Source organism: Amycolatopsis regifaucium (genome assembly GCF_001613935.1).
GTDB classification, from domain to species: domain Bacteria; phylum Actinomycetota; class Actinomycetes; order Mycobacteriales; family Pseudonocardiaceae; genus Amycolatopsis; species Amycolatopsis regifaucium.
This window is the reverse complement of sequence record NZ_LQCI01000002.1, coordinates 227337-285007: the sequence shown is the minus strand read 5'-3', so window position 1 is coordinate 285007 and position 57671 is coordinate 227337. Positions and strand designations below refer to the sequence as shown.

Annotated in this window: 55 protein-coding genes (2 of these 55 cut by a window edge); 31 read left to right on the top strand and 24 right to left on the bottom strand. The window is 69.4% G+C overall.

Features of this window, described 5'->3' with window-relative positions; translation table 11 throughout:
• From egtB to AVL48_RS02360, 6 genes are all read left to right on the top strand, one after another.
• Nucleotides 1–562, top strand: partial view of an ergothioneine biosynthesis protein EgtB gene (gene egtB, locus AVL48_RS02385; RefSeq protein WP_061989504.1) — the 3' portion only. It extends 788 nt beyond the left edge of the window; the window shows 562 of its 1350 coding nt (coding positions 789–1350); the start codon falls outside the window, past its left edge; the stop codon is at nt 560–562.
• 5 nt (nt 563–567) lie between these two features.
• The gene (egtC, locus tag AVL48_RS02380; RefSeq protein WP_061989502.1) at nt 568–1350 is read left to right on the top strand and encodes an ergothioneine biosynthesis protein EgtC; all 783 of its coding nucleotides are present in this window, start codon (nt 568–570) and stop codon (nt 1348–1350) included.
• Nucleotides 1347–2324, top strand: a complete 978-nt coding sequence (gene egtD / locus AVL48_RS02375; RefSeq protein WP_061989501.1) for an L-histidine N(alpha)-methyltransferase — start codon at nt 1347–1349, stop codon at nt 2322–2324. Before egtC ends, egtD begins: the two co-directional genes overlap by 4 nt.
• A 46-nt stretch (nt 2325–2370) precedes the next feature.
• Nucleotides 2371–2793, top strand: coding sequence for a nitroreductase family deazaflavin-dependent oxidoreductase (locus AVL48_RS02370; protein ID WP_061989499.1), 423 nt, complete (start codon nt 2371–2373; stop codon nt 2791–2793).
• A 156-nt stretch (nt 2794–2949) separates the two neighbouring features.
• Nucleotides 2950–4557, top strand: coding sequence for an alpha/beta hydrolase (locus tag AVL48_RS02365; RefSeq protein WP_061989497.1), 1608 nt, complete (start codon nt 2950–2952; stop codon nt 4555–4557).
• 304 nt (nt 4558–4861) lie between these two features.
• The gene (locus tag AVL48_RS02360; protein WP_061986653.1) at nt 4862–5338 is read left to right on the top strand and encodes an MgtC/SapB family protein; all 477 of its coding nucleotides are present in this window, start codon (nt 4862–4864) and stop codon (nt 5336–5338) included.
• An 8-nt stretch (nt 5339–5346) separates the two neighbouring features.
• On the opposite strand, the gene AVL48_RS02355 is transcribed toward AVL48_RS02360, so the two are convergent.
• Complete coding sequence (locus AVL48_RS02355) at nt 5347–6159, bottom strand: alpha/beta fold hydrolase (RefSeq protein WP_061986651.1); 813 nt, start codon at nt 6157–6159, stop codon at nt 5347–5349.
• A gap of 73 nt (nt 6160–6232) precedes the next feature.
• Complete coding sequence (gene acnA / locus AVL48_RS02350) at nt 6233–9043, bottom strand: aconitate hydratase AcnA (protein ID WP_061986649.1); 2811 nt, start codon at nt 9041–9043, stop codon at nt 6233–6235.
• A gap of 341 nt (nt 9044–9384) precedes the next feature.
• On the opposite strand from acnA, the gene AVL48_RS02345 reads away from it, so the two are divergent.
• The 5 genes from AVL48_RS02345 to AVL48_RS02325 all read left to right on the top strand — a co-directional run bounded on the left by AVL48_RS02345 (nt 9385) and on the right by AVL48_RS02325 (nt 14410).
• Nucleotides 9385–10734, top strand: a complete 1350-nt coding sequence (locus AVL48_RS02345; RefSeq protein WP_061986647.1) for a C40 family peptidase — start codon at nt 9385–9387, stop codon at nt 10732–10734.
• Nucleotides 10735–10737: 3 nt separating this feature from the next.
• Nucleotides 10738–11280 (top strand): molybdenum cofactor guanylyltransferase, encoded by a 543-nt coding sequence (gene mobA, locus AVL48_RS02340; protein WP_061986645.1) that lies wholly within the window; start codon nt 10738–10740, stop codon nt 11278–11280.
• 127 nt (nt 11281–11407) lie between these two features.
• Nucleotides 11408–12478: an AAA family ATPase gene (locus tag AVL48_RS02335; RefSeq protein ID WP_061986643.1), complete on the top strand. Its 1071-nt coding sequence runs from the start codon at nt 11408–11410 to the stop codon at nt 12476–12478.
• 70 nt (nt 12479–12548) lie between these two features.
• Entirely contained in the window at nt 12549–13433 is an 885-nt protein-coding gene (locus AVL48_RS02330) for a DUF58 domain-containing protein (RefSeq protein ID WP_236725471.1), read from the top strand.
• Nucleotides 13430–14410, top strand: coding sequence for a VWA domain-containing protein (locus tag AVL48_RS02325; protein ID WP_037305076.1), 981 nt, complete (start codon nt 13430–13432; stop codon nt 14408–14410). Before AVL48_RS02330 ends, AVL48_RS02325 begins: the two co-directional genes overlap by 4 nt.
• An 84-nt stretch (nt 14411–14494) precedes the next feature.
• Here the strand turns inward: AVL48_RS02325 and AVL48_RS02320 are convergent, their stop codons facing one another.
• Nucleotides 14495–14956: a tRNA (cytidine(34)-2'-O)-methyltransferase gene (locus tag AVL48_RS02320; RefSeq protein WP_061986641.1), complete on the bottom strand. Its 462-nt coding sequence runs from the start codon at nt 14954–14956 to the stop codon at nt 14495–14497.
• A gap of 111 nt (nt 14957–15067) precedes the next feature.
• On the opposite strand from AVL48_RS02320, the gene AVL48_RS02315 reads away from it, so the two are divergent.
• Nucleotides 15068–16663 carry an alkaline phosphatase D family protein gene (locus tag AVL48_RS02315; protein WP_061986639.1) on the top strand — a complete coding sequence of 532 codons (1596 nt, stop codon included), beginning with the start codon at nt 15068–15070 and terminating at the stop codon, nt 16661–16663.
• Here AVL48_RS02315 and AVL48_RS02310 read toward each other — a convergent pair.
• The 6 genes from AVL48_RS02310 to AVL48_RS02285 form a co-directional block, all read right to left on the bottom strand.
• Nucleotides 16651–17082: an acyl-CoA thioesterase gene (locus AVL48_RS02310; RefSeq protein WP_061986636.1), complete on the bottom strand. Its 432-nt coding sequence runs from the start codon at nt 17080–17082 to the stop codon at nt 16651–16653. The two genes, AVL48_RS02315 and AVL48_RS02310, sit on opposite strands and share 13 nt — an antisense overlap.
• Before the next feature lie 80 nt (nt 17083–17162).
• Nucleotides 17163–18449, bottom strand: a complete 1287-nt coding sequence (locus tag AVL48_RS02305; protein WP_061986634.1) for an alpha/beta hydrolase family protein — start codon at nt 18447–18449, stop codon at nt 17163–17165.
• 100 nt (nt 18450–18549) lie between these two features.
• Nucleotides 18550–19491 (bottom strand): TAXI family TRAP transporter solute-binding subunit, encoded by a 942-nt coding sequence (locus tag AVL48_RS02300; RefSeq protein ID WP_061986632.1) that lies wholly within the window; start codon nt 19489–19491, stop codon nt 18550–18552.
• Nucleotides 19488–20891 carry a sensor histidine kinase gene (locus AVL48_RS02295; protein WP_061986630.1) on the bottom strand — a complete coding sequence of 468 codons (1404 nt, stop codon included), beginning with the start codon at nt 20889–20891 and terminating at the stop codon, nt 19488–19490. Before AVL48_RS02295 ends, AVL48_RS02300 begins: the two co-directional genes overlap by 4 nt.
• Before the next feature lie 3 nt (nt 20892–20894).
• The gene (locus AVL48_RS02290; protein ID WP_061986668.1) at nt 20895–21557 is read right to left on the bottom strand and encodes a response regulator transcription factor; all 663 of its coding nucleotides are present in this window, start codon (nt 21555–21557) and stop codon (nt 20895–20897) included.
• Between the two features lie 16 nt (nt 21558–21573).
• Complete coding sequence (locus tag AVL48_RS02285) at nt 21574–22932, bottom strand: MFS transporter (protein WP_061986627.1); 1359 nt, start codon at nt 22930–22932, stop codon at nt 21574–21576.
• Between the two features lie 192 nt (nt 22933–23124).
• Here AVL48_RS02285 and fabG point away from each other — a divergent pair, with 192 nt between their 5' ends.
• Together fabG and fabI are read left to right on the top strand one after the other, a co-directional pair.
• Entirely contained in the window at nt 23125–23829 is a 705-nt protein-coding gene (gene fabG / locus AVL48_RS02280) for a beta-ketoacyl-ACP reductase (protein ID WP_061986625.1), read from the top strand.
• A gap of 49 nt (nt 23830–23878) precedes the next feature.
• Nucleotides 23879–24646, top strand: coding sequence for an enoyl-ACP reductase FabI (gene fabI, locus AVL48_RS02275; RefSeq protein ID WP_061986623.1), 768 nt, complete (start codon nt 23879–23881; stop codon nt 24644–24646).
• A 65-nt stretch (nt 24647–24711) separates the two neighbouring features.
• Here fabI and AVL48_RS02270 read toward each other — a convergent pair whose 3' ends face one another.
• The 3 genes from AVL48_RS02270 to AVL48_RS02260 form a co-directional block, all read right to left on the bottom strand.
• Nucleotides 24712–25116, bottom strand: coding sequence for a nuclear transport factor 2 family protein (locus AVL48_RS02270; protein WP_061986622.1), 405 nt, complete (start codon nt 25114–25116; stop codon nt 24712–24714).
• An 8-nt stretch (nt 25117–25124) separates the two neighbouring features.
• Nucleotides 25125–26303 carry a Cmx/CmrA family chloramphenicol efflux MFS transporter gene (locus tag AVL48_RS02265; RefSeq protein ID WP_061986620.1) on the bottom strand — a complete coding sequence of 393 codons (1179 nt, stop codon included), beginning with the start codon at nt 26301–26303 and terminating at the stop codon, nt 25125–25127.
• Nucleotides 26304–26375: 72 nt separating this feature from the next.
• On the bottom strand, nt 26376–26960 hold the full coding sequence (locus AVL48_RS02260) for a TetR/AcrR family transcriptional regulator (RefSeq protein ID WP_061986618.1): 585 nt from the start codon (nt 26958–26960) through the stop codon (nt 26376–26378).
• A gap of 86 nt (nt 26961–27046) precedes the next feature.
• Here AVL48_RS02260 and AVL48_RS02255 point away from each other — a divergent pair, with 86 nt between their 5' ends.
• Nucleotides 27047–28093, top strand: coding sequence for a ferrochelatase (locus tag AVL48_RS02255; protein ID WP_061986616.1), 1047 nt, complete (start codon nt 27047–27049; stop codon nt 28091–28093).
• A gap of 9 nt (nt 28094–28102) precedes the next feature.
• Here AVL48_RS02255 and AVL48_RS02250 read toward each other — a convergent pair whose 3' ends face one another.
• From AVL48_RS02250 to AVL48_RS02240, 3 genes are all read right to left on the bottom strand, one after another.
• Nucleotides 28103–28900, bottom strand: coding sequence for a hypothetical protein (locus AVL48_RS02250; protein ID WP_061986614.1), 798 nt, complete (start codon nt 28898–28900; stop codon nt 28103–28105).
• 69 nt (nt 28901–28969) lie between these two features.
• Entirely contained in the window at nt 28970–29167 is a 198-nt protein-coding gene (locus AVL48_RS02245; protein WP_061986612.1) for a sensor histidine kinase, read from the bottom strand.
• 1 nt (nt 29168) lies between these two features.
• Nucleotides 29169–29675, bottom strand: coding sequence for a hypothetical protein (locus AVL48_RS02240; protein WP_244162592.1), 507 nt, complete (start codon nt 29673–29675; stop codon nt 29169–29171).
• A gap of 136 nt (nt 29676–29811) precedes the next feature.
• Between AVL48_RS02240 and AVL48_RS02235 the strand changes: the two genes are divergently transcribed.
• From AVL48_RS02235 to mshC, 4 genes are all read left to right on the top strand, one after another.
• Nucleotides 29812–31209: a sigma 54-interacting transcriptional regulator gene (locus tag AVL48_RS02235; protein ID WP_061986610.1), complete on the top strand. Its 1398-nt coding sequence runs from the start codon at nt 29812–29814 to the stop codon at nt 31207–31209.
• 37 nt (nt 31210–31246) lie between these two features.
• Nucleotides 31247–33202 carry a vWA domain-containing protein gene (locus AVL48_RS02230; RefSeq protein ID WP_061986609.1) on the top strand — a complete coding sequence of 652 codons (1956 nt, stop codon included), beginning with the start codon at nt 31247–31249 and terminating at the stop codon, nt 33200–33202.
• 38 nt (nt 33203–33240) lie between these two features.
• The gene (locus AVL48_RS02225; RefSeq protein WP_061986607.1) at nt 33241–34005 is read left to right on the top strand and encodes a MerR family transcriptional regulator; all 765 of its coding nucleotides are present in this window, start codon (nt 33241–33243) and stop codon (nt 34003–34005) included.
• A gap of 75 nt (nt 34006–34080) precedes the next feature.
• The gene (gene mshC, locus AVL48_RS02220) at nt 34081–35319 is read left to right on the top strand and encodes a cysteine--1-D-myo-inosityl 2-amino-2-deoxy-alpha-D-glucopyranoside ligase (protein ID WP_061986605.1); all 1239 of its coding nucleotides are present in this window, start codon (nt 34081–34083) and stop codon (nt 35317–35319) included.
• Between the two features lie 73 nt (nt 35320–35392).
• On the opposite strand, the gene AVL48_RS02215 is transcribed toward mshC, so the two are convergent.
• Complete coding sequence (locus AVL48_RS02215) at nt 35393–37006, bottom strand: ABC-F family ATP-binding cassette domain-containing protein (protein WP_061986603.1); 1614 nt, start codon at nt 37004–37006, stop codon at nt 35393–35395.
• A gap of 149 nt (nt 37007–37155) precedes the next feature.
• A complete protein-coding gene (locus AVL48_RS02210; RefSeq protein ID WP_061986601.1) occupies nt 37156–37635 on the bottom strand; it encodes a MarR family winged helix-turn-helix transcriptional regulator in 480 nt (159 codons plus the stop codon).
• A gap of 151 nt (nt 37636–37786) precedes the next feature.
• Between AVL48_RS02210 and AVL48_RS02205 the strand changes: the two genes are divergently transcribed.
• Genes AVL48_RS02205 through AVL48_RS02195 form a run of 3 tightly spaced genes read left to right on the top strand, consistent with a single transcriptional unit; the run spans nt 37787 to nt 40440 of the window.
• Nucleotides 37787–38365 carry an ArsR/SmtB family transcription factor gene (locus AVL48_RS02205; protein ID WP_061986599.1) on the top strand — a complete coding sequence of 193 codons (579 nt, stop codon included), beginning with the start codon at nt 37787–37789 and terminating at the stop codon, nt 38363–38365.
• Complete coding sequence (locus AVL48_RS02200) at nt 38362–39600, top strand: MFS transporter (RefSeq protein ID WP_061986597.1); 1239 nt, start codon at nt 38362–38364, stop codon at nt 39598–39600. The genes AVL48_RS02205 and AVL48_RS02200 overlap by 4 nt, the downstream gene beginning before the upstream one ends.
• 15 nt (nt 39601–39615) lie before the next feature.
• Complete coding sequence (locus AVL48_RS02195) at nt 39616–40440, top strand: metallophosphoesterase family protein (protein ID WP_061986595.1); 825 nt, start codon at nt 39616–39618, stop codon at nt 40438–40440.
• A 126-nt stretch (nt 40441–40566) separates the two neighbouring features.
• Here AVL48_RS02195 and AVL48_RS02190 read toward each other — a convergent pair whose 3' ends face one another.
• Entirely contained in the window at nt 40567–41466 is a 900-nt protein-coding gene (locus tag AVL48_RS02190; RefSeq protein WP_061986593.1) for a PAC2 family protein, read from the bottom strand.
• A 39-nt stretch (nt 41467–41505) separates the two neighbouring features.
• Between AVL48_RS02190 and metH the strand changes: the two genes are divergently transcribed.
• The 6 genes from metH (at nt 41506) to hisG (ending at nt 49026) form a co-directional block, all read left to right on the top strand.
• Nucleotides 41506–45069, top strand: coding sequence for a methionine synthase (gene metH, locus AVL48_RS02185; RefSeq protein ID WP_061986589.1), 3564 nt, complete (start codon nt 41506–41508; stop codon nt 45067–45069).
• 16 nt (nt 45070–45085) lie between these two features.
• Nucleotides 45086–45766 (top strand): HAD family hydrolase, encoded by a 681-nt coding sequence (locus AVL48_RS02180; RefSeq protein WP_082857513.1) that lies wholly within the window; start codon nt 45086–45088, stop codon nt 45764–45766.
• 55 nt (nt 45767–45821) lie between these two features.
• Complete coding sequence (locus AVL48_RS02175; RefSeq protein WP_061986587.1) at nt 45822–47285, top strand: AlkA N-terminal domain-containing protein; 1464 nt, start codon at nt 45822–45824, stop codon at nt 47283–47285.
• 16 nt (nt 47286–47301) lie between these two features.
• A complete protein-coding gene (locus AVL48_RS02170; RefSeq protein ID WP_061986585.1) occupies nt 47302–47793 on the top strand; it encodes a methylated-DNA--[protein]-cysteine S-methyltransferase in 492 nt (163 codons plus the stop codon).
• 90 nt (nt 47794–47883) lie between these two features.
• Entirely contained in the window at nt 47884–48147 is a 264-nt protein-coding gene (locus AVL48_RS02165) for a phosphoribosyl-ATP diphosphatase (protein WP_061986583.1), read from the top strand.
• A 33-nt stretch (nt 48148–48180) separates the two neighbouring features.
• Nucleotides 48181–49026 carry an ATP phosphoribosyltransferase gene (gene hisG / locus AVL48_RS02160; RefSeq protein WP_061986581.1) on the top strand — a complete coding sequence of 282 codons (846 nt, stop codon included), beginning with the start codon at nt 48181–48183 and terminating at the stop codon, nt 49024–49026.
• 87 nt (nt 49027–49113) lie between these two features.
• On the opposite strand, the gene AVL48_RS02155 is transcribed toward hisG, so the two are convergent.
• The 3 genes from AVL48_RS02155 to AVL48_RS02145 all read right to left on the bottom strand — a co-directional run bounded on the left by AVL48_RS02155 (nt 49114) and on the right by AVL48_RS02145 (nt 51806).
• The gene (locus AVL48_RS02155) at nt 49114–50049 is read right to left on the bottom strand and encodes a ParA family protein (protein WP_061986579.1); all 936 of its coding nucleotides are present in this window, start codon (nt 50047–50049) and stop codon (nt 49114–49116) included.
• 64 nt (nt 50050–50113) lie between these two features.
• Entirely contained in the window at nt 50114–50902 is a 789-nt protein-coding gene (locus AVL48_RS02150) for a thioesterase family protein (RefSeq protein WP_061986577.1), read from the bottom strand.
• Nucleotides 50903–50912: 10 nt separating this feature from the next.
• Nucleotides 50913–51806: a RecB family exonuclease gene (locus AVL48_RS02145; RefSeq protein ID WP_061986575.1), complete on the bottom strand. Its 894-nt coding sequence runs from the start codon at nt 51804–51806 to the stop codon at nt 50913–50915.
• Nucleotides 51807–51934: 128 nt separating this feature from the next.
• On the opposite strand from AVL48_RS02145, the gene AVL48_RS02140 reads away from it, so the two are divergent.
• Together AVL48_RS02140 and AVL48_RS02135 are read left to right on the top strand one after the other, a co-directional pair.
• A complete protein-coding gene (locus AVL48_RS02140) occupies nt 51935–53086 on the top strand; it encodes a site-2 protease family protein (RefSeq protein WP_061986573.1) in 1152 nt (383 codons plus the stop codon).
• Between the two features lie 60 nt (nt 53087–53146).
• Nucleotides 53147–53971 (top strand): tRNA (adenine-N1)-methyltransferase, encoded by an 825-nt coding sequence (locus AVL48_RS02135; RefSeq protein ID WP_061986571.1) that lies wholly within the window; start codon nt 53147–53149, stop codon nt 53969–53971.
• A gap of 145 nt (nt 53972–54116) precedes the next feature.
• Here AVL48_RS02135 and AVL48_RS02130 read toward each other — a convergent pair whose 3' ends face one another.
• Together AVL48_RS02130 and AVL48_RS02125 are read right to left on the bottom strand one after the other, a co-directional pair.
• Nucleotides 54117–54566, bottom strand: a complete 450-nt coding sequence (locus AVL48_RS02130; protein WP_061986569.1) for a hypothetical protein — start codon at nt 54564–54566, stop codon at nt 54117–54119.
• Nucleotides 54567–54576: 10 nt separating this feature from the next.
• Nucleotides 54577–55410 carry a hypothetical protein gene (locus tag AVL48_RS02125; RefSeq protein ID WP_061986567.1) on the bottom strand — a complete coding sequence of 278 codons (834 nt, stop codon included), beginning with the start codon at nt 55408–55410 and terminating at the stop codon, nt 54577–54579.
• Between the two features lie 363 nt (nt 55411–55773).
• On the opposite strand from AVL48_RS02125, the gene arc reads away from it, so the two are divergent.
• On the top strand, nt 55774–57576 hold the full coding sequence (gene arc, locus AVL48_RS02120) for a proteasome ATPase (protein ID WP_061986565.1): 1803 nt from the start codon (nt 55774–55776) through the stop codon (nt 57574–57576).
• Between the two features lie 60 nt (nt 57577–57636).
• Here arc and AVL48_RS02115 read toward each other — a convergent pair whose 3' ends face one another.
• Nucleotides 57637–57671: the 3' end of a DMT family transporter gene (locus tag AVL48_RS02115; RefSeq protein WP_061986563.1), read on the bottom strand. 877 nt of this gene lie beyond the right edge of the window; 35 of the gene's 912 nt are visible here — the last part of the coding sequence; its start codon lies beyond the right edge, outside the window — the gene reads right to left on this strand; it ends in the stop codon at nt 57637–57639.

The following is a 57671-nucleotide window of genomic DNA, read 5'->3' as shown; positions in this document are numbered from 1 at the left end:
CTGGAAACGGGAGCCCGACGGCTGGTGGCGCACGCGGTTCGGGGTCTACGAAAAGGTGCCCGCCGCGGAACCCGTGGTCCATGTTTCCTTCTACGAGGCCGAGGCGTACGCCGCTTGGGCGGGCAGGCGGCTGCCCACCGAACCGGAATGGGAGAAGGCCGCCCGGTTCGATCCGGTGACCGGCCGTTCGCGCCGGTTCCCTTGGGGCGACGAGGAACCCACCCCTGGTCACGCCAATCTCGGGCAGCGGCACCTGCGGCCCGCGGAGGTGGGCGCGTACCCGGCGGGTGCGTCGCCGCTGGGCGTGCACCAGCTGATCGGGGACGTCTGGGAGTGGACCAGCAGCGGGTTCGAGGCGTATCCGGGCTTCGCCGCGTTCCCGTACAAGGAGTACTCCGAGGTGTTCTTCGGCGGGGACTACCGGATCCTGCGTGGCGGCTCGTTCGGCACGGACGCGGCGGCCATCCGCGGCACGTTCCGCAACTGGGACCACCCGATCCGCCGGCAGATCTTCTCGGGCTTCCGTTGTGCCCGGGACGCGCGGCGGAACGAGGTGGCCTGAGCGGCATGTGCCGTCATCTCGCGTATCTCGGCGAGCCGCGTTCGCCCGCCGACGTGCTCTTCCACGCCTCTCATTCGCTGCTCGTGCAGTCCTACGCCCCGGCCGACATGCGGGGCGGCGGTTCGGTCAACGCGGACGGCTACGGTCTCGGCTGGTACGCCGAGGGCCCGGAGCCGCTGCGACTGCGCCGATCCGCTCCCTTGTGGACGGACGGGGACCTGCCCGCGCTGGCCGGGTCGGTGCGATCACACGCCTTCATGGCGGCGGTCCGCAACGGCACGACCGGGATGCCGGTGGTCGAGGCGGCCAACGCGCCGTTCACCGGCGGCCCGTTCCTCTTCAGCCACAACGGACTGGTCAAGGGCTGGCCGGAGTCGATGGCCGAACTGGCCGCGAAACTGCCGGTCACCCGGTTGCTGACGCTGGAAGCGACAACGGATTCGGTGCTGCTGTGGGCTTTGCTGCGTGAGCGGCTCGAAGCGGGTGAAGATGCGCTGGGGGCCGTCAGGTGGCTGACCACCGCTGTCGAGGAGACGGGGCCGGGTTCCCGGCTCAACCTCCTGTTGACCGACGGCAGGACGCTCATCGGCACGGCCTGGACGCATTCCCTGTCCTACCGGGACGTCGGCGGCGGTGTCGTCGTCGCTTCCGAACCGTGCGACGACGCCGCCGGATGGACCCCCGTTCCCGACCGTCACGCCGTCCGGGTCACCGGGGAAGGCGTGGAAGTCATCGCACTCGAAGAAAACACCACCCTCGAAGCCGATCGGAGCCCTGACGCACGATGACCGAACTGGACCTCGACGTACACCACAGCGAATCGGACCTCACCGAACAGCTGCGCGCGGACGTCCGTGCCGGCTTGGGGGCGGGTCAGAAGTGGTTGTCACCCAAGTGGTTCTACGACGCGCGCGGCAGCGAACTGTTCGAGAAGATCACCGCGCTGCCCGAGTACTACCCGACCCGCAGCGAACGGGAGGTACTCGCCGCGCGCGGCGGGGAGATCGCGGAAAGCACCGGCGCGCGCACCCTGGTCGAACTCGGTTCCGGGTCGAGTGAGAAGACCCGGCTCCTGCTCGACGCGCTCACGAGTCACGGCACCCTGAAGGAGTTCGTGCCGCTCGACGTCTCCGAAACCGCGCTCGCCGAAGCCGCGGAAGCCATCACGGCCGACTACCCGTCCCTCGACGTCCGCGGCGTGGTCGGGGACTTCACCCGGCATCTCGACCTGTTGCCGGGTGACCGGCCGCGGCTGGTGGTCTTCCTCGGTGGCACGATCGGCAACTTCCTGCCCGCCGACCGCGCCACCTTCCTGTGCTCGGTCCGCGAGGTGCTCGACGAAGGGGAGTGGTTCCTCCTCGGGACGGACCTGGTGAAGGACCGCGAAACGCTGGAAAAGGCCTACGACGACGCGGCCGGCGTGACCGCCGAGTTCAACCGCAACATGCTCCACGTGATCAACAACGGCCTCGGCGCGAACTTCGATCCGGCCGCGTTCGAGCACGTCTCGTATTGGGACGAGGAGAACGAATGGATCGAAATGCGCCTGCGCGCCCGTGAGTCCTTGACCGTCGACATCCCGGGTGCCGACCTGCGGGTGAAGTTCGCCGAAGGTGAATACGTGCGCACCGAAATCTCCGCGAAGTTCCGGCGGGAAGGAATCGCCGCCGAATTGGCCGAAGCCGGATTCGCGGTGGAGAAATGGTGGACGGACTCGGCATCGCGGTTCGGGGTGAGCCTGGCAAGATCGGTACGTGGCTAACCCTCTTACCTTCCTCGCTCGCGCGCTCGGCACGAAACCGTGGCTGATGAAGCTCGCGGGCGGGATCATCTGGGCGGACAAGAAACTCCACCGCCTGTTCAAGGGGAAGGTGAGCCTGGTCGCGCTGGCCGGGCTCCCTTCCCTGCGACTGACCACGACAGGCCGCAAAAGCGGGCTGCCTCGCGCCACCAACCTGTTGTACTTCCCGCACGGGGAGGACTTCGTGCTCGTTGGCTCCAATTGGGGGAGGCCGAACGATCCCGCGTGGACGCACAATCTGCGCGCGAACTCGCACGCGGTCGTGGCGCTGGCCGGTAAGGAGGTCCCGGTCAGGGCCAGGGAGCTGCTCGGCGACGAATACGACGCGATGTGGAAGCTCCTGCTGGAATTCTGGCCGGGCTACTCGATGGAGGAGCGCTCTGCTCACCGTGTGTTACCGATTTTCGCGTTGAAGACCACCACGCGGTAGATCCGTACCATCCTTTCGGACGGTGACTGGGTCACCCGCTTGTGCGAGGCTCGCTTGGTGTTACGCGCCGTGACGTCGGCGGCGCACCGTGCGATGTGGTCCGTCACGTCGCCAGCCGAGGGAGGAGTCGTTTTGCCGAGATCCACAAGGAGGCCGGTGCGCGGTTTCGCACTGGTAGGGGCGCTCGTGGCAGGCGCCGCGCTGACCGGGACGCCCGGAACCGCGATCGCCGCCCAGGACGCCGGTCCCTCCGCCGCCCAGGTCGGCGCGACGGCGCCGGTGAACTGGGGTGCGTGCACGGCGGACCAGATCCGCGGTGTTCCCGCCGACCAGGCGAAGTTCTACAGCTGCGCAAGGTATCGCGTGCCGATCGACCACGACAACGCGGCGCTCGGCACCATCGACATCGCGATGCTGAAGCGGGCCGCGAAGACTCCCGACAAGAAGGTCGGCTCACTGTTCCTCAACCCGGGTGGCCCCGGCGGCTCCGGGTTCCGGATGCCGATCGGCGCGGCGAACTACTTCCAGCCGCAGGTGCTGGACCGGTTCGACCTGATCGGGTTCGACCCGCGCGGCGTCGGTGCCAGCAACCCGCTCAAATGCTTCACCACGCAGGAAGACGCGGACGACGTCTTCGGCGCGCAGGTCCCCGTGCCGCTGTCGCGGCAGGAGATCTCGGGCACGCTCGCCGCGTACCGTGACTACGGCCGGTTCTGCAAGAACAACGCCGGTGCGCTGCTGAATCACATGTCCACCAAGGATGTGGTGCGTGACCTCGACAAGATGCGGGCCGCCGTCGGGGACCGGAAACTGACCTTCGTCGGCTTCTCGTACGGAACCCTGATCGGGTCGACGTACACGTCGATGTTCCCGAAGCAGAGCCGGGCGATCGTCATCGACGGCAACGTCGACCCGGCACTGCGCACCAGTGACGGCGTGCAGTACGACCGCGAGCGCGCTCGCGGGTTCGAGATCGCGCTGGACGCCTTCCTGCGCAAGTGCGCGCAGGTCGGGCCGAAGTGCTCGTTCAGCGCGGGCACGCCGCGGGAGAAGTTCGACGAGATCCGCGACTACCTGCGCCAGCGGCCGATCAAGCTGCCGGACGGCAGCAGCTACGACATCAACACGTTCACCGGCACGGTTTCCGGGGTGCTGTACTCGCCGACGTCGTTCCCGCCGCTGGCCGACGACCTGCAGGCGCTGTACAACGCCATCCACCCGCCGTCGGTGCAGACGCAGACGGCGCAGGCCGTCGAGCTGAAGGTGCTGCGGTCGGGCGTGAACGGGCGCGCGGACGCGAACCCGGACAGCCCGTACGTGGGCGATGACTCCTACTTCGCCGTGAACTGCTCGGACAAGAAGATCACGATCAAGCAGGAGAAGGTCCCCGAGATCGCCGCGAAGTGGGAGAAGGAATCGCCCACGTTCGGTCGCTATCAGGCCTTCGCGGACCTCGCGGGCTGCCCGGTGTGGCCGGCGAAGAAACCCGATGTCTACCGCGGTCCGTGGCAGGCCAAGACCGACACCCCGGTGCTGGTCGTGGGCAACTACTACGACCCGGCGACCCAGTATTCGTTCTCGAAGCGGATGGCCAACGAGCTGGGCAACGCCCGGCTGCTGTCGGTCGACGCCTTCGGGCACTGCATCCTGGGTGACTCGCTCGGGGTGGACAAGGTGACGGCCGACTACCTGATCGATCTGAAGGTTCCGGCCAACGGTCAGGTGTTCCAGCCGAACGTCCAGCCGTTCGAAACCACTGCCTGAGCCCAGGCGTCAGCACCGGAAGGTCTCCTTCCTTGCGGCTAGCGCAAGGAAGGAGACCTTCCGGTGCCTCCACCGGCCAGAGCCGAAGCGGCAGACTTCGAGGCTCGCGTAGGTGTCGTGATAACCTCCGAAGGTTGATCAACACCGTTCGAGTACGAAAGCGAGGTGAGCGGCACATGCCGGAAGACAGTTCTGGATCGACCGGAAACGGCCGCCGTTCACCCGGGTGCGCGGTGCGCTGACTTTCTCCGGTCTCCTTTCCCTGTCTGGCTTTGTGTGCGCACGCCGGAAAAGAGCCGGAATCATGAACACCTTCGAAATGCTGCTCAGGGTCGGCGCCGGCGTCGGACTGGGCGCGGTCATCGGCATCGAGCGCCAGTACCGCGCCCGGATGGCCGGTCTCCGCACGAACGCCCTCGTCGCCGTCGGCGCCACCCTCTTCGTTCTGTTGTCCGCCCACGGTTTCGGTGGACTGAACACCAGCGGGGACGCCGACCCGACGCGGGTGGCCGCCCAGATCGTCTCCGGTATCGGCTTCCTCGGCGCCGGGGTGATCCTGCGGGACGGGCTGAACGTGCGCGGCCTCAACACCGCCGCCACGCTGTGGTGCTCCGCGGCCGTCGGATCCCTTGCGGGAGCGGGACTTTACGTCGTCGCGCTCGCGGGGACCGTGGTGATCGTCGGGGTCAACGTGCTCCTGCGCCCGCTGGGCCGGGTGGTGGACCGCCGCCCGGACCACCGGGACGAGTACGCTGAGCGGGAAGAGCGCGAGGCGGCCTAGGCCCGCATTCAGTCCTCTGAATGCCCGGCCAGGAAACCCAGCACGATCCGGGAGAACTCGGCAGGCTTCTCCAGATTGATCATGTGCGCGACCCCGGGAACGACCAGTTTCCGGGCGTCGCGTGCTTCGCTTTCGATCTGGCGGGCGATGGCGAGAATGTCCGGGGAATCCAGCTCTCCCACCAAGGTCAGGGTGCGGGGGGTCAGCTCGCCGGTGCGCTCGATGGCCCGTAGCTCGTCCATCAGCGTGAAGCCGGTGAGCCCGTGCCGCACGATCGTCTGCGTGTACATCTCCTGACACAGCCGCCGGACCCGCTGATCGACGTCCCCGGGCGCGCGCCGGGCGCCGTCCACCCACATGCGCAGGACGCATTCGACGGCGGCCGGGAGATCGCCTTTGGCGCCGGCCTCTTCGAGCTTTTGGTTCTGTTCCAGGACAAAGGGATCTTTCGTCGTCATCGCGCTGAGGCCGGTGGCCACGAGGACGAGGTCGTCGACGAGGTCCGGATAGGTCAGCGCGAAATCGACGGCGATCCGCCCACCGCCGGACAAGCCGACCAGTGACGCGCAGGGGAGTCCCAGCGCGGCCATCAGTTCGCGGAGATCCTCGTAGTGCCTGAACCGTGCTGTCGGTGTGGACGACTCGCCGTGCCCGCGCGCGTCGTACCGGATGGCGGTGTGATGGCGTTCGAGCGCCGTCATCTCCGCGTCCCACATCCGGGAGTCGAGGATCCCGCCGTGCAGCAGGATCACCGGATCGCCGTCGCCTCGGATCTCGTACGCCAATTCGCCGTTTCCGACCTGAACTCTCCCCGTGGTCATACCGCACGGTACCGAAGAACGACGAAGGCCCCTTTCCCTCAAGTGCAGGGAAAGGGGCCTTCGTGTGCCGTGCTTACGCCTTCGTCATCTTCCGCAGGACGTACTGCAGGATGCCGCCGTTGCGGTAGTAGTCCGCCTCACCCGGGGTGTCGATGCGGACGTCCGCGTCGAACTCCACCTTGGTGCCGTCGGTCTTCGTCGCGGTGACGTGGACCGTACGCGGCGTCTCGCCCTCGTTCAGCTTGGTGATGCCCGAGATGTCGAACGTCTCGGTGCCGTCGAGGCCGAGGGACGCGGCCGACTCGCCCGCCGGGAACTGCAGCGGGATGACGCCCATGCCGATCAGGTTCGACCGGTGGATCCGCTCGAACGACTCGGTGATCACCGCGCGCACACCCAGCAGCGAAGTGCCCTTCGCCGCCCAGTCACGCGACGAACCGGAGCCGTATTCCTTGCCGCCGAGGACGACCAGCGGGATGCCCTGCGCCGCGTAGTTCTGCGCCGCGTCGTAGATGAACGCCTGCGGGGCGTCGTCCTGGGTGAAGTCGCGGGTGTAGCCGCCCTGCACGTCGTCCAGCAGCTGGTTGCGCAGCCGGATGTTCGCGAAGGTGCCGCGGATCATGACCTCGTGGTTACCGCGCCGCGAACCGTAGGAGTTGAAGTCCTTCTTCTCCACGCCGTGCTCGGTCAGGTACTGCGCGGCCGGGGTGCCCGGCTTGATCGCGCCGGCGGGGGAGATGTGGTCCGTCGTGACCGAGTCGCCCAGCTTCGCCAGCACGCGCGCGCCGGAGATGTCGGTGACCGGCGACGGCTCCGCCGTCATGCCCTCGAAGTACGGGGGCTTCCGGACGTAGGTGGACTCCGCGTCCCAGTCGAAGGTCTTGCCCTCGGGGGTCGGCAGGGACTTCCACCGCTCGCCGCCGTCGAAGACGTCGGCGTAGTCCTTGGTGAACATCTCCTGCGTGATCGCGTAGTCGATGGTCTCCTGGATCTCCTTGGCGGAGGGCCAGATGTCCTTCAGGAAGACGTCGTTGCCTTCGGTGTCCTGGCCGAGCGGCTGGTTCTCGAAGTCGAAGTCCATCGTGCCGGCGAGCGCGTAGGCGATGACCAGCGGCGGCGACGCGAGGTAGTTCATCTTCACGTCGGGGTTGATGCGGCCTTCGAAGTTCCGGTTGCCCGAGAGCACCGAAACCGCGGTGAGGTCGTTCTCCTGGATCGCCGCGGAGATCTCGTCCGACAGCGGTCCCGAGTTGCCGATGCAGGTGGTGCAGCCGTAGCCGACCAGGTGGTAGCCCAGCTTCTCCAGGTACGGCCAGAGACCGGCCTTGTCGTAGTAGTCGGTGACGACCTGCGAACCCGGCGCCATCGAGGTCTTGACCCACGGCTTGACCGCGAGGCCCTTGTCGACCGCGTTGCGCGCGAGCAGCGCCGCGCCGAGCATGACCGACGGGTTGGAGGTGTTGGTGCAGGAGGTGATCGAGGCGATCACCACGGCGCCGTGGTCGAGGACGAACTCGCCGCGGTCCGGCGTGCTGACCTTGACCGGGTTGGTCGGGCGGCCACTGTGGCCGTTCGCCGCCGACTGGACGTCGACCGAGCCCTCGTCCTTGAACGAGAGGGCGACCGGGTCACTGGCCGGGAAGGACTCCTCGACGGCTTCGTCGACGTTGGTGTGCGGGGCGTCCTGATCGCCGCCGACGTAGTCGTGGATCGACTTGCGGAACGCGGACTTCGCGTCGGTGAGCTCGATGCGGTCCTGCGGGCGCTTCGGGCCGGCGATCGACGGGACGACCGTCGAGAGGTCCAGCTCGATGTACTCGGAGTACTCCGGCTCGTGCGACGGGTCGTGCCAGAGGCCCTGCTCCTTGGCGTAGGCCTCGACGAGCGCGACCTGCTCTTCGGACCGGCCGGTGAGCTTGAGGTAACGGACGGTCTCCTCGTCGATCGGGAAGATCGCCGCCGTGGAGCCGAACTCGGGGCTCATGTTGCCGATGGTGGCGCGGTTGGCCAGCGGCACCGCGCCGACACTCTCGCCGTAGAACTCGACGAACTTGCTGACCACACCGTGCTTGCGCAGCATCTCGGTGATGGTGAGCACGACGTCGGTGGCGGTCACGCCGGTCGGGATCTCGCCGGTGAGCTTGAAGCCCACGACGCGCGGGATGAGCATGGAGACCGGCTGGCCCAGCATGGCCGCCTCGGCCTCGATGCCGCCGACGCCCCAGCCCAGCACGCCGAGACCGTTGACCATCGTGGTGTGCGAGTCGGTGCCGACACACGAGTCGGGGTAGGCCTGGCCGTTGCGGGACATGACGGTGCGCGCGAGGTGCTCGATGTTGACCTGGTGCACGATGCCGGTGCCCGGCGGGACGACCTTGAACTCGTCGAAGGCGCCCTGGCCCCAGCGGAGGAACTGGTAGCGCTCACGGTTGCGTTCGTACTCGATCTCGACGTTGCGCTCGAAGGCGTCGGCGCGGCCGAAGACGTCGATGATGACCGAGTGGTCGATCACCAGTTCGGCGGGGGCCAGCGGGTTCACCTTGTCCGGGTCGCCGCCGAGGTCGGTGACGGCTTCGCGCATGGTGGCGAGGTCCACGACGCAGGGCACGCCGGTGAAGTCCTGCATGATCACGCGGGCGGGGGTGAACTGGATCTCGATCGACGGGTCCGCCTTGGCGTCCCAGTTGCCGAGCGCGCGGATGTGGTCGGCGGTGATGTTCGCGCCGTCCTCGGTCCGCAGGAGGTTCTCGAGCAGGATCTTCAGGCTGTAGGGAAGGCGCTCGGAGCCCTCGACCTTGTTCAGGCGGAACACCTCGTAGGAGGCGTCGCCCACCTTCAGCGTGTCTTTCGCGCCGAAGCTGTCCTTGCTGGCGGGTGCGGTCACTTCTAACTCCAGTGGCGGGTCAGTTCGGTGAGTTCTCCAGGCCGTTCGGGCCGGCCGGGAGCGAGTCTTGCGCACCCCCACCGTAGGTCCGGACGCGGGATGGCACACCTCGTTCGTCCTTTAAAACAGTACGCCTGTCCTTTTTGAGTGGCAAGTCGCCACGCCGGTCATGAACGTCTCACCGGCCCGCGGCCGTTCGAGTGGCGAAACGTTCGTCTGTTCGTCCCCCGTTGAGGGGAAATGATGCCTACGGTGTGTAAGTTTCCGGTGGTGCTTGTGGTAATGCTGTGACAGCAGTGGCACAGTGAGCTCGTCGTTCAAGATCAGGAGGTGGGCGGATCGTGCGTGGTGAAACCGGGTCTCGGACCCGTGCCCGCCGTGGCGTGACCATCGGCGCCCTCGGGGTCGCCCTGTTGCTCGGGGTGACGGGCACGGGTCTGGCGGTGCCGCCGCCTCCGCCGAACCCCAGCGACTCCGAAATCGACTCGAGCAAGGCCGAGGCCAACGCCAAGGCGGGCGATGTCGGCAGGCTCACCAACCAGCTCGCGCAGGCCGAGTCGAAGCTCTCTCAGCTCAACGACGAAGTCGAGCTGAAGATGGAAGAGGCCAACAAGGCGAGGGTCGACGCGGAGACCGCGCAGGACGCCGCCGCGCAGGCCGACCGGGAGGCGCGGTCCGCGCGCACCGAGTCCGACGCCGCCCAGGCCGCCATCGACAACGCCCGCGCCGATCTCGACAAGTTCGCCGCCGCCAGTTTCCAGCAGGGCAGCACCGTCGGTTCGGTCTCGGCGTACCTCACCGCCGACAGCCCGAAGGAACTGCTCGGCCGCGCGCAGCTGCTCGACGCCGTCGGCGGCAGCAGGCTCAACGCGCTCGACACGATGAAGCGCGCGCAGACGGAGAAGGCCAACAAGGACGCGACGGCACGCAAGAAACTGGAGATCGCGCAGGAGCGCAAGCGCGAAGCCGAGGCGGCCAAACACGAGGCGGACAACGCCCAAAGCGCCGCCCAGCACGCGCAGGACACGCAGGCGACACAGAACGTTCTGCTCGAAGCCGACAAGGCGAACGTCGAGAAGCAGCTTTTCGAGGCGCAGCAGAAGGTCAACGGCCTGCAGGGCCAGCGCCAGCGCTACGAGGACTGGAAGGCGCAGAAGGCCCGCGAGGACGAGGAACGCGCCCGTCAGGCGGCTCTCGCCGCGTCCAAACCGAGCGAGGGGGGCGGCGGTCGCCCGTCGGGAAGGCCCGTCCAGCCGGCTCCCGCCGGGGCGAGTGTCGAAGCCGTCGTGCAGCGGGCGCTGTCGCAGCTCGGACTTCCGTACGCGTGGGGCGGCGGCAACACCTCCGGTCCGACCCGCGGTATCCGAGACGGTGGCACGGCGGACCGCTACGGCGACTACATGAAGACCGGCTTCGACTGCTCCGGGCTGATGATCTTCGCCTTCGCGGGGGTGCGGGCACTCCCGCACTACAGCGGGTACCAGTACGACGCGGGCCGGAAGGTGCCGCTCTCCCAGATGCGCCGCGGTGACATGCTCTTCTGGGGCGGCAGCGCGCGGGGTATCCACCACGTCGCCATGTACCTCGGGAACGGGCAGATGGTCGAGGCCCCGCAATCGGGCCTGCGGGTGCGGATCGCGCCGGTACGCTACGGCGGCATCATGCCGTACGCGACCCGCTTGATCGGCTAGTCGGTGACCTACGCGGGGATCGTGCTGGCGGGCGGCGCCGCGCGCCGCCTGTCCGGTGTGGACAAACCCGCGTTGCCCGTCGGCGGGAAACCCTTGATGGCGAGGGCCTTGGCCGCGCTCGCCGACGCCGACCCGGTGATCGTCGTCGGTCCGGAACGGCCGGGTTTCGGCGAGGTGCGGTGGACGCGCGAGGCTTCGCCCGGGGCGGGCCCGGTCGCCGCGCTGGCGGCGGGACTCGCCATGGTGCGCACGGAGATCGTCGTCGTACTGGCCGGCGACCTCGCCGGCGTCCGGAAGTCCACTGTGGATCGGCTGGTGGCCGCGCTCGGATCGGCGTCGGGGGCGGTCCTGGTCGATTCCTCGGGCGCGCGGCAATGGCTGCTCGGTGCCTGGCGCGCGGAGGCGGTGCGGTCGGCGTTGCCGGAACGGGTCGAGAACGCGTCGCTGCGGCGGACCCTCGGCGGGCTGGAGATCGTCGAAGTGCCGGAGGAGCCGGGGGAGAGCGACGACATCGACACGCCGGAAGACCTGGACCGGCTCTCTTAGCCGGGGTGGCCCCTTCACAGCCGTCATACCGGTGGTCCGGTTGGCTACCTTCACGCACGGCTGTGCCACCGACCACTACGGTCACATCCGGACGCAAGAACGCAAGCGGGGAACACAGGAGGCACGAGTGACCGAGCCCGGCTACGCCGACGGCGCGCAGCAGCAGCCCGGAACGCCGGCGCGGGACGCCCAGTTGCTGGAGCGGACCGTGTTCGAGGTCAAGCGGATCATCGTCGGCCAGGACAGGCTCGTCGAGCGGATGCTGGTCGGCCTGCTGGCCAAGGGCCACCTCCTGCTCGAAGGTGTCCCCGGCGTCGCGAAGACCCTCGCCGTCGAGACCTTCGCGCGAGTGGTCGGCGGCTCGTTCTCCCGCGTGCAGTTCACCCCGGACCTGGTCCCCGCCGACATCCTCGGTACCCGGATCTATCGGCAGGGCGCGGAGCGGTTCGACGTCGAGCTGGGCCCGGTCGTGGCGAACTTCGTGCTCGCCGACGAGATCAACCGCGCGCCGGCGAAGGTGCAGTCGGCGATGCTCGAGGTGATGGCGGAGCGGCACGTGTCGATCGGCGGCCAGACCTTCGAGATGCCCGACCCGTTCCTCGTGCTCGCCACGCAGAACCCGATCGAGAACGAGGGCGTGTACCCGCTGCCCGAGGCGCAGCGCGACCGGTTCCTGTTCAAGATCGTCGTCGAGTACCCGACCGCCGAGGAAGAGCGGGAGATCATCTACCGGATGGGGGTCACCCCGCCCACCCCGCAGGAGGTGCTCTCCCCGGGTGAGCTGGTCCGCCTGCAGGGCGTGGCCTCGCAGGTGTTCGTGCACCACGCGCTGGTCGACTACGTCGTCCGCCTCGTGCTCACCACCCGCACCCCGAACGACCACGGCCTCGCCGACGTCGCGGGCTGGGTGTCCTACGGTGCCTCGCCGCGTGCCAGCCTCGGCATCATCGCCGCCGCCCGCGCGCTCGCGCTGGTCCGCGGCCGGGACTACGTGCTGCCGCAGGACGTCGTCGACGTCGTCCCCGACGTGCTGCGGCACCGGCTCGTGCTGTCCTACGACGCGCTGGCCGACGGCGTCCCCATCGACCACATCATCACGCGGGTGCTGCAGACCGTGCCCTTGCCGCAGGTCTCGGCCCGTCCGCAGGGCGGCACCGGGCAGGGCGGCCCGGTTCCCGCGGGCGCACCGGTCAGGTAGGGAAGCGAGCGTGAAGAACGAGAAGGGCGAACGTCCTTCCTGGGCTCCGCCGGTACTCCGCGGGGAGCGGATGGAGGCGGGCCTGCGCACGCTCGAACTCGACGTGCGCCGCCGTCTCGACGGTCTGCTGCAGGGAAACCACCTCGGCCTGGTGCCGGGGCCCGGTTCGGAACCGGGGGAGGCCCGGCCGTATCAGCCCGGCGACGACGTCCGCCGGATGGACTGGGCGGTCACCGCGCGGACGACGAGTCCGCATATCCGGGAGACCGTCGCCGACCGTGAACTCGAGACGTGGCTGGTGGCGGACGTGTCCGCGAGCCTCGACTTCGGTACCGCGCTGTGCGAGAAGCGCGACCTGGTCGTCTGCGCGACGGCCGCGGTCGCCCATCTGACCGGCGGGGGCGGCAACCGGATCGGCGCGCTCGTCACGAACGGGGCGGGCAGCATCACGCGCATCCCGGCGCGCGGCGGTCTTCCGCACGCGCGGGGACTGGTCCGCAAGATCGCCGAAACCCCGCGTGCCGAGGTGGGGGTCCGCGGGGATCTCGCCGCGGCGCTGGAGAAACTGCGCCGTCCTCCGCGCCGTCGCGGGCTCGCCGTCGTGATCTCCGACTTCCTCGGTGACACGGAATGGCAGCGCCCGTTGCGCGCCCTCGGCGGGCACCACGACCTCATCGCCATCGAAGTCCTCGACCCGCGCGACATCGACCTGCCCGACGTGGGCACCGTCGTGCTGGCCGACCCGGAGACAGGGAAACAGCGCGAAGTGCACGCTTCGGCCTTGCTGCGCAAGGAATTCGGCGCCGCGGCGCACGCACACCGGCAGGAGGTCGCGGCCGCGCTGCGGCGGGCCGGTGCCGCGCATCTGGTGCTGCGCACCGATTCGGACTGGATCGCGGACATGGTCCGGTTCGTGGTGGCCCGCAAGCGCCGCTGGTCCGGTGGTGTCGCGTGAGCCTGACCGGATTCGCCTCCCCGTGGTGGTTCCTGCTGCTGCTGGCGGTCGTCGCGGTGGCCGTGGGCTACGTGCTCTCCCAGCGCGCGCGGCGCAAGCGCACCATGCGGTTCGCCAACCTGGAACTGCTGGACAAGATCGCGCCGAAGAGCCAAGGCTGGGTGCGGCACGTTCCCGCCATCCTGATCGTGCTGTCGCTGCTGGTGCTCACCGTCGCCCTCGCCGGGCCGACGGCGGAGCAGAAGGTGCCCCGCAACCGGGCCACGGTGATGCTGGTGATCGACACCTCGCTGTCGATGGAAGCGACCGACGTCGCCCCGACCCGGCTGAAAGCGGCCCAGGAGTCGGCGCGCTCGTTCGCGCAGAACATGACCCCAGGGGTGAACCTCGGGCTGATCTCGTTCGCGGGGACGGCGACCGTGCTGGTCGCCCCGACCACCGATCGCGGCGGTGTCGTGAAGGCGATCGACAACCTGAAGCTCGCGCAGTCGACGGCCACCGGTGAAGGGATCTTCGCCGCACTGCAGTCGATCGAGAGTTTCTCGGCGATCGTCGGCGGCGCGGAGGGCCCCCCGCCTGCCCGGATCGTCCTGATGAGTGACGGTAAGCAGACGGTCCCGGACGACCTGTACGCACCGCGAGGCGGCTACACGGCCGCGCAGGCGGCGAAGCAGGCGCAGGTGCCGATCTCGTCGATCTCGTTCGGCACCACGCACGGCTCGGTCGACATCGACGGCAAGCCGCAGGACGTGAAGGTCGACGACGAGTCACTGGAGGAGATCGCGCGGCTTTCGGGTGGCGACTTCTACAAGGCGGCCAGCGCGGACGAGCTGAAGCGCGTGTACAACGACCTCGGCGAGCAAATCGGGTACGAGCTGAAGGACGCCGACGCGAGCCGTCCTTGGGTCATCATCGGGACACTGGTGCTGATGATCGGCGCCGCCGCTTCGCTCTTCCTGGGGCAGCGATTGCCCTGATCCGGCTCCCAAGAGTGCTATGAAAGGTCCTTTCCTTGCAAATTCTGCAAGGAAAGGACCTTTCATAGCACTGGGGACAGGCGGTCAGGGAGTCGCGAAGCCGTTCTGCCGCCAAGCCTCGTAGACGCTGATCGCCGCGGTGTTGGACAGGTTCAGCGAACGGCTCGACGGCAGCATCGGCAGTCGCACGCGATCGGTGATCTGCGGCGCCCCTTGAATCTCAAGAGGCAGCCCGGCCGACTCCGGCCCGAACATCAGCACGTCTCCCGGCTCGTACGCGACGTCGGTGTGCAGCCGCGTCGCCGAAGCGCTGAACGCGTACACCCGTGCGGGGAGCAGCGCGGCCCACGCCGCGTCGAGGTCCGCGTGGACGTGGACGCGCGCGAGGTCGTGGTAGTCGAGTCCGGCACGCCGCAACTGCTTGTCCTCCAGCGTGAAACCGAGCGGCTCCACCAGGTGCAGTTCGCAGCCGGTGTTCGCGGTCAAGCGGATCGCGTTACCCGTGTTGGGCGGGATTTCCGGGCGGTAGAACAGGATGCGGAACACGAGGGTTGATCGTCTTTCGTTCACGGGCGCTTCGCCTGAGCGCGGCCGGGTGGCCATCAAGCCGGACGAGCATGAGGCCCGCCCGTGACCATCCCACCACAGGAGGGCTTCATGCCTTCACTCCCTCATCCCCTGTCGCGGCGTCGCTTCCTCGGTTACGGCTCCGCCGGCGCGGCCGCCGTCCTGCTGGGGACCGGTGCCTGGAACGCCGCCGGCGCGATGCCGCTCGCCCGCGGTGCCGGTAATCCGTTCACCCTCGGTGTCGCGTCGGGCGACCCGTTGCCCGGCGGTGTCGTGCTCTGGACCAGGCTCGCGCCGAAGCCCTACGAGGCCGACGGCTTCGGCGGTATGTCGCGGACGCCGGTCCGCGTCGAGTACGAGGTGTCGCTCGACGAGCGCTTCCGCGCCGTGGTGCGCCGCGGGTCCGCGGTCGCCACGCCCGAACTCGGCCACTCCGTGCACCCCGAGATCCACGGTCTCGCGCCGGACCACGAGTACTTCTACCGCTTCCGCGCGGGCGGCGAGCTCTCGCCGGTCGGCCGCACGCGGACCGCGCCGGTCGCGTGGTCGTCGCCGCGTGAGCTGAACTTCGCGTTCGCGTCGTGCCAGAACTGGGAGGCCGGGCACTTCACCGCGTACGAGCACATGGCGGCCGAAGACCTCGACCTGGTCGTGCACCTGGGGGACTACCTCTACGAAAGCGGCGTCACGGGCGTCGGTCGCGGCACGCCGGTCGGGCCGCAGTTCAAGGGCGAGACCTTCGACCTCGCCCGCTACCGGCTGCAGTACGCGCTCTACAAGTCCGAAGCGCCGTTGATGGCCGCGCACGCCGCCTTCCCGTGGATCCACGTCAACGACGACCACGAGGTGGAGAACAACTGGGCAGGGGATCTCTCCCAGGCCGACAACGAGCCCGACCAGGATCCGGCGGTGTTCCGTCAGCGCCGTGCCCAAGCGTTCCAGGCGATGTACGAGCACCTGCCGTACCGCATCGCCCAGCTGCCGAAGGGGCCGGACGCGCGTCTGCACCGGCGCCTGAGCTACGGCACGCTCGCCGAGTTCACCATGCTCGACACCCGCCAGTACCGCGACGACCAGCCCTGTGGTGACGGCCAGTCGGCGAACTGCACCGACCGGTTCGACGAGAACAGGACCCTTCTCGGCGCGGAGCAGCGGAAGTGGCTGCTCGACGGCTTCTCCCGGTCTCACGCGCGCTGGCAGATCCTGGGCAACCAGGCGCCGATGGGCCAGACCGACACCGACGCGGGCGCGGCCACCAACGTCTACCTCGACCCGTGGGACGGCTACGTCGCCGACCGCGACCGCGTGCTCGCCGCGGCGCAGGACCGGGGTGTGCGGAACCTGGTGGTCATCACCGGCGACCGGCACCAGAACTACGCCTGGGACCTCAAGCGCGACTTCGGCGACCCGGGCTCGCCCACCGTGGCGAGCGAGTTCGTCGGGACGTCGATCACCAGCGGCGGCAACGGCGCCGACCTGACACCCGCCGGTGAGAACCTGCTGAAGGCCAACCCGCACATGAAGTTCTTCAACAACCAGCGCGGCTACGTCCGGGTCAACGTGAACCGGCAGCGCTGGCGCAGCGACTTCCGGGTGGTGCCGTACGTCAACACCCCCGGGGCGCCGATCAGCACGCGGGCGAGCTACGTGGTGGAGGACCGGCGCCCCGGCGTTCAGTCCGCCTGAGCGGGCAGGAGGGCGGCGTACACCTCGCGCACGGACGCGGGTGGCGCCGCCTTCCTCAGTGTCGCCGGATCGACGAAGACGTAGCGCGTCTTCACCTCCGTGCAGAGGGTTTCGCCGCGGCGGATCTCGAAGTCGACGATCAGCGACGTCGTACCGAGATGGTTCAGGAACACGGCGACGACCAGTTCGTCGTCGTATCGGCACGGCGCGTGGTAGCGGAGGTTCGATTCGGCGACCACGACGTCGGCGCCGTGCTCCAGCGCGTTCTTGTGCGATCCGAAGAGGGCTTTCTCCACGTCGAACATGGCCATGTCGACGTAGGCGAGATAGTGCGCGTTGAAGACGATGCCCTGTCCGTCGCATTCGTGGTAGCGCACGCGCAGCGGCATCTCGACGATCGGTTTCCGTGGCTCTGTCACGGTTCCAACCTACTGGTTCCCGGGTGAAGGTCCCCTTCCCTCGGCTGAGCAGAGGCAAGGGGGCCTTCACGCGCGTCCGGTCAGTCGATGAAGTCGATGTTCGGATGCCGCGGCGATTCGCCGTCGAACAGGTGCCGGTCACGGCCCTTCAGGTGCAGATCGAAGAACGCGCCGATGTACTCCCGTTGCGCGGCGAGTGAACGACGGGGATCGATGGTGCCGATCACCGCTTCCCGCTTCTCCGGCGCCACTCGCGAACCGAGCTGCGGCACCACGACCTGCAGATCGCTGTAGGACATGTGCGTGCTGCCGCCGCGCAGGAGCAGATCCCGCTTCCAGCCCCGCTGATTGGCCCAGAAATCCGCCCAGCTGCGGTCGAAACCGGGATGGCGGTGCGTGTGCTCCAGCGGCTTCCCGTTCTCGTCGACGCCCTCGGCGCCCATCAGCATGAACGGCCGGTCGAGACCGCGTTTCGTGACCTCGCCGGGCACGTAGGCACTGCCCGGCGGGTAGCCGAACGCGGTCGCCATGGCGCCGTCGAGGTTGATCCCGGCGTCGACCCGGCGGTCGTGGACCATCGTCTCGCCGGCGGTGAACCCGCCGTAGGAATGCCCGTAGGCACCGACCCGGGACAGATCGAGCGACCAGCCGAGCCCGCGCGGGAGCTGCCGCTTCTCAGCGTCCGGATTCTCGCCCTTGGTGATCTTCGCGAGCCGGTCGAGGACGAACCGGCTGTCGGCGACCCGTGCGTCGAGTGCCTTCTTCATGAACTCGGGACCTTCTCCGGGCGGCACCGCGGTTTCCAGCCGTCCGCCGGGGAATTCGACCGCCGCGCTCTCGTAGGTGTGCGAGAGCGACACGACCACGTAACCACGGCTGGCCAGATCGTCGACGATCGCCGAGTACGTCTCCCGTGGGCCGCCGAAACCGGGGGAGAAGAGCACGACCGGTTTCGGGGCGCCGTGCGCCGCGGGGACGCCGATCTCGGCCCTCCGCTTCGCCGAAGCCCAGTCGATGGAGCCCGCCGGGAGGCCGAGGTAATCCTCGCCCGCCAGCGCTTGGTCGATGACGGCGCTCATCCTGGGCGTGAGCCACGGTGCCCGCGGGCCTTCGGCGAACCGCTCCGCCGGGTAGGTGACGGTGGTCATGAGTTCCCGCCGCCGCTCCGGCTTCCACGGATCGGGGCGGGAATCGTCGACGAGATGGAGGTCGGTGGTGCCGACGTCGTAGTGGCCGGTGAGGGCGGGAGCGGTGAGTTCGACCTGCTCCGCCGCCATGGCGGGGGAGGCCGTGGCGAGCCCGCCCACGAGCGCGAGGCCCGCGATCAGCGCCGAACCCCGCACCGTCCTGGTGTGTCTCGATGACACTGCTGGCGTCCTTCCGGATCGGGGCGGCCCGGTGGCCGCCTTCTTCCGACCCTGGCAGCGCCCCGGTGCGACGCGCATCCCTCTGGAGATGGAGCCGGGATCACCCGTGCAGGGCACGGTAGGCCGACGCGGCCCCAGGGTGCAGCGGCACCTTGCCGGTGCCGATCAGCGTCCGGACGTCGAGGAACTGGGTCCCGACGGCCGGTGCCGGGATGAGGTCGGCGGCGTGCCCGGCCAGGGTGCGCGCCACGGCGGCGGCGACGTCGTCGGGCAGGGAAGGCGCCGCCAGCAGCAGGTTCGCGACACCGATGGTGCGCAGCTCGCCGACTCCCTGGTAGGCCTGCGCCGGAACGTGGACCTGGTCGTACACCGGACCGTAGCCCGCGCGCAGGGCGGGAAGGTGGGCGTCGAGCGGCAGGAGCGTGATCGGGGTGGTCCGGTTCAGCTCGGTGAGCGCGGGCGTGGGAATCCCGCCCGACCAGAACAGCGCGTCGACCTCGTGCGCGACCAGTGCGTTGATCGCTTCGCCGAGCAAGAGGTTCTTGGCGAGCACCGGGATTTCGGCGCGGGCGAACAGCCGGGTGCTGAACACCGCCACGCCGGACCCGTTCGCGCCCATCGCCACCGGCCGCCCGGCGAGATCGGCGAGGGAGCGCACGCCGCCGTCCGCGCGGACCACGAGCTGGTGATAGTTCTCGTAGACCCGGCCGATGGCCGAGAACGCGATCGGGACGGTGAACGGGTCCGCGCCGGCGAAGGCGGACTCGGCGACGTCGCCGAGGACGAGCCCGAGATCGGCCCGGCCGTCCCGCAGCCGTCGCAGGTTCTCCACGCTGGCCTCGGTCGCGACGGCCGTCGCGCGCAGCCGCGGTTCGGCCCGGTTCAGCTGCTGGGCCAGCAGTTCCGCGAACGCGAGATAGAAACCGCCGCTCTCGCCCGCCGCGATGACGACCTCTCGTTCCGGTCCTTGATATCCCGCCGTCGAACAGCCCGCGAGGGTGGCGAGCCCGGCGAGGAGGGCGGTGCGCCTGGTGACGGTCACGGTGTTCCTCCCGGGGCGAGAGGGAGTTCGACGCGGACTTCGAGGCCGTGCGGTTCCGCTTGGCGCAGTTCGAGTTTCCCGCCCCTGGCGAGCACATGCTGGTTCGCGATCGAGAGCCCGAGCCCCGTGCCCCGTGGCGCGCCGTCGCCACCGGCTCGCCAGAACCGTTCGGTCGCGCGTTCACGGTCCTCTGTGGACAGGCCCGGTCCGTTGTCGGCCACGAAGACCGTGGCGGTCGTGTCACCGGTTTCGTAGCCGGTGGTGATGGTCGCGCCGCGGCCGGCGTAGTGCACCGCGTTGTCGAGCAGGACGTCGAGCACTTGGGCCAGATCACCTTCCGGGCATCGCACGGTCACCGGCTCGTGGTGGCCTTCCGCCGCGGCGAGGTCGACTCCCGCCTCGTCGGCCGAGGGGCGCCACGCGTCGACCCGTTCCGCGAGCACGGAAGGAAGGTCGCAGGGTTCGTCGCCTGCTTCGCCCGCGGCCAGCCGGGTCGCCGCGCTTTCGGCGAGCGCCAGCGCGAGCAGCCCGTCGAGCAGGGATTCCAGGCGTTCGACCTCGGCGACCGTCGCCCGATAGGCCCGCTGGCCATCGTCGTCGACCTGCGCGGCCAGCGAGTCGACCCGCAATCGCAAGGCGGCCATGGGATTCCGCAGTTGGTGCGACGCGTCCGCGACGAGACGGCGCTGCTGTTCCGACGCCTCGACGACGGCGTCGGACATCCGGTTGAACGACGTCGCGAGTGAGCGCAGTTCCCGCGGCCCCGCGCGGTCGGGGACCTGCGCGCGATGCCCCTCGGTCACCGCCTGGACTCCGGTTTCCAGTTCGTGCAGCGGCCGCACCATCCACCGCGCCAGCAGGACCGCGAGCAGCACGAACAGGGCCGCCACCAGGATCGCGCCCGCGACGATCGCGGCCCAGCGAGCGGCGACGTCGGCCGCGGCGGTCGCCACGGACGCCCGCAGGACGACCACACCCACCACCCGCGTCCCGGTGCCGACCGGACGGGCGAAGTAGACCGGATCGGCCGACCACGGGCTCAGCTGTTCGGGGCCTTTCGCTGGCTGGTTGCGGAGGGCGGACTCGACCAGCGAACGCACCACCGGTTCCGCGGCCGCCATCCCGCCGCTCTCGACCATCGGCACCCCGCGCGCGTCGACCACGACGACGGCCTCGCCGTATAACGACGAATACCGCGCGGCGTCGACGGCCAGTGCGGACGGGTCATCGGTGTCGACGGCCTGCTGGGCGAGGACGACGAACCGGTCGACGTCGGCGTTGCGGGCGATGACCAGCTGCTGGGTCCGCTGCGCCGCGGTCGAGCCGAACAGCGGGATCGCGAACGCGGCGACCACGGTCAGCGCGAGCGCCACGAGGACGACCAGCAGGCGGGTGCGCACCGGTCAGTCCCGGCCCAGCCGATAGCCGAAACCCCGGATCGTGGTCAGCAGGCCCGGCCTGTCGAGCTTCGCGCGCAGCTGAGTCAGATGCACGTCCAGTGAGCGGGAGACGGCGAGGTACGCGTCGCCCCAGACCTCGTCCATCAGCTGCTGGCGGCTGACCGCGGTACCCGGGCGGGCGGCGAGCACGGCCAGGACGGCGAATTCCTTGGCGGTGAGCCCGATGTCGGTCCCGTCGACGAGCACGCGCCGCGCGCCGAGGTCGATTTCGACGTCTTCGACCCGGACGACGCCGTCCTGCGGGGCGGTCGAGACCGCGGCGCGCCGGACGACCGCGTCCATCCTCGCCAGGAGTTCGGCCAGGCGGAACGGTTTGGTCAGGTAGTCATCGGCGCCGAGCCGCAGGCCGCGCACCACGGACCGCTCGTCCCCGATGGCGGTGAGCACGAGCACCGGCACCGGTGAGACCTGCCGGACCTTCCTGAGGACGTCGAGCCCGTTCATGTCGGGCAGGTTGAGATCCAGCAGGATCACGTCGGCCGCGCGATGCCGGTGCAGCGCGTCGCTGCCGCGAATGGTGTGGGAGACGGTGTGGCCGCGCGCCTGCAGCGCTTCGGCGAGCGCGTCGGCGACACCGGCGTCGTCTTCGACGAGCAGCACGCGCACGGCCACACCTTCCCGCCTAGCCTTCGCGGCCGGACACGAGTTCGGGCTCGGACCGCTTCGTCTTGTCCAGCTCCGAGGTCTTCGAAGTTTCCCGCATTGTGCCGTACACGATGAGGGAGACCAGGACACAGCCCGCGACGTAGTAGAAGAACACCGATTCGTGACCGGCCCCCTTCAGCGCCTGCGCGATGAGTTCGGCGGTGCCGCCGAAGATCGCCACGGTGAGCGCGTAGGGGAGACCGACGCCGATGGCGCGGATCTTCGTCGGGAACAGCTCGGCCTTCACGATCGCGTTGATCGAGGTGTACCCGGTGACGATGACGAGCCCGGCCAGCATCAGCAGGAACGCGAGCACCGGTTCCTTGGTGCCGCCCATCAGCGTCATGATCGGGACGGTCAGCAGCGTGCCGGCGATCCCGAAGAACATCAGCAGCGGGCGGCGGCCGATGCGGTCCGACAGCTTGCCCGCGAACGGCTGCAGGATCGCGGCGACGAGGATCGCGGAGAACAAAATCAGCGTGACGGTCCGGCGCGGGATACCGGCGGTGTTCTCCATGAACTTCTGGCTGTAGGTGGCGAAGGTGTAGAACGAGACCGTGCCACCCAGGGTGAGGCCGACGACGAGCGCGATCTCCTTCGGGTACTTGAACAGTGCGCGCAGCGTGCCCTTGTCGCCTGCCTCCTTGCCGGTGCCGGACGCCTTGGCCTCCTCGAAGCTGGCCGACTCGTCCATTCCGCGGCGCAGGAACATCACCACGACCGCGGCCAGCGCGCCGACGACGAACGCGATCCGCCAGCCCCACGAGGTCAGCTGCTGCTCGGTGAGGATGGCCTGCAGCAGCAGCTGGAGACCGAGAGCCAGCAGCTGGCCACCGTACAGCGTCACGTACTGGAAGCTGGAGTAGAAGCCGCGTTTGCCGGGAGTGGCCACTTCGGACAGATAGGTCGCGGAGGTCGAATACTCACCGCCGACCGAGAGCCCCTGGATGAGCCGGGCCACCAGCAGCAGGATCGGCGCGGCGATCCCGATCGAGGCATAGGTCGGCGTGACCGCGATCATCAGCGACCCTGCCGCCATCAACGTGACGGAGAGCACTAGGGCGCTACGACGCCCGAACCGGTCGGCGAACCGGCCCAGCATCCAGCCACCGAGTGGCCGCATGAGGAACCCGACGGCGAACACCGCCGCCGTGCCGAGGAACGCCGCCGTGGTGTCCTTCGTCGGGAAGAACGACTTGGCGAAGTACGTGGTGAAGGCGGCGTAGGCGTACCAGTCATACCACTCGACCAGGTTGCCGATGGAGCCGCGCAGCACGTTGCCGACGACTCGCTTCTCGCTTACGGGCGGTGTTGCCGCACCGATCGGGGTTGTCATCTTTGACCTCCTGTGTTCCGGCTCACGGTGAACAATCCGTGACGGCCGGACAAGGGTTCGGCCCGGTTCCTAACATCCGCTTAGGACGGTCGCGGTTACCCGGAGGTAGAGGTGGCGCGGCTCCGGCCGGTCCCGGGTGAGCCGATAACCTCAGTGCGTCAGCGGGACGAGGACGAGGCGAGGAGAGCTGAAGTGGGACGGTCGGTACTGGTCACCGGCGGCAACCGCGGCATCGGTTTGGCGATCGCGAAGGACCTCGCGGCGCAGGGGCACAAGGTCGCGATCACGCACCGCGGGTCCGGCGCCCCCGACGGCCTCTTCGGCGTGCAGGCCGACGTCACGGACGCCGAGCAGATCGACGCCGCGTTCAAACTCGTCGAGGAGCACCAGGGACCCGTCGAGGTCCTGGTCGCGAACGCCGGGATGACCGACGACACGCTCCTCATGCGTATGAGCGAGGACCAGTTCACCCGCGTGGTGGACGCCAACCTCACCGGCGCCTACCGGGTCGCCAAGCGCGCCTCCCGGGGCATGCTGCGCGGAAAATGGGGCCGCTACATCTTCATCTCCTCCGTCGTCGGCCTCACCGGTTCCGCCGGCCAGGTCAACTACGCGGCGAGCAAGGCAGGCCTCGTCGGCCTCGCCCGGTCGCTGGCCCGTGAACTGGGCTCGCGCAACATCACCTCGAACGTCATCGCCCCGGGCTTCGTCGCCACGGACATGACCGACGAACTCGGCGAGGACCGCAAGAAGGAGATCCTCGCCCAGGTCCCCTCCGGCCGGTACGCCGAGCCGTCGGAGATCGCCGCCGCCGTCCGCTACCTCGCCTCCGAAGAGGCCGGATACGTCAACGGCGCGGTGCTGCCGGTCGACGGCGGCCTCGGCATGGGCCACTGACGTCCCCGCTTTTCCCCGTACTGATCACCCACTCCGGACTGGAGGTCCCGTGCCAGGACTGCTCGAAGGCAAGCGCCTGCTGATCACCGGCGTCATCACCGACGCCTCGCTCGCGTTCCACGCGGCCAAGATCGCGCAGCAGGAGGGCGCGAAGGTCGTGCTCACCGGCTTCGGCAGGCTGTCGCTCGTCGAGCGCATCGCCAAGCGGCTCCCCGAGGAGGCGCCGGTGCTGGAGCTGGACGTCACGAACCAGGAGCACCTCGACTCGCTCGCCGACCGCGTCCGTGAGCACGTCGACGGTCTCGACGGTGTGCTGCACTCGATCGGGTTCGCCCCGCAGTCCTGCCTCGGCGCGCCGTTCCTGGACGCCCCCAGCGAGGACGTGAAGGTGGCCGTCGACGTCTCGGCGTACTCCTTCAAGGCCCTCGCCGTGGCGACGCTGCCGCTGCTCTCGCGCGGTTCGTCGATCGTCGGCATGGACTTCGACGCGCGCGTCGCGTGGCCCGCCTACAACTGGATGGGCGTGGCGAAGGCGGCGCTGGAGTCGGTCAACCGGTACCTGGCCCGCGACCTGGGCCCGCAGGGCATCCGGGTCAACCTGGTCAGCGCCGGCCCGATGAAGACCATGGCCGCGAAGTCGATCCCGGGCTTCGCGGATCTGGAGAACGGCTGGGGCGACCGCGCGCCGCTCGGCTGGGACAGCTCCGACCCGGACCCGACGGCGAAGTCCGTCTGCGCCGTGCTGTCGGACTGGCTGCCCGCCACCACCGGCTCGATGATCATGGTCGACGGCGGTCTGCACGCGACCGGCTTCTGAGGTCTTCCAAAGCGTGTGAAGGCCCCTTCCCTCGGCTTGGTCGAGGGAAGGGGCCTTCACACGCATCAGGCGAGGACGGCCTGTGCGACGTGCCAGGAGTCTTCGAGCATCAGGTACTTGGTGAGCAGGCCGTCGTCGTTCACCTCCAACTGCAAGGTGAAGGCCGTCTCGATCACCTTGCCGGTGCTGCGGATGGTCGACCGGAGGCGGCCGATCGCGACCGCGTGCGGGCCGTCGACGAGGACGCGTTCGACGTCGAACCGGTCTTTGATGAGGCCCTTGTCGAGCAGGTCGAAGAACTCGCGGATCTCCGCCGGGTTCCGGCGCGGGCCGATCCACGGGACCAGTTCGGTCGCCCCGGGGATGTCCCACCTGACCTCGTCGGCGAACAGTTCCGTGGCCCCGTCGGTGTCCCCTGTGGACATTCGGCGGAAGAATTCGGCGATCGTGGCTTGGGTTTTCTCGGACATGATTCTCCTTACTGGGTAACGGGTTCGCGGACCAACCGGGTGTCGTCGGTGCGCTGGACACCGGCGGCGAAGGTGAGGGCGAGCATCGTGGCGACGCCGAGACCGACGCTCACCCACGCGACGCTCGGGTAGCCGAGACCGGCGTCGATCGATTCACCGCCGAGCCACGGGCCGACGGTGTTGCCGACGTTGAACGCGGCGGTCGTGCTCGCGCCGACGAGCGTGGGCGCGTTGCCCGCCACGGCGAAGGCCCGCACGTTCAAGGCGGGGTTGACGCCGAAGCCGGCGACGCCGAACAGGAAGACCGCGACGATCGCCAACGGGGTCGCCGGGCCGGACACCGCGAGCAGGATCAGGGCCAGCAGAGCGAGGGCCAGGCCGCCGTAGAGGGTCAGGAACGGCTTCGCGTCCGCGAGGCGCCCTCCGGCGGTGATCCCGAGCAGCGCGCCGAGGCCGAAGAGGGAGAGCACGCCCGGGACCCAGCCTTCGGGTAAACCGGCGACGTCGGTCAGTAGTGGCGCCAGATAGCTGAACGTCGCGAAGATCATCGCTTGGGCGAGCGCGATCACCCCCAGCGCCAGCCAGAACCGGCCGCCGCGGTAGAGCCGCAGTTCGGTCGCGATCTCGGTCTTGGCGCCGTTCTGTGTTTCCGGGACGAGGGCGAAGACGCCGATCAGCGCGATGACGGTCAGCGCCGTGACCGCCCAGAACGCCGCCCGCCAGCCCGCGTGCTGGCCGAGGAAGGTACCGGCGGGGACGCCGGCGATGTTCGCGACGGTGAGGCCACCGACCAGGATGGCGAGCGCGCGCCCGCGTCGCCCGGCCGGGACCAGCGCGACGGCGGTGGCCGCCGCGACCGCCCAGAACCCGGCGCACGCGACCGCGCTGACGACGCGGGTCGCGAACAGGAGCGCGTAACCCGAACCCAGCGCGCCGACGATGTGCGAAAGCCCGAAGACGACGAGCAAACCCATCAAGGTGGCGCGCCTCGGCACGCGCAGGGTGGCGATCGCGAGCAGGGGAGCGCCGACGACCATGCCGATCGCGAAGGCGGAGATGAGCAGTCCGGCTTCCGGGATGCCGACGTTCAAGTCGGCCGCCATCCCCGGCAGCAGACCGGTGATCATGAACTCGGACGTGCCGAGCGCGAACACGCTCAGTCCGAGAACGCAGACTGCCAAAGGCACGGGATTCCCTCCAGGTTTTGTATCGGTCAGTCCAAAATGTGGGCAGCGTCGCACCCGGCTTTTCGATGGGGGTTACTTCGCGGCGATCGCGTCCAGCGCGATGTTCGCGACGGCTTCCATGGCCGCCCGGCCGGACCCGCGCCGGGACATCAACCGGAGCCCGGCGACGGTGCTGTGCGCGAACTCGGCGATGTCGGCGGGCTTACGGGCCCTGTCGACCGTCCCATCGTGCTGGCCCTCCAGGGCGGCGGACGTGAGAAGGGCGAGGTGTCGTTTCGTGTCGGCGTCGATCCGCGCCTTGACCTCGGTGTCACGATCGCCGAACTCGGCCACCGTGTTGACCACCAGGCAGCCGCGGCCGTGGGTCGCGACCTCTTCGTCGATGGTGTAGGCGAACAGGGCCCGGAACCGCCCGATGCCCGGCTCGGCCTCCTCCAGCAACGCCGTCCTGGAGGCGATACCGCGTTCGGCGTAGTGGTCGAGCGCGCGCATGAACAGTTCGTGCTTGCTGGTGAAGGTGTTGTAGATACTGCTGCGGCCGAGGCCGGTGGCCGCACAGAGGGCTTGGGTGGACGTGCCCTCGTAGCCGCGAAGCCAGAACGCGTCCATGGCGCGCCCGATCGCGGTGCGCTCGTCGAATTCCTTCGGCCTGGCCATGGAAGGGACCGTACCAGGTTTTGTATCGACTGGTTCAAAACGGGTCCGGGTCAGCGTGCGGGGCGCCACAAGAGCAAGATGTCAGGGTGGGTTACGACGCGCTGCTTTGGCTTTCGTTCGGTGGTCCCGAGGGACCCGACGAGGTGATGCCGTTCCTGGAGAACGTCACGCGGGGCCGGGGGGTCCCGAGGGAACGGCTCCTCGAGGTCGCCGAGCATTACCAGCACTTCGGCGGGGTCTCGCCGATCAACCGCCTGAACCGTGCCGCGATCTCCGCGGTGGAGAAGCAGCTCGCGGTGGCCGGGATCGACCTGCCCGTCCATTTCGGCAACCGCAACTGGCGGCCGATGGTCGAAGAGACCCTGGCGGAGATCACCAAGGCGGGAGCCCGGCGGGTGCTGGTCTTCCCCACGAGCGCGTACGGCGGCTACTCCGCTTGCCGCCAGTACGACGAGGACATCGAGCGTGCCCGCGCGGCTGTCGGCGACGGCGCGCCGGAACTGGTGAAGCTGCGGCAGTTCTTCGACCACCCGCTGTTCGTCGCGGCCTTCGCCGACGCCGTGCGCGCCGCCCACGCCGAGCTGGGGAACCGGCCCGGCACCCGGACGGTCTTCTGCGCGCACTCGGTCCCCGAGTCCGCCGACGCCGCGTCCGGACCGCCCTCGGAAGGCGGCCGCCGCTACTCGCGCCAGATCGCCGAGGCCGCCCGTCTCGTCGCGGCCGAAGCGGGGATCGAGACCTACGACGTCGTCTGGCAGTCGCGCTCCGGCCCGCCGCAGGTGCCGTGGCTGGAACCGGACATCGTCGACCACATCGACGCGCTGCACGCGGAAGGCGTCACGTCGGTGGTGGTCTGTCCGGTGGGGTTCGTGTCGGACCACCTCGAGGTGATCTGGGACCTCGACAACGAGGCCGCCGAGCGTGCCGCGGAACACGGCATGGCCTTCGCGCGGGCCGCCACCCCGGACGCCGACCCGCGGTTCGCGGAGCTGGTCGTGGAGCTGATCCGTGAGCACACGGAAGGCGTGCCGCCGCGGAAGCTGTCGCCGTTCCCGGCCGCCGGGTGCACGGTGAACGGGGCGCCTTGCGCGATCGGATGCTGTGAGCCCGCGAAAAGGCCCGCGCGTCCGTAGCCCGGACGGCTAAGGGCGGCGGTCCGCCTGGTCGGCGAACACCCGCACCGCTTCGTTGATCGCGGCGCACCGCGCGTTCCGGACCGCTTCGCTCAACGGCCGCAACGCCTCGGACCGGCGAAGCGCGGCGGAAGCCGACAGGGCGCCGCCAGGGTCGTCCGATTCGGCGATCGCCAGGATCGCCGCGATCTCCTCCGACCGCTGGAGCACGCGCAGCGAACGGCCCGGCATCCCGGCGGGCCACGGCGCGTCGGTGGCCGACCGCAGCCTCGCCGAAAGCTCCGCACGCACCCCCGGCCGCTCGCTGGCGACGTCGAGTGACTGCAGCGCGCCGGCGCTCGCGCGGATCGCGTCGGTCAGGCCGTGTTCGGCCTCGCCCAGGGACCGGAACTCCAGGACGCCCGGGGTGGGTACCGAGTAGACGCTCCACCGCATGAGACCTTCGGCGATCGACTCCGGGACCAGGCCGTAGCCGAGATCCGGCAACAAGACCGCCTCGCCGGTCCGCAGCGCGGCCGCCATGAACTGGCCGCCGCCACCCAGACCGCGGACATCGCCGGGCACCGGCAGCAGCAGCTCCATGCTCTTCGCGCCCTGCGAGCGCAGCGCGAGCAGCAACTGGACCGGGGTCGCCGCGCGGTTGAACGCGAGTGGCAGGTCGAACGCCTCGGCGGCGGCGGCATCCGCGGCGACGACGTCGTGGGCCTCGCCCCAGACCTGAAGGGCGTCAAGGACGTCGTCTGAGGCGGCGGCCCCGTTCAGCCACGCAGAAGACCAGACCGCGAGGGTCGCACTGGATCGGCACACTGGACCTATTTTAGTCGTGCTCCCAACGAAACCGGGAAAAGGGCGCGCCAACTCGGGGATGCGCGGGTGTCACCTCTGGTCCGCCCTGAGTGGGACGCGCGCCGAGATCCCGGTGCCGCCGCCCGGTTCGGACTCGATCCGCAGCGTTCCCGACAGGTTCTCGATCCGCTGGCGCATCGCGGTCAGGCCGAAACCGCCGCCGGTGGTGTCCCCGGGCGGACTCAGCGGATCGAAACCCCGGCCGTCGTCCCGCACGTCCAGGACCACCTCATCCTCCAGGTACGACAGGGTCACGCCCGCCCTGGTCGCCCGTGCGTGGTGGGCACACTCCCGCTGTCCGACCGCTCGCGAACAACGATCGCAGATGACTTCCGTTGGCGATCACCGCGACACCGATCAGGACCAGTCCGCAGAGCCCTTGTTCGATCCGCATCCAGGCCGGCAGGAAGCCGGGGATCGAGACCAGCACCGCGATCGCCACCACCATCGCCGCCGAGGCGATCCGCAACCGCAGGTACGCGCCACGTCGTCCACGAGCGGCACCGACGACGAACAGGAACAGCACCACCGAGGCGATGAGCACGCCTTCACCGCGGACCCAGACGACGTCGGTCACCAAGTCCGGCCGGTCACGCCAGAAATACGCGACGATGAGGGCGAGGACGCTGAGGCCGAGGTAGCAGGAGACGAGCACCTTGATCCACCGGAAGGCCGCGCGGCTGCGCGGGTGCTCGAGTTCGGCCCGGGCCACCGGTGGTTTGCGGGTTTTGGGCATGGGACCAGCCTCGCGGGCGGGCACCCGGTTCCACATCGACCGATCTCTGGAAAACCCCATCCACCGATCGGTTGATCCTCGGGCTGGAGTTGCTTCACGTCGACAGGGCACACGATCGCGACGTAGCGTCGATCAGGTGAACGCTGTCCCCGCACATCTGCCCCGCACCGCCGGGGACCTCCGCGCGGCAGGCCATGCGCCGCGCTCGATCAAGCGAGAACTGCACGACAACCTGCTCGGCAAGCTTCGTGCCGGGGAAGACCCCTGGCCGGGGATCGTCGGGTTCTCCCGCACCGTCCTGCCCCAGCTGGAACGCGCGCTGCTCGCCGGCCACGATGTCGTCCTGCTCGGTGAACGCGGTCAGGGAAAGACCCGGCTGCTCCGCAGTCTCGCCGCGCTGCTCGACGAATGGACGCCCGTCATCGACGGGGCCGAACTGGGCGAGCACCCGCTCGACCCGATCACGCCGGAATCGCGGCGCCGGGCCGCCGAACTCGGCGACGCCCTGCCGGTGACCTGGCGTCACCGCGACGAGCGCTACACGGAGAAACTGGCCACACCGGACACTTCGGTCGGCGACCTGATCGGCGACGTCGACCCGGTGAAGGTCGCCGAAGGCCGCAGCCTCGGCGATCCCGAAACCATCCACTTCGGACTCGTCCCGCGCGCCCACCGCGGCATCGTGGCGATCAACGAACTGCCCGACCTCGCCGAGCGCATCCAGGTCGCGTTGCTGAACGTGATGGAGGAACGCGACATCCAGGTGCGCGGATACACCCTGCGCCTGCCGCTGGACGTGCTGCTGGTGTCGACGGCCAACCCGGAGGACTACACCAACCGCGGCCGCATCATCACCCCGCTCAAGGACCGGTTCGGCGCGGAGATCCGGACGCACTACCCGCTCGACGTCGAGGCGGAGATCGCGGTCGTGCGGCAGGAAGCGAGCCTGGTCGCCGAGGTCGGCGAGCCGCTGCTGGAGGTGCTCGCCCGGTTCGTGCGGAACCTGCGCGAATCGCCGGTGATCGACCAGCGTTCCGGCGTGTCGGCCCGGTTCGCCATCGCGGCGGCGGAGACCGTGGGGGCGGCGGCGCTGCGCCGGTCCGCGCTCACCGGGGAAGAACCCGCCGTGGCGCGGCCGGTCGACCTCGACGCGGTTCCGGCCGTACTGCGCGGCAAGCTCGAATTCGAGCCGGGGGAGGAGGGGCGCGAGACCGAGCACCTCGTGCACCTGCTGCGCCGCGCGGTCGCGGAGACGGCCCGTTCGCGGTTCGCCGGGCTGGACCTGCTGCCGCTGGCCGACGCCGTCGAGGACGGGCACCTGGTCACCACCGGGGAACGCGTGCCCGGCAAGGACGTGCTGGCCGCGCTGCCGGAACTGCCCGTGCTCCACGACGTCGCCGCGCGTGCCGGTGCCGGCCCGGGCGAACCGGCGGGCCGGATCGCCGCCGCGGTCGAACTGGCGCTGGAATCCCTGTTCCTGTCGAGGAAACTCGCCAAGGATTCCGACGACTCGACGACCGTCTACGGCCGATGAGCGCACCGCCGACGTACTTGCTCCCGCGGAGGCGGCGATGACACAGCCGGAAGGGTATTCGTACGGGCCGTGGCACGACGGCCCGGATCCGCTGGCGCCGCCCGCGGATCTGCGTGACGCGCTCGACGAGATCGGCCGTGACGTGATGGCGGGCGCCTCGCCCCGGTCCGCGCTGGAGGAACTGCTGCGGCGCGGGACCCCGCGCACCGCCGGGCTGGACGAATTGACCAGGCGGCTCTGGCAGCGCCGGTCGGAGCTCCAGCGCCGCCACCGGCTGGACGGCACCCTGCAGGAGGTCCAGCGGCTGCTCGACCAGGCGCTGGAGGCGGAGCGGCGTGACCTGTTCCCGGATCCGGACGACGACGCCCGCTTCCGGGAGGCGCGGTTGGACGCGTTGCCGCCGGGAACGGCGGCGGCCGTCCGGGAACTCGCCGAGTACGACTGGCGTTCGGCGCAAGGCAGGGAGAACTACGAGAAGATCCGCGACCTGCTCGGCCGTGAGCTGCTGGATTCCCGCTTCGAAGGGATGAAGGAGGCGCTGCGGAACGCGGGCCGCGAGGACGTCGAGCGGGCCAACAAGATGCTCGCCGACCTCAACGATCTGCTGGCCGCGCACGCGCAGGGTCGCGAGGACGTGCCCGAGCGGTTCGCCGGGTTCATGGCCGAACACGGCGAGTTCTTCCCGGAGGACCCGAAGAACGTCGAGGAGCTGATCGACGTCCTCGCCGCCCGCGCCGCGGCGGCCCAGCGGATGCTCAACTCGATGACCCCCGAACAACGCGCCGAACTGGCCGAGCTGTCCCAGCAGGCGTTCGGGGACCCGCGGCTCGCGCAGCAGTTGTCCACTTTGGACTCGCAGCTGCGCGCGCTGCGGCCCGGTGAGGACTGGACGTCCTCGGAACGCTTCCGGGGCAACGATCCGCTCGGCCTCGGCGAGGGCGCCCGGGCCATGTCCGATCTCGCCGAACTGGACGCGCTGGCCGAACAACTCGGCCAGTCCTATCCCGGCGCGAGGCTGGAGGACATCGACGTCGAGGCGCTCGAACGGCAGCTCGGCCCGGACGCCGGCGTCGACGCCCGGCGACTGTCCGAACTGGAACGCGAACTACGACGGCGGGGTCTCTTCGAACGCGCGCCCGACGGCACGCTTCGGCTGTCTCCCAAGGCTTTACGGCGACTGGGGGAAACCGCGCTCGCCGACGTCGTGAACGCGTTGCGCGGCAAGACCGGCCGTCGGGAGACCGAGTCCGCCGGTGCCGCCGGCGAGCCGACCGGGGCGACCAGGCCGTGGCGGTTCGGGGACATGCAGCCCTGGGACGTCTCCAGGACGGTTCGCAATTCCGTCCTGCGCTCGGTTTCGCTCGGCGAACGGGCTGTCCGGATGGACGTCTCCGACGTCGAGGTGGCCGAGACCGAGCATCGGTCGCGCGCGGCGGTGGCGTTGCTCGTGGACACCTCGTGGTCGATGGTGCAGGAAGGTCGCTGGCTGCCGATGAAGCGGACGGCGCTCGCCCTGCACCAGCTGATCAGCACCCGGTTCCGCGACGACGCCCTGCAGCTGATCACCTTCGGCCGCTACGCCACATCGGTCGAGCCGGCCGAGCTGGTGGGCCTGGAGGGCGCCTGGGAGCAGGGCACCAACGCCCACCACGCCCTGCTGCTGGCGGGACGGCATCTGCGGCGGCATCCCGACGCGCAGCCGGTGGTCCTGATGGTCACCGACGGTGAGCCGACAGCGCATCTGGAACCCGACGGTACGGCGGAGTTCGACTATCCGCCCCAGCCGAGGACGTTGCTCAAGACACTGTCCGAAGTGGACCGGATGGCGAAGCTGGGTGCCTCGGTGACGGTGTTCCGGCTCGGGGACGACCCGCGCCTGACCGCGTTCGTCGATCTGCTCGCGCGCCGTTCGGGCGGCCGGGTCGTCGCGCCGGACCTCGACGGGCTCGGCGCCGCCGTGGTCGGCGACTACCTGCGGACGAGGAAGCGGTAGGTCAGCGGCCGGTGACGCCGTCCACCTACGCTGGGCCGATGGGGTATTCGGTGGGGAAGGTCGCGGCGTGGTCCGGGGTCACCGTGCGCACACTGCACCACTACGACGAGATCGGCCTGCTCTCGCCCAGCGGGCGGACGGCGGCGGGATACCGCAGCTACAGCGACGACGACCTCGACCGCTTGCAGCGCATCCTGTTCTACCGCGAACTCGGGTTCGGTCTGGAGACGATCGCGAAGGTCGTCGACGACCCGGGCCTGGACGCGATGGAGCACTTGCGGCGGCAGCGGTCGCTGCTGACGGAGCGGATCGGTGAGCTGACCCGGATGGTCGAGTCAGTCGACCGGGTGATCAAGGCGAAGCAGGTCGGCGGTGCGCTGACGCCGGAGGAGAGGTTCGAGGTCTTCGGCGAGTTCCGTGAACCGGAGGGGTACGCGGAGGAGGCCGTCCGGCGGTGGGGCGAGACCCCGCAGTGGCAGGCGGCGGCGATGCCACTGTCCAAGGAGGAATGGACCGAGGCGGAGAAGGTCCGCCAGGACTGGGTCCGGCGGCTGCTCGACGTCGTCGACTCCGGCGCGCCCGCGGACAGTGCCGCGGCGATGGACCTCGCCGAAGAGCACCGGCGGATGCTGACCGCGTTCATGGGGGAGTGCGACCACGCCCTGCACCGCGAGATCGCGGGGATGTACGCGACCGAACCGGTCCAGCTCGGGTTCCTGGTGCGCGAGCCGGACCAGCGGCCGGGCCTCGGCGAGTACATCCGGGACGCCGTCCACGCCAACGCGGTCCGTGCCCGGGGATAGCGAATCCGGTTACGCCGGCCGTGTTCGTCTCCCACCGGACGGGAACGGCGTGGCGGCTCCGCTTACAGTCGAGGTATGCAGACTTGGTCATCGGTCGACGTGCCCCGTATCCCCGGCACCCCCCGTCCGCTGCGGCTCCATGACACGGCGACGGGGCAGATCCGCCCCACGGCGCCCGGGTCCACCGCTCGGATGTACGTCTGTGGCATCACGCCGTACGACGCCACCCATCTGGGCCATGCCGCCACATATCTGACATTCGACCTGGTCAACCGCCTGTGGCGCGACGCCGGGCACGACGTCCACTACGTACAGAACGTCACCGACATCGACGAGCCCCTGCTGGAACGGGCCGAGCGGGACAAGGACGACTGGGTCGTCCTCGGCATGCGTGAGACGGCCCTGTTCCGCGAGGACATGACCGCGCTGCGGGTGCTGCCGCCGCGGCAGTTCGTCGGGGCGGTGGAGAGCATCCCGGAGATCGTCGAGGTGATCGCCAAGCTGCTGGCGAACGGCAGCGCGTACCGCGCCGGCGACGCGGAGTACCCGGACATCTACTTCGACCACAACGCGACCGGGCACTTCGGCTCCGAGTCGAACTACGACGCCGAGACCATGGCGAAGTACTTCGCCGAACGCGGCGGAGACCCGGACCGGCCGGGCAAGCAGCACCCGCTCGACGCCCTGCTGTGGCGGATGGCACGACCGGGCGAACCGTCGTGGGAGTCGGAACTGGGCGCGGGGCGGCCAGGCTGGCACATCGAGTGCAGTGCGATCGCGGTCAACCGCCTCGGTCTCGGCTTCGACGTCCAGGGCGGCGGCTCGGACCTCATCTTCCCGCACCACGAGTACAGCGCCGCGCACGCGGAAGCCGTCGCGGGGGACCGGCCGTTCGCGCGCCACTACGTGCACGCCGGGATGATCGGCCTCGACGGCGAGAAGATGTCGAAGTCGCGGGGGAACCTCGTGTTCGTCTCGCGATTGCGTGCCGACAAGGTCGACCCCGGCGCGATCCGGCTCGCCCTCTTCGCCGGTCACTACCGGGAAGACCGCCCGTGGAGCGCGCAGCTGCTCGCGGACGCGGAAGGCCGGCTCGCCCGGTGGCGTGACGCCGTTTCGCTCGGCACCGGCCCGGCCGCGGAGGACACGATCGCCCGCCTGCGCGACCACCTGACCGACGATCTCGACACCCCGAAGGCACTCGCCGCCGTCGACGCCTGGGTGGCCGAGGCGCTCAACCGCGCCGGCTCCGATCCGGCGGCGCCGGGGCTGATCCGGAACGCGGTCGACGCGCTGCTCGGCATCGTGCTCTGAAGAAGGCCATGAAGGGGTCCCCCTAAGACGAATCCGTCTCATGGGGACCCCTTCATGACGTGCGTATAACGCCCTATGCCGCCACGCGGCCGGCTTCCAGCCGCAGGTGGTCACCCGCCCAGTCCCGGCGCAGCCATCGATCATGCGAAGCGACGACGACGGCGCCCGGAGCCGAGTCGAGCGCGGCGAACAACTCTTCGGCCAAGGTGAGCGAGAGGTGGTTCGTCGGCTCGTCGAGCAGGAGGACGTCCGGCGGGTCGGCGATCAGCAACGCCAGCGCGAGCCGCCGTCGCTGCCCGACCGACAGCGCGCCGACCCTGGTCCCGAGGTCCCGTGGAGCCAGCAAACCCAGGCCGCGCAACGGCGGCGCACCTTCGCCGAGTGTTTCGGTGTAGATCCGCTGCGCCGACCGGTCCGGCTCGGCGAACTCCACATCCTGGGCCAGCAGGCCGATCCGGACCCCGCGTCCACGAAGGACGGTCCCGGAAGCCGGGGTCAGCGCTCCGGTCAGCACGGACAGGAGCGTGGACTTCCCCGCGCCGTTCCCACCGGTGATCAGGAGCCTCGACGTGGTCGTGATGTCGAGGGTCTCCAGCCGCAGCCGTCCGGGGACGTGGAGATCCCGGACCGAGATCGCCGTCTTGTCCTCGCCGGGCGTGCCGGTGAGCTCCGCCTGGAACCGCAGTGGAGCGGGCGGCTTCCGGACCTGATCGCGTTCCAGTTCCTCCAGCCGCAACTGGGCGTTGCGGACCCGGCGTGAGATCTGCTTCTGCACCCTCCCGGTCTTGAAGTTGTAGAGCATCTTGGCGTTGTCGCGCTGAGGCCGGTTGTGCGCGACGGCGCGCGCGGTGACGGCCACCGATTCGCGCAGTTCCTTCAGTTCGTCCTGTTCCTCGGCGTACCGCTGTTCCCAGCGCGCCCGTTCGGCCCGTTTCTGGTCCAGATAGGCGGAATACGCGCCGCCGTACCTGGTCGGCCCGCCCAGTGCCGGATCGAGGTCGACGATGTCGGTGCACACCGCGTCGAGGAACACGCGGTCGTGCGACGCCAGCACGAGGACCCCGGTCAGCGACGCGAGATGCTGTTCGAGGAACTCCATCGCCGCGTCGTCGAGGTGGTTCGTCGGCTCGTCGAGGATCAGCGTTCCGGGCCGCCGGATCAGCAGCGCGGCCAGGCCGAGCCGCGACCGCTGCCCGCCCGACAGCGTGCCCAACGTCCGCGCCGGATCGATCCCGGCGAGCCCGAGGCCCGCGCACACGATCTCGGCCCGCCGGTCGGCGTCCCAGAGGTCGTGCGCCTGGGCCCAGTCGAGGACGGTGCCGTACTCGTCGAGGACCGCCGCGTCGTCGGGACGTTCCGTGAGCGTCGCGGTCAGTTCGTCGAGTCTCGCCGACGCCTGCCGGATTTCGGCGAGCGCGCCGTCGATGACCTCGGAGAACCGGGCCGTCGAGGGGAAAGGCAGCTCCTGCAACAGGAATCCCAGGTCATCACCGCGGAGCACCTCGCCGGCGTCCGGCTCTTCGACCCCGGCGAGCAGGCGCAGGAGGGTGGACTTCCCGACGCCGTTCTCACCGACGAGACCGAGCCGTTGCCCGGCCGAAGCGGTCAGGTTGACGCCGTCGAGCACGACGCGGGTGCCGTAGGAGCGGACGAGGTCCTTGGCGATCAAGGAAAGGGAAGAAGACATACGACATCACCGCGTTTCGGATCCGTGAGGGATCCCCGCCGGGTCTGGTCGCTTGCGGGAGCCGTGCTCGACCGAAGCCGCCTCGGAGCGGGGAGGGATGCGATGTCAGTTGTCCATGATGCCGGCAGTCTAACGCAATCTCTGTAGCGTTAGTCAACCCTGTTTTCCGGCGACCCCGATCGCAGGCGTGCGGCCTCGCGTTCGGCGAAGGCGCGGCCGTCGGTCATGACGCCGAGAAGAGCGGCGAGCTGGCGGCGATCGAGCTTTCCGAGGCGCTCGCCGAAGAAGCGGGCCATGGGGGCGTAGAGGTCGGCGACGTCGTCCAGCCGATCGGGGAGCGGGCGGATCAGGAGACGGCGACGGTCGGCCGGGTCGGGGACGCGTTCGACCAAACGCTGCTTCGCCATGCGGTCGAGCATCCGCGTTACCGCGCCGGTCGTCATGCCGAGCGCGGCGGCGAGCTGGGTCGGCGCGGTCGCGGCCCCGCTGATGACCAGCTGGAGTCCGTGCAGCTCGGTGGGGCTGATCCCGAGCCGTTCCGCCATGGCCGTCTGGAAGAGCACCGTGGCGCTGACGAACCGGGGGATCTCCAAAGCCGCCGCGGTGACGAGTTCTCGCTGCTCAGGCATGTGTGTTCCTCGTGCAGTAGTTGACTGAGGCAGTCATTGCACAAGGCAGCAACTGTCGGGGAAAGGGTATCGAAGGCGTTTGACACGGCGAGGAGCGTCTGAAACTCTGAAAGAGACCTTTCGAAAGAGATGTTTCAGATTGGATCGGGCGATGACCGGGTTGCCACCGCGCAAGCGGATCGAGGATGTGGAGCTGATGCGCGCGCTGGCGCATCCGCTGCGTGCGGCGCTGGTGGACCACCTGATGGCGGTGGGGCCGCGTACCGCGAGCGAATGCGCGACGGCCGTCGGTTCGACCGCGTCCAACATCAGCTGGCATCTGCGTCAGCTCGCCCAGCACGGCCTGGTCGAACGCGTCGAAGCCGAGGACGGGCGCGAGCGGCCCTGGCGCGCCTGTCAGGTCGGGATCGAGTTCGGGAACGACCCGGAATTGCGCGGGGCGCAGCTGGCCGTGGTCGGCACGACACTCGCGCGGGAGCGGGAACTGACCGAGCGCTACCTCGAAGCCGCGGACCGGCTGGAGAAGGAGTGGCAGGACTCCTCCGGCCTCACCACCTACTCGCTGCGGGTGACCGCCGCGGAACTGGACAAGCTGATCGAGGGGATCGACGCGCTGGTCCGGCCCTACGTCGGCGCGATCCGCGAGGACGCGCCGGAGGAGGCCCGGCCGGTGCACCTGGGATTGCGCGCGTTCCTCCGCCTCGACGCGGAGGGGAAGCCGAGCCGATGAAACCGTTGAAAGAGCCCGCCTTCCTGCGGCTGTGGATCGCCGCCTTCTTCTCCGAGACCGCCGAATGGATGCTGCAGATCGCGTTGCCGGTGTTCGTCTTCCGGGCCACCGGCTCCGCGGCCACCACGGCGTTGAGCATCGTGCTCGGACTGCTTCCCGCGGTGCTGCTCAGCCCGGTCGCCGGGGTGACCGCGGATCGCTGGAACCGGCGGCTGGTGCTGTGCGTGGTGTGCGCGGGGCAGGCGTTCGTGGCGCTGCCGCTGCTGTTCGTCGCGTCCGGCGGTCCGGTGTTCGTGATCTACGCGGTCATGGCGGGCCAAGCGGGGCTGGCCTCGCTGTTCGAACCCGCCCGCAACGCGCTTGTACCGGAACTGGTCGGCCCGGACGAGCTGACCGGTGCCAACGGCCTCATGAGCATCAACGGCAGCGTCGCTCGCCTCGTGGGTGGTTGGGCGGGCGGTCTGCTGCTCGGATTCGGTGGCCTGGGCTGGGTCGTGGTGGCCTACCTCGGCGTACTGGCGATCGCGTCGGCCCTGCTGGCACGTCCCTTCCGCCGGGCCGCGGCACCCGTCGCGGCCGGTCCGCACGAGCCGGTGGTGAAGGCGTGGCTCGACGGCCTGCGCGAGATCGGCCGGGAAGGGCGGCTGCGCGTGGCCGGTTTCGTCGTGGTCCTGACCTCGTTGGCGCAGGGCATGTTCCTGGTGCTGTTCGTGGTCTTCGTGCTCGACATCCTCGACGGCACCGAAGGCGACGTCGGCCTGCTGCGCGGTGTGCAGGCGCTCGGCGGGCTGGTCGCCGGATTCGCCGTCGCCACCGTCGCCCGCAAGGTCGCGCCCGCCGCCCTGCTCGGCTGGGGCGGGCTCGCGCTCGGCCTGCTGTCGGCGCTGATCTGGAACCTCCCGGCGCTCACGGCGTCACTGGGTGTCTACATCGGCCTCTTCGGGCTCGTCGGCGCGCCGGGGGTACTCGCCGGTTCCGGATTGCTGTCGCTGGTCCAGACGGCCGCGTCGCCGGAGCGGTCCGGCCGCGTGCTCAGTACGATGTTCGCCGGGATGGCGGGCTTCACCGCGCTGGGCGCGCTGCTGGCAGGCGGGCTGGTGAGCGTGCTCGGCAACGGTGTCCTGCTGAACGTCCAGGCGGGCCTGCACACCGCCTCCGCGCTGATCGTGCTGGGCGTGCTGGCGTCGGGTCGCTTACGCCGTGATGCGGTCTTGGCGGTTCCCCGGTCCGAGTGAAGCTACGGTGGTGGAGTGCCACATCTCTTCGCCACCAGCGACCTCCACGTCACCCATGAGGGCAACGCCCCGCTCGTCGACGAGGTCGTCCCCCGTACCTCCGACGACTGGCTGCTCGTGGCCGGTGACGTCGCCGAACGCGCCGAATCCGTGATCGGGGTGCTCAAGACCTTGCGGGAACGCTTCGCGAAGGTCGTCTGGGTCCCCGGCAACCATGAGCTGTGGACCACCCAGAAGGACGAATGCCAGCTGCGGGGCCAGGCGCGCTACGAGCACTTGGTCGAGCGATGCCGTGAGATCGACGTCCTCACCCCTGAGGATCCGTACCCGGTGTGGGAACACCAGGAGAAACCGCTGACGGTCGCCCCGTTGTTCGTGCTGTACGACTACAGCTGGCGGGCGCCGGCGGCCGAAGGACTGCCGATGCAGGCGGCCATCGACCAGGCGCGCGACGCCGGTGTGCTGTGCACGGACGAGTTCTTCCTGCACCCGGACCCGTATCCCAGCAGGCAGGCCTGGTGCGCCGACCGGGTGAAGATCAGCACCGAGCGGCTGGAGGCGATCCCGGAAGACCACGGGACGATCCTGATGTCGCACTGGCCGCTGCACCGTCACCCGACCGCGCCGCTGTACTGGCCGGAGTTCGCGTTGTGGTGCGGGACGACCGAGACCGAGGACTGGCACCTGCGGTTCCGCGCGGAGGTCGCCGTCTACGGGCACCTGCACATCCCGCGGTCCACCGAAGCGGACGGGGTGCGGTTCGAGGAGGTCTCGCTCGGCTATCCGCGGGAGTGGCGGAAGCGGGCACGAGGTCCGATTCCGCTGCGGCGCATCTTCTGACGCCCAGCCGCGCCATGCCCCGGCGCGAACCCTCAAGTACATGATGGCCCCCTTCCTTGCGCTAGGCGCAAGGAAGGGGGCCATCATGTACCACGCGCCACCGCGGGCCAAGGGCGGGAGCGCGACCTAGCCCCGTCCCGGCCCGTCCTGCCCGGGACGCCGCCGCCGCAGGTATCGCTCGAACTCGGCCGCGATCTTGTCCCCGCTCACGTCGTCCAGCGTGAACTCGGTTTCCGCGTCACCGCGCTCCTCGAGTCCCCGGACGTACTCGCTGATCTCCTCGTCCTCTTCGGCCATGTCGGTGACCGTCCGCTGCCACTCCTCGGCCTGCTCCGGCAGCGCGCCGAGCGGGATTTCGACGTCGAGGACGTCTTCGAGTTTGTGCAGCAGCGCGAGTGTGGCCTTCGGCGACGGCGGGTGGGAGACGTAATGCGGCACGGCCGCCCAGATCGACACCGCCGGTACGCCCGCCTGCACGCAGTAGTCCTGCAGAACGCCGACGATGCCGGTCGGGCCTTGGTAGTTGTTCAGCTCCAAGCCGAACTGCGAGGCGGTGTCCTTGTCGTAGGCCGTCCCGGTCACCGGGACGGGCCGGGTGTGCGCGGTGTCGGCCAGCAGCGCGCCGAGGGTGACGACGGTGGCGACCTCCAGTTGCTGGATGTACTCCAGCAGTTCGCCGCAGAAGGCGCGCCAGCGCATGTTCGGCTCGGGACCTTGGACCAGCACGACGTCCCGGCTGAAGCCTTCCGGGCGGCACACCGAGAGCCGGGTGGTCGGCCAGTCGACCCTTCGGGTGACACCGTCGACCATGCGCACGGTCGGTCTGCTCACCTGGAAGTCGTAATACTCGTCCGGGCTCAGCTCGCTCAGCGGTGTCGCATCCCAGTTGAGCTGGAGATGCTCGACCGCCCGGCTGGCCGCGTCACCTGCGTCGTTCCAACCTTCGAAGGCGACGATCATGATCGGCTTGGTCTCGTCCGGGTGGTCGCGGCCGGGTAGCTGGGTCTCGTCGACGGGCTCACTCACCGGACCAGCCTACGACCAGGCGGTCGTACCCTGTTGGGCATGTCCGATCGCCTTTCGTCACCGCTGCTCGACGCGCTGCGTACTCGAGTCCTGGTAGCCGACGGTGCGATGGGGACCGCGTTGCAGGCGCACGATCTCGGCCTGGACGATTTCGCCGGCCTGGAGGGCTGCAACGAGATTCTCAACGTCACCCGTCCGGACGTCGTCCGCAGTGTGCATCGCGGCTATCTCGAGGCGGGCGCCGACCTCGTCGAAACGAACACCTTCGGCGCGAACTACGCGAACCTGGCCGAATACGGCATTCCGGACCGGATTTTCGAACTGTCCGAGGTCGGCGCGCGGCTCGCCCGTGAGGTCGCCGACGAGTACGCCACCCCGGAGCGGCCGCGTTACGTGCTCGGGTCGGTCGGGCCGGGCACGAAGCTGCCGACGCTGGGGCACGCGCCGTTCACCACGCTGCGCGACGCCTACGTCGAGGAGGTCCGCGGGCTGCTGGCCGGCGGCGTGGACGCGATCATCGTCGAGACGACGCAGGACATCCTCCAGACGAAGGCCTCGATCATCGCCGCGCACCGGGCGATGAAGGCCGAGGGCAGGCGGGTGCCGGTGATCGCCTCGATCACCGTCGAGACCACCGGCACGATGCTGCTCGGCACCGAGGTCACCGCCGCGCTGGCCGCGCTGGAGCCGATGGGCATCGACCTGATCGGCCTCAACTGCGCCACCGGGCCCGCCGAGATGAGCGAGCACCTGCGGCAACTGTCCAAGCACGCACGCGTCCCGCTTTCGGTGATGCCCAACGCCGGGCTGCCCGAACTCGGCCCCGACGGCGCGGTCTATCCGCTCTCACCCGAAGGACTGGCCGAAGCGCTGACCGGCTTCGTCCGCGAGTTCGGCGTCGGGCTGGTCGGCGGCTGCTGCGGGACGACCGACGAACACATCCGGCAGCTGGCCGAAGCGGTCACGGACCTCCAGCCCGCCCCTAGGCGTCCCCGGCCGGAGCCCGGCGTGTCGTCGCTGTACCAGGCCGTCCCGTTCCAGCAGGACTCCAGCGTCCTGATGATCGGTGAGCGGACCAACGCCAACGGCTCCAAGGCCTTCCGCGAGGCGATGCTGGAAGGCCGCTTCGAAGACTGCGTCGAGATCGCCCGCGACCAGACCCGCGACGGCGCGCACATGCTGGACCTGTGCGTCGACTACGTGGGCCGCGACGGCGCGGCGGACATGGCGGAACTCGCCGGACGGCTGGCGACGGCGTCCACACTGCCGATCATGCTCGACTCGACCGAGGTCCCGGTGCTGCGCGCCGGGCTCGAACGGCTCGGCGGCCGGTGCGCGATCAACTCGGTGAACTACGAAGACGGCGACGGGCCCGGCTCCCGGTTCACCCGGGTGATGGAGATGGCCCGCGAGTTCGGTGCCGCCGTCGTCGCGCTGACCATCGACGAAGAGGGCCAAGCGCGGACCGCCGAGCACAAGACGGCGATCGCCGCGCGCCTGATCGAGGACATCTCCGGCAACTGGGGCCTGCGGCACAGCGACATCATCATCGACGCTCTGACCTTCACCATCGCCACCGGACAGGAGGAATCCCGCCGCGACGGCATCGAGACGATCGAGGCGATCCGCGAGATCAAACGCCGCTATCCCGAGGTCCAGACCACGCTGGGCCTGTCGAACATCTCGTTCGGGCTCAACCCGGCCGCCCGGCAGGTGCTGAACTCGGTGTTCCTGCACGAATGCGTGCAGGCGGGGCTCGACACCGCGATCGTGCACGCGTCCAAGATCCTGCCGATGGCCCGGATCCCGGACGAGCAGCGGGCGGTCGCCCTCGACCTCGTCTACGACCGCCGCCGCGAGGGCTACGACCCCTTGCAGGAGCTGATGGCGCTCTTCGAAGGCGTCAGCACCGCGTCGTCCAAGGCGTCCCGCGCCGAAGAGCTGGCCGCACTGCCGTTGTTCGAGCGGCTGGAGCGGCGGATCGTCGACGGCGAGCGCAACGGACTCGACGCCGACCTCGACGCGGCGCTCGAACAGCGTCCGGCGCTGGAGATCATCAACGACACCCTGCTGGCCGGGATGAAGACGGTCGGCGAACTGTTCGGCTCCGGGCAGATGCAGCTTCCGTTCGTGCTCCAGTCGGCCGAGGTGATGAAGGCCGCCGTCGCGCTGCTCGAACCGCATATGGACAAGGAAGAGGACTCCGGCAAGGGCCGGATCGTACTCGCCACCGTGCGCGGCGACGTCCACGACATCGGCAAGAACCTCGTCGACATCATCCTGTCCAACAACGGCTACGAGGTGGTCAACCTCGGCATCAAGCAGCCGATCACGACGATCCTGGAGGCCGCCGAGGAGAACGCGGCCGACGCCATCGGCATGTCCGGCCTGCTGGTGAAGTCGACCGTGATCATGAAGGAGAACCTGGAGGAGATGAACTCCCGCGGGGTCTCGGCGCGATGGCCGGTGTTGCTGGGCGGGGCGGCGCTCACCCGGTCCTATGTGGAGAACGACCTCGCGGAGCTCTATCTCGGCGACGTCCGCTACGCCCGCGACGCGTTCGAGGGGCTGCGCCTGATGGACGCGATCATGGCGGCCAAACGCGGCGAATCGCCCATCGTGGACGCCGAAGCCGAGCGGAAACGGCGGGAGCGTAAGGAACGCCGGGAGCGGTCCCTGCGGATCGCCGAGGCGCGCAAGGCGAAAAAGGTGGCCGAAGAGTCCGAAGTGGACCTTCCGGCCCGGTCCGACGTCGCCACGGACGTCCCGCTTCCCTCTCCTCCGTTCTGGGACACCCGGGTGGTGAAGGGGATCCCGCTGGCCGACTACGCCGCCATGCTCGACGAACGCGCGACGTTCATGGGCCAGTGGGGGCTCAAAGGCGCCCGCGGTGACCAGGGACCGACGTATGAGGAACTGGTCGAATCCGAGGGACGGCCGCGGCTGCGGTACTGGCTGGACCGGCTCACCGCGGACGGCGTCCTCGCGCACGCCGCCGTCGTCTACGGATACTTCCCGTGCGTCGCCGACGGCGAGGACGTCGTGGTCCTGACCGAACCATGGCCGGACGCGCCGGAGCGGCTGCGCTTCACCTTCCCCAGGCAGCGGCGCGACAGGCGGCTGTGCCTCGCCGACTTCTACCGGCCGCGCGGGCAGGCGCTCGCCAACGGGGAGGTGGACGTGATTCCGTTCACCCTCGTCACCATGGGGCAGCCGATCGCCGACTACGCCAACGAGCTGTTCGCCGGGAACTCCTACCGGGACTACCTGGAGGTCCACGGCCTCGGCGTGCAGCTCACCGAGGCGCTGGCCGAGTACTGGCACCGCCGGGTGCGTGAGGAACTGCGCTTCGCGGGCGGCGCGGCGGTGGCCGAGGAGGACCCGGACGACGTCGAGGAGTTCTTCCGACTCGGCTACCGTGGGGCTCGGTTCTCCCTGGGATACGGCGCCTGCCCGAACCTGGAGGACCGGGCGAAGATCGTCGAGCTGCTCCGCCCGGAGCGGATCGGCGTGAAGCTGTCGGAAGAGTTCCAGCTGCATCCCGAACAGTCGACCGACGCGATCGTCTGCCACCACCCGGAGGCGAAGTACTTCAACACCTGACCGTGAAGGGGGAGCCGTGACCGCACCGTCCACACCGGACGGACTCGCCGCCGTGCTGTGGGATATGGACGGCACGCTGGTCGATTCGGAGAAGCTGTGGGACGTCGCGCTCTACGAGGCGGTCGAATCCCTCGGCGGCACCTTGACCGAGCAGCAGCGGCTGAGCCTCGTCGGGTCCAATATGGACGACACGGCCGCGTTCCTGCTCGAAGTGTGCGCCAAACCCGTCACACCCGAGTCGATCGTGGAGATGGGGCAGTGGATCCGCGAGCGCACGGCCAACCTCTTCGACGGACCCCTGCCGTGGCGGCCCGGCGCGCGGGAACTGCTCGACCTGCTGCGCGCGCACGGTGTGCCGATGGCGCTGGTCACCTCCACCGAACGGTCGCTGACCGAACTCGCCCTCAACACCATCGGCCGAGGGTATTTCGCGGCCACCGTCTGCGGTGACGAGGTCGATGGGCTGAACAAGCCGCACGCCAGGCCGTATCAGCTGGCGACGGAGTTGCTGGGAGTCCAGGCTTCCCGGTGCGTCGCCATCGAGGATTCGCCGCCGGGCGCGGCTTCCGCGGCCGCGGCGGGGTGCACGGTGGTGGTGATCCCGAACGACGTCGACGTCGAGCCGGGGGAGCGGCGCGTGTTCCGTTCCTCGCTCGTCGGCCTCGACGTGCCGGGTTTGACCGCGCTCCTGCCCTGACCTCGATGTCGCATTTTCGCTAGACCCCGGCCGCGTGGTCGGTGATGCTGGCTGGGTGCATGAGGACTTCGAGCGTTGCGTCCGGGCGGTACAGGCGAAGGACGACCGTTTCGACGGCTGGTTCTTCACCGCCGTCCTGACGACGCGGATCTACTGCCGGGCGAGCTGCCCGGTGGTCCCGCCCAAACCGGAGAACATGAGGTTCTACCCGAGTGCGGCGGCCGCGCAGGAGGCCGGGTTCCGCGCCTGCAAACGCTGCCGCCCGGACGCCAGTCCCGGTTCGCCGCAATGGAACGAGCGGGCGGATCTGGTGGCCAGGGCGATGCGGCTGATCGCCGACGGCGTCGTCGACACCGACGGAGTGAGCGGGTTGGCCACCCGGCTGGGCTACAGCGTCCGGCAGGTCGAGCGGCACGTGCGCGCCGAACTCGGCGCGGGCCCGCTCAGCCTGGCCAGGGCGCAGCGCGCGCAGACGGCGCGGCTGCTGATCGAGACCACGAGCCTGCCGATGATCGACGTCGCGCTCGCCGCCGGATTCGGCAGCGTCCGGACTTTCAACGACACCGTCCGCGAGGTCTTCGCGTTGTCCCCGACGGAGTTGCGGGCGCGAGTGCGCACCGCGCCTGCGGTCGCGCCCGGGACGCTGAACCTGCGCCTGCCTTATCGGAAGCCGTTGTTCCCGGACAACCTGTTCGGGCATCTCGTCGCGACCGGTGTCCCCGGCGTCGAGGAGTGGCGCGACGGCGCCTATCGCCGGACACTGCGGCTCCCGCACGGTCCCGCCGTCGTGGCGCTCAAACCCGAAGACGGCCACATCGGCTGCCGTCTCACCCTGTCGGACCTGCGCGACCTTTCGACCGCGATCAGCCGCTGCCGCCGCCTGCTCGACCTCGACGCCGACCCGCTCGCCATCGACGACCTCCTGGCCGCGGATCCGCTGCTCGCGCCGCTCGTGGCCGCCGCGCCGGGCAGGCGGGTGCCCCGGACCGTCGACGGCGACGAGTTCGCCGTCCGCGCCGTGCTGGGGCAGCAGGTGTCGACCGCCGCCGCGCGGACGCACGCCGCCCGGCTGGTGCTCGCGCACGGCCGGCCGATCGACGACCCGGACGGCGGCCTCACCCACGTCTTCCCGGATCCCGCCGCGCTCGCGGAGATCGACCCGGAAAGCCTCGCCATGCCACAGAGCCGCAAGCGGACGCTGCTCGGTCTCGTCGCCGAGCTGACCGGCGGTGACCTCGACCTCGGAGCGGGCAGCGACTGGCAGCGCGCCCGGGAACGGCTGCGCGCGTTGCCCGGCTTCGGGCCGTGGACCGTCGAGAGCATCGCGATGCGCTCGCTCGGCGACCCGGACGCCTTCCTGCCGACCGACCTCGGCGTCAAGGTCGCCGCGAAGGAGTACGGGCTGACCCCGGCCGCCCTCGTCGCGCACGGCGAGCGCTGGCGGCCCTGGCGCGCCTACGCCGTCCAACACCTCTGGGCGACCGGGGATCACCCGATCAACCGGCTGCCCGCCGCCTGAGTTCGCAAGGAGCGCCATGCGCACGCATACCGTCATCGCCACCCCGTACGGCCCGGAGACCTTGGTCGCGGAGGGCGAAAGCCTCTGTGGGCTCTACATGGTCGGGCAACGCCATCGTCCGGCGGAGGAGACCTTCGGCGAGCCGGATCCCGGAGCGCCGATCTTCGTGGAGACCGAGAAGCAGCTGAAGGAGTACTTCGCCGGCCAGCGGAGGGACTTCGACCTCCCGCTGAGTTTCGCCGGTACCCCGTTCCAGCGGATGGTCTGGGAAAGCCTGTGCGAAATCCCGTATGGCGAGACGGTCTCTTACGGCGCACTCGCGAACCGGCTCGGACGGCCCACCGCCGCGCGGGCGGTCGGCCTCGCGAACGGCAAGAACCCGATCGGGATCATCGTGCCCTGCCACCGCGTCATCGGCTCGAACGGCGACCTCACCGGCTACGGCGGCGGAATCGACCTCAAGCGGCAGCTGCTCGACTTCGAACGGGGAGGCGCCACGCTGTTCTGAGCGCGTTCACGGACACGGAGGTGTGACGCCGGTGTCACCACCCTGGGCCGGGGCAGCGCGGTCGCGGTGCGGATGGAAGGATCTCGGACCGTGAAGACCTTCGATGAGCTGTTCGCCGAGCTTGCCGACCGCGCGGTCACGCGCCCCGACGGTTCCGGCACGGTCGCCGCGCTGGACGCTGGAGTGCACGCCCAGGGCAAGAAGGTGCTCGAAGAAGCGGGCGAGGTGTGGATCGCCGCCGAGCACGAATCCGACGACAGGCTCGCGGAGGAGATTTCACAGCTGCTGTACCGGGTGCAGGTGCTCATGCTCGGCCGCGGGCTGACGACAGAGGACGTGTACCGGTACCTGTGACGCGCTCGCGTCCCGGAGAACCAAGGAGAAGCAATGCTGCGTGTCGCCGTGCCGAACAAGGGAGCCCTCGCCGCCGCCGCGTCGGAGATGCTCGGAGAGGCCGGCTACCGCAAGCGACATGAGGCCCGCGACCTGACCGTGCTGGACACGGTCAACGAGGTCGAGTTCTTCTTCTTGCGTCCGAAGGACATCGCGATCTACGTCGGATCCGGCGAGCTGGATCTCGGCATCACCGGCCGCGACCTCGCGCTCGACTCCGGCGCGCCGGTCGAGGAGATCCTCGGCCTCGGCTTCGGCGGTTCCACCTTCCGGTACGCCGCGCCGGCGGGCAGGGACTGGAAGCCCGAAGACCTGCAGGGCAAGCGGCTCGCGACGTCGTACCCGCGGCTCGTCCGGGAGAACCTGAAGCAGCACGGGGTGGAGGCGGAGGTCATCCGCCTCGACGGCGCCGTCGAGATCTCGATCCAGCTCGGCGTGGCCGACGCCATCGCCGACGTCGTCGAGTCCGGTCGTTCGCTGCGCCAGCACAACCTGGTGGCCTTCGGTGACCCGATCTGCGTGTCGGAGGCGGTGCTGCTGCAGCGCGCGGGCACCGATCACACCCGGCCCAAGGACCAGCTGAAGGCGCGGCTGCAGGGCGTCGTCTTCGCCCAGCACTACATGATGCTGGACTACGACTGCCCGCGTTCGCTGCTCGACGCGGCGATCGCGATCACGCCGGGCCTCGAATCGCCGACCGTCGCGCCGCTTGCGCACGACGACTGGGTGGCCGTGCGGGCGATGGTCCCGCGCAAGGAGGTCAACCGGATCATGGACGAACTCGCCGAGACCGGCGCGAAGGCCGTCCTGGCTTCGGATATCCGGGCCTGCCGCCTCTGACCCCCGGTCAGGGTCACTCGGTCACAGACGCCATGAAAGGTCCTTTCCTTGCGAAATTCGCAAGGAAAGGACCTTTCATGGCGTTGGCTACCGGGGCCGGTTCGGCTTCTTCGGCATGAGGTCGTAGAGCTTCTTCCGCGCGCCGTTGTCGTTGGCGCTGCGGGCCACCGAGACCTCGGTGATGAAGTCTTCGAAGACGAACTCCTCGTCCGCGGGCACGATCGCCGCCGCCGGATGGTTCCGCAGATATCCGTCCAGCGTTTCCGCGATCTCCCGGAACGACAGTGCCTGCAGGGTTTCCGGTGCGTAGGTCGTCACGGGCACACCGTGCGCGGCGGCCTCGTTCATCACCACGCCCAGCGGGACGTGCGAAAGCATCGGGATTCCGAACGTGTACAGCTCCTGGAGCGCCGCCGCCGCGTAATGCGAGATCGGACGGCGGTACAGCCCGGGAACGAGGCCGTAGTAGGCGATCGGCGGACGGCCGACGGTCTGTTCGACGTAACGCACCTGGTCCGAGAGCAGGCGCAGCGCGCGGATACTCGTGCGGTCCGGCTGCACCGGAACCAGGATCCCGTGGGAGGCGGCGAGCGCGTTGTTGGTCAGCACGTCGAGCGCGGGCGGGCAGTCGATGATGATGTGGTCGTAGTTCGCGAACTGGATCACCCTGGCCAGCTGCCAGCCCGGCACCCGGAACTGGTCGAGCCGTCTGATCAGGTCGAACATGCCCGGCGACGTCGGGATGACGTCGAACGCGCCGCCGCGGCCGATGTTGCTGCGCGGATGCCGGACGGCGAGTTCCTCGATCGGGCCCTTCCACACCTTGGTCAGGGCTTTCGCCAGGCTGGGCGCGTCCGGCGCCACCTCGTCCAAGCCGAGGAGTTCGGTGGTCGCGTGTCCTTGTGGGTCGAGGTCGATCAGCAGCACCCGGCGACCGCGTTCGGCCAGTGCGGCCGACGCGCCCACGCTGAGTGAGGTCTTGCCGACCCCGCCTTTCTGGTTGACCACCGAGGTGATCTGCATGCCGAAGCGCTCCCTGCGTCTGTTGTTCCGGGAAGGCTATTGGAAACACGCCGAGAAAGCGCGTCTATGAGCCCGCCTGTCGCGGCCGCACGAGCAACGCCTGCGCTCCGGAGCCGAGCGGGCCGGACGCGTCGTGCAGCGTGGTCGTCGCCGTGCCGATGCCGTTCGGGCCGACCAGGGTGGCCGCGTCGACGCCGATCCAGTCACCCAGTGGTGGACGGCGCAGGTGCACTGTCAGCTCCGAGTTGATGAACCACCACTCGCGGGGATCGAGGAAGTTCGAGATCCCGTTGCCGGAGTCCGCCAGCACGAACAGCCGCTGCAGCGCGCTCGGCTTCTCCCCGTCCACGAGAGCGACGCGCTGTCGTCCCCAGACCGTCGCGGGGCCGGGTTCGTCGAGCGCGCCGCGGACACGCCGCCACTCGACAGCGCCGAGATAGCCGCCGTGCCAGCCTTCGGGCCAGCTCGACGCCGGGAGCTCGTCCGGCGACGGCAGGGCCGGGCCTTCCGAAGTGGCCACCGGCGTGGTGTCCGAGGTCGCGATGCGCCACGCGGAGGCCCGCGCGACGGCGCGTTCGCCGTGGACGAGTTCGGCCTCCAGCCACTCGACCGACCGGCCAGGCCGCTTCACCGCCGCCCGCACCGAAAGCTCCTCCAACGGCGCCGGGCCGAGGATCTCGATCGTCACTCGCGCGAGCTGGCTCGCGTGCGGTGCCTCGATCTCCTCCAGCGCGCGCACCAGCAACGCCGACGGCGGCCCGAAGTGCTGCGCGTCCGGGGTCCACGGGCCCGCGGTGTGCTCGGTCGGCACGAACTTTCCGTCGCCCGAGGGGACGTAGAAGGCTTCCGTCACAACAGACACTCTAATCCGCACGGTCCAATACGGACTCCTCGCCGGGATCCGGTTCGGGCCAGCCGGGATAGGGCGGGGGAGTGCCGCCGTACTGCGGGCAGACCGCCTGGTGATCGCACCACGCGCAGAGTTTGCTCGGATTGGGCCGGAAATCGCCGGTCTTGCCCGCTTTGAGGATCGCCTGCCAGATCGCTTCGAGCGTGCGCTCGAACCGGATCAGCTCGGCCTCGTCGGGGGTGTAGGCCAGTGACTGCCCGTCGGTGAGGTACATGAGTTTCAGCTGGCGCGGCACGACACCGCGCAGCCGCCACAGGACCACGGCGTAGAACTTCATCTGGAACATCGCCTTGGCCTCGCCGATCTCGCGGGGCGCGGCGCCGGTCTTGTAGTCGACGACGCGGATCTCGCCGGTCGGCGCGACGTCCAGCCTGTCGACGTAACCCCGCAGCAGCACTCCGGAGCCCAGCTCGATCTCGACGTGCAGCTCACACGCCTCCGGCTCCAGCCGCCGCGGGTCTTCGAGCCCGAAGTAGGTGTCGACGAGCTGCTCGGCCGAAGCGAGCCACGAGGTGACCGCCTCGGGATCGTCCTGATCGAACAGCTCGATCCATTCCGGGCGTTCCGCGGACAGTTCCCGCCACGCCGGCGCGAGCAACTCCTTGGCCTGCGGGGGAGTGCGATCGGCCTGGGGAAGGGAGAACAGGCGCTCCAGCACGGAATGCACCAGCGTGCCGCGCAGCTGGGCCTTCGTCGGGATCTCGGGCAGTCTGTCCACCGCACGGAACCGGTAGAGCAGCGGGCACTGCTTGAAGTCGCTGGCACGCGACGGGGACAGGGCCGGCCGACGGCGCGGGACTTCGGCGCCGGGCGGCGGATCGGCGGTGACCGTGTCGGTGTCGGGCATGGTGGGAGGGTAGCGCCGGGTACCGACAGTTCCGTGGCCGCGACGCACCGGAGCGGGCATGACCGACACCACCCGGACGGGCAGGGCGGGTTACCGGCACCCCACACCTGGACATCTACGCTCTGCACATGGCGGTGACGGGTGAGCAGGGCCCGCCTCGACGAGGCGTGGCGCCGGACGGTGGATTCCTGCTGTTCCGCGTCTCCGGCATCCCCGTGCTGCTCGCGCCTTCGTGGTGGATCGGCTCCCTGATCATCGTCGTCCTCTACACGCCGTTGGTCGGACGGCTCCTGCCCGGCGCGACGACGCTGACCTCGTGGCTGCTGGCGGCCGCGTTCGCGGTCCTGCTCGGACTGTCGGTGCTGGCACACGAACTCGGGCACTGCCTGGTGGCGTTGCGCCTGGGCATCCCGGTCCGGCGCCTGCGGCTGTTCCTCCTCGGCGGTCTCTCCGAGGTCGCCAGGACACCACGCCAGCCGCGGCACGAAGGACTCGTCGCCGCCGCGGGACCGGTGGTTTCGTTGCTGCTCGGCGGTTTCTGCGGGCTGCTCATGTTCGCCGTCCCGCCGGAAAGCGCGGCCTGGCTGCTCATCGCCGAATGCGCCGTCGCGAACTTCGCCGTCGGGATCTTCAATCTCCTGCCCGGCCTGCCGCTCGACGGCGGACGACTGGTCCGCGCCGGCGTCTGGGCCGTCACCGGACGCCGCGACAAGGGTACCCGCGCCGCCGTCGTAGGTGGCGGTCTCGTCGCGGCGGGACTGGTCATCTGGGCGTTGTGGGGACTGGCGGCGGGCAGCGAGGACCGCTGGCTCCGGCTCGGCGTCTGCGTCGTGACAGCGTGGTTCGTGATCCTCGGCGCGCGAAGCGAACTCGCCGCCGAAGCGCGTCGAGGCTGGCCCGAAGGCGTACGGCTGAGCGAACTCGTCCGGCCCGTTCTCCAGCTTCCCGCGGAAAGCCCCGTCTCGGACGCGCTGGCCGCTTCGGCGGGCCGCGGGGTCGTCCTGGTGCGTGCCGACGGCGTCGCGGCCGGGCTGCTCGACGAGACGGCCGCCGCGCAACTGGCCGGAACCTCGCCGCACGCGCCCGCGGAGATGGCCGCGGAGCCCATCCGCGCCGACACCGTGCTGCTTTCCTCGGAGTCGGGGGAGGAGATCGCCGAGCGGGTCCGGGAAACCGCCGCGTGGCAGTTCCTCGTCGTGGACGACGAAGGCAGGCCCGCGGGAGTGCTCCGGCGCGAGGACCTGCGCGCCGCGATGACCCGGAGCCGACCCCCGGCGTAGCGCGATCCGGCCACCTGCGAGGATCGATCGTCGATCAAGTGTTTGCGCTATGGAGGTTCAGTGTCGGTCCGTGGGCCGTTTCGTGTTGGTGACCGGGTTCAGCTGACCGACTCCAAGGGGCGGCACTACACCATGGTCCTCGCCGAGGGACAGCAGTACCACACCCATCGCGGCGCGCTGGCGCACGACGACGTGATCGGGGCGCAGGAGGGTTCGGTCGTCACTTCGGCAGGCGGCAGCCATTATCTGGCGCTGCGGCCGCTGCTGCCGGACTACGTGCTGTCGATGCCGCGCGGCGCGCAGGTGATCTACCCGAAGGACGCCGCGCAGATCGTGATGTGGGGCGACATCTTCCCGGGCGCGCGGGTGCTCGAAGCCGGTGCCGGTTCCGGGGCGCTGACCTGTTCGCTGCTGCGGGCGGTCGGCTCCGAGGGCACCGTGCAGTCCTACGAGATCCGGGACGACCACGCCGAACACGCCGAACGGAACGTGGAGAAGTTCTTCGGGACCAAACCGGACAACTGGTCGCTGACGGTCGCGGATCTTTCGACGCACACCGGCGAGGTCGACCGGGTGGTGCTCGACATGCTCGCGCCCTGGGATCAGCTGGAGACGGTCGCCGCGCATCTGGTGCCCGGCGGCGTGCTGACGGTTTATGTGGCGACGGTCACACAGCTGTCGCGGATCACGGAAGCCTTGCGGGATCAGCAGTGCTGGACCGAGCCGGAGTCGTGGGAGACGCTCATGCGGCCGTGGCACGTCGTGAGCCTCGCGGTGCGGCCGGATCACCGGATGGTCGCGCACACCGCGTTCCTGCTGACGGCGCGCCGTCTCGCCGACGGAACCGTTTCGCCGCGTGTCCACCGCCGCTCCGGCAAGGGCTGACGCGGGTCGTGAGTGGCAGGACGGTTAGAACCGTCATTACCACAGAGGACGCATTCAGGGAAAATATCCGCTTGCGTCTAGCCTGATTGTCTTCTCAAGGCCGTGAAGGCCTCCTTCCCTACTCTGAAGGTGGGGAAGGAGGCCTTCACGGCACGCACCACTTGCCGTCCCGCTTCTTCAGTGGGAACGGGGTGTCCTTCTGACCGCCCGCGCCTTCGACGTGGACGGTCACGGTGGCCGAGTCGCCGCCGACCGACGGCGGATCCGGGACGGTCGCGCTCACTTTGCCCGCGGCCTCCCACTTCCGCTTCAGCTCGGCCAGCGAGGCCGACGACTGCTGGACGCAGGTGAGCTTGCCGAACGCCGTCGCGTCGTGGTTCACGATGGCCGCGGCGATCGCCTTGCCGACCACCTCGACCGCGGCCACGTCCGGATCCACCGGGACCGGACGGGACGAGCTCGGCCCCGGAGGAGCGGGCGCCGTGCTCGACGCGGCCGGGCCGGAGCCGGACGGGGCCACCAGCAGCAGCCCCACCACGACACCCACCACGACCGCGCCGCAGCCGGCGAGAACGGCGATCAGCCTGCTGGACACCGGCTTCGGGTCAGCTCTTGCCGCCGGTGAAGCACCAGAGGTCGGACTCCTTCTTGAAGTTCAGGTTGCCCGTGTCGACCTTGGTGCCCTGGGTGACCTTGGCCGGGAGCTTCGCGGTGTCGCCGCTGATCGTCATCTCCCCGGTCTTCTCCATCTTGATGTCCTTGCCGATCGGCACCTCGTCCTTGGTGTTCACGCTGCGGCAGGCCGATTGCGCGACGGTCTTGCCGTCACCGGCGTTGTAGGCGGCGATGACGGCGTCGGCCACTTCCTGCGGCGTCGCCTTGCCCAGCGGCGCCGGGCCGGATCCCTTCGGGGTGCTCGGCGAGCTGGACTTGGTCCGGGTCGAGGAGGACGACGACTTCGGCGCCGAGGACGAAGCGGAACCCGTCGGGGCGGCGCTGCTGGAACTGGCGGGCGGTGCGGCGGTCTTGTCCCCGTCGTCGGAGTTCAGCGCGATGACCAGCGCGGTGACCCCGCCGCCGACCAGGACGACCGCGCCGATCGCGATGCCGACGATCAGCCCGGTCTTCTTTTTCTTCGGCGGCTCACCGTAGCCGCCTTCCTGCGGGTAGGCGTTGTAGCCGCCCTGTTGCTGACCGTAGGGATCCGGCTGGCCGAACTGCTGCGTGGCGCCGGGATATCCCGGCTGGGGCTGGGCCCCGCTCTGCGGGTATCCGCCCTGCTGGCCGTACTGGTCCGGCCCGTACTGACCGGGTTGCTGGCCGTACTGGCCACCCCCGGGGTATCCCTGTTGCGGCTGGGGGCCGCTCTGCGGGTACCCGCCCTGTTGGCCGTACGGGTCCTGCCCGTAGCCGCCGGGCTGCTGCGGCGGGTAAGTCATGGCTGTTGCCCCCTAGCTGTTCTGCGAAAATGCTCAACACGACAGGCCGGTCCGCCGACCCGGCGAACGTCGGCCCGATGCTAGCCATCGACCCGGATCGCCGCTCGATTAGGGCCGAACTGATACCGGAAACCCGTTTGCACCCGTACGGAGCCGGGTATTCCGGCGCAGGTCAGAGCAGGTGGACGGATTGTGACCATGGGAGTGTCGGACCCGGCACCGGGATGGCCTCTTGCGCGGCGGGAACGTACGTGCAGTCGAGGTCCCCAGAACGCGACGCGCCGATCTTGTGATGCGGAAAGGCCTTTTATTGTCGGTGATCGCCGGTACCGTGGAATGAAAAGCACTCCGAGGAGGTGCCCGATGCATCATGACCTTCCCGGAGGTCGGCGCGAGGAGGCCGACCCTTCAGAAACGACCGGAGCTGGAACAACGTCCGACGAGCAGGCACGTCAGATTCGCTTCCTCGAGGAGGAAGTGGCCTTGCTGCGCCGGAAGCTCACCGATTCGCCACGTCAGAACCGAGTGCTGGAGCAGCGACTCGCCGAAGCGTCGGAACGCGTGAGCCAACTCACCGAACGCAACACGAAGCTGGTCGAGACGCTCCGCGAGGCGCGTGGCCAGTTACTGGCGTTGCGAGAGGAGGTCGACAGGCTGGCCCAGCCTCCGAGCGGTTACGGCGTGTTCATGACCGCTTACGAGGACAACACGGTGGACGTCTTCACCTCGGGCCGGAAGATGCGGGTTTCGGTTTCACCCGCGGTCGAGGTCTCGACCCTGCAGCGCGGACAGGCGTTGCGGCTCAACGAGGCACTCACCGTCGTGGAAGGCGGCGACTTCGAGAAGATCGGCGAGGTCTGCGCGTTGCGCGAGGTACTGGCCCCGGACGTCGAGGGCGGCAGCCCCCGTGCGCTCGTGGTCGGGCACGCGGACGAGGAGCGGGTCGTCCTGCTCTCCGATCCGCTGGCCGAACAGCACCTCAAGCCGGGCGATTCCCTGCTGGTGGACTCGAAGGCCGGCTACGCCTACGAGCGCGTGCCGAAGGCGGAGGTCGAGGATCTCGTGCTGGAGGAGGTGCCCGACGTCCGTTACGAGGACATCGGTGGCCTCACCCGGCAGATCGAGCAGATCCGCGACGCCGTCGAGCTTCCGTTCCTGCACGCTGATCTCTACCAGGAGTACCAGTTGCGCCCGCCGAAGGGCGTGCTGCTCTACGGGCCTCCTGGCTGCGGTAAGACCCTCATCGCCAAGGCAGTGGCCAACTCGCTCGCCAAGAAGGTCGCGGAAGCCCGCGGCGACAAGGCGGACGGGAAGTCCTACTTCCTGAACATCAAGGGTCCGGAGCTGTTGAACAAGTTCGTCGGGGAGACCGAGCGGCATATCCGCCTGATCTTCCAGCGGGCTCGGGAAAAGGCCTCCGAAGGCACCCCGGTGATCGTGTTCTTCGACGAGATGGACTCGATCTTCCGCACCCGCGGTTCGGGCGTGTCCTCCGACGTGGAGACCACGATCGTCCCGCAGCTGCTCTCGGAGATCGACGGTGTCGAGGGCCTGGAGAACGTCATCGTCATCGGCGCCTCCAACCGTGAAGACATGATCGACCCGGCGATCCTGCGGCCGGGCCGGCTCGACGTCAAGATCAAGATCGAGCGTCCGGACGCCGAAGGCGCGAAGGACATCTTCTCCAAGTACCTGTCCGACGGTCTGCCGATCCACGCGGACGACCTCGCCGAATTCGGCGGCGACCGCCGGGCGACGTTCGACGCGATGATCCAGCACACGGTCGAGCGGATGTACGAGGAGACCGACGAGAACCGGTTCCTCGAGGTCACCTACGCCAACGGTGACAAGGAGGTCCTGTATTTCCGTGACTTCAACTCGGGCGCGATGATCCAGAACATCGTGGACCGGGCGAAGAAGTCGGCCATCAAGTCGGTGCTGGAAACCCAGCAGCCCGGTTTGCGTGTGCAGCATCTGCTGGACGCGATCGTGGACGAGTTCGCGGAGAACGAGGACCTGCCGAACACGACCAACCCCGATGACTGGGCCCGGATCTCCGGTAAGAAGGGCGAGCGGATCGTCTACATCCGCACGCTCGTCACCGGCAAGAACCAGGATTCCGGGCGGGCGATCGACACCGCCACGAACACCGGTCAGTACCTGTAATACGAAACCGAAGGGGCTCTTCACCGCATGCCATGTGGTGAAGAGCCCCTTCGGTGTGTCTTACGCGGCTACGGGTTCCGCGGTTTTCTTGCGCG

Coding starts and splice junctions, on each gene's coding strand:
- egtC (WP_061989502.1), top strand. CDS start 568: ATGTGCCGTCATCTCGCGTATCTCGGCGAGCCGCGTTCGCCCGCCGAC.
- egtD (WP_061989501.1), top strand. CDS start 1,347: ATGACCGAACTGGACCTCGACGTACACCACAGCGAATCGGACCTCACC.
- AVL48_RS02370 (WP_061989499.1), top strand. CDS start 2,371: ATGAAGCTCGCGGGCGGGATCATCTGGGCGGACAAGAAACTCCACCGC.
- AVL48_RS02360 (WP_061986653.1), top strand. CDS start 4,862: ATGAACACCTTCGAAATGCTGCTCAGGGTCGGCGCCGGCGTCGGACTG.
- AVL48_RS02355 (WP_061986651.1), bottom strand. CDS start 6,159: ATGACCACGGGGAGAGTTCAGGTCGGAAACGGCGAATTGGCGTACGAG.
- AVL48_RS02330 (WP_236725471.1), top strand. CDS start 12,549: ATGGAGGCGGGCCTGCGCACGCTCGAACTCGACGTGCGCCGCCGTCTC.
- AVL48_RS02315 (WP_061986639.1), top strand. CDS start 15,068: ATGCCTTCACTCCCTCATCCCCTGTCGCGGCGTCGCTTCCTCGGTTAC.
- AVL48_RS02285 (WP_061986627.1), bottom strand. CDS start 22,932: ATGACAACCCCGATCGGTGCGGCAACACCGCCCGTAAGCGAGAAGCGA.
- AVL48_RS02270 (WP_061986622.1), bottom strand. CDS start 25,116: ATGTCCGAGAAAACCCAAGCCACGATCGCCGAATTCTTCCGCCGAATG.
- AVL48_RS02260 (WP_061986618.1), bottom strand. CDS start 26,960: ATGGCCAGGCCGAAGGAATTCGACGAGCGCACCGCGATCGGGCGCGCC.
- AVL48_RS02240 (WP_244162592.1), bottom strand. CDS start 29,675: ATGCCCAAAACCCGCAAACCACCGGTGGCCCGGGCCGAACTCGAGCAC.
- AVL48_RS02230 (WP_061986609.1), top strand. CDS start 31,247: ATGACACAGCCGGAAGGGTATTCGTACGGGCCGTGGCACGACGGCCCG.
- AVL48_RS02225 (WP_061986607.1), top strand. CDS start 33,241: ATGGGGTATTCGGTGGGGAAGGTCGCGGCGTGGTCCGGGGTCACCGTG.
- mshC (WP_061986605.1), top strand. CDS start 34,081: ATGCAGACTTGGTCATCGGTCGACGTGCCCCGTATCCCCGGCACCCCC.
- AVL48_RS02215 (WP_061986603.1), bottom strand. CDS start 37,006: ATGTCTTCTTCCCTTTCCTTGATCGCCAAGGACCTCGTCCGCTCCTAC.
- AVL48_RS02210 (WP_061986601.1), bottom strand. CDS start 37,635: ATGCCTGAGCAGCGAGAACTCGTCACCGCGGCGGCTTTGGAGATCCCC.
- AVL48_RS02205 (WP_061986599.1), top strand. CDS start 37,787: ATGACCGGGTTGCCACCGCGCAAGCGGATCGAGGATGTGGAGCTGATG.
- AVL48_RS02200 (WP_061986597.1), top strand. CDS start 38,362: ATGAAACCGTTGAAAGAGCCCGCCTTCCTGCGGCTGTGGATCGCCGCC.
- metH (WP_061986589.1), top strand. CDS start 41,506: ATGTCCGATCGCCTTTCGTCACCGCTGCTCGACGCGCTGCGTACTCGA.
- AVL48_RS02170 (WP_061986585.1), top strand. CDS start 47,302: ATGCGCACGCATACCGTCATCGCCACCCCGTACGGCCCGGAGACCTTG.
- hisG (WP_061986581.1), top strand. CDS start 48,181: ATGCTGCGTGTCGCCGTGCCGAACAAGGGAGCCCTCGCCGCCGCCGCG.
- AVL48_RS02155 (WP_061986579.1), bottom strand. CDS start 50,049: ATGCAGATCACCTCGGTGGTCAACCAGAAAGGCGGGGTCGGCAAGACC.
- AVL48_RS02145 (WP_061986575.1), bottom strand. CDS start 51,806: ATGCCCGACACCGACACGGTCACCGCCGATCCGCCGCCCGGCGCCGAA.
- AVL48_RS02140 (WP_061986573.1), top strand. CDS start 51,935: ATGGCGGTGACGGGTGAGCAGGGCCCGCCTCGACGAGGCGTGGCGCCG.
- AVL48_RS02125 (WP_061986567.1), bottom strand. CDS start 55,410: ATGACTTACCCGCCGCAGCAGCCCGGCGGCTACGGGCAGGACCCGTAC.
- arc (WP_061986565.1), top strand. CDS start 55,774: ATGCATCATGACCTTCCCGGAGGTCGGCGCGAGGAGGCCGACCCTTCA.